The organism is Paenibacillus rhizovicinus (assembly GCF_010365285.1).
Taxonomy (GTDB): domain Bacteria; phylum Bacillota; class Bacilli; order Paenibacillales; family Paenibacillaceae; genus Paenibacillus_Z; species Paenibacillus_Z rhizovicinus.
In genome coordinates this window covers 960,687-1,017,257 of record NZ_CP048286.1, presented here as the reverse complement: position 1 = coordinate 1,017,257, position 56,571 = coordinate 960,687, and the positions used below count along the sequence as shown (strand labels likewise).

Genomic DNA, 56,571 nt, shown 5'->3' with positions numbered 1-56,571 from the left:
GGCATCGGCATCGGAGATTTGCTGGATGCAGCCGTCGAGAAGCTGCCCGAGATCGAAGACGAGCAATATGAGGATGACGTCATTCGAGTCGCGCTTATCGGCCGTCCGAACGTCGGGAAATCGTCGCTCGTCAATGCACTGCTGGGCGAAGAACGCGTAATCGTCAGCAACGTTGCCGGAACGACTCGTGATGCGATCGACACGCCGTTCGAGAAGGACGGACAGAAGTACGTGCTGATCGATACGGCTGGTATGCGCAAACGCGGCAAAGTGTATGAAACGACAGAGAAATACAGCGTGATGCGCGCGCTCAAAGCAATCGAACGCGCCGATGTCGTACTCGTGCTCATCAACGGCGAGGAAGGCATCATCGAGCAGGACAAGCATATTGCCGGTTATGCGCATGAAGCGGGCAAAGCGGCGATCTTCGTCGTCAACAAGTGGGACGCCGTCGAGAAGGACGACAAGACGATGCAGCAGTTCGAGAAGAATATCCGCGATCATTTCTTGTTCATGACGTACGCGCCGGTTATCTTCCTTTCGGCACTGACGAAATCGCGCCTTCACAAGCTTCTGCCGGTCGTCGTTCATGTATCGGAGCAGCACGCGATGCGCATTCCGACGCATCTGCTGAACGACGTCGTATCGGATGCGATTGCGATCAATCCGCCGCCGTCCGACAAAGGCAGACGCCTGCGCATCAACTATGCGACCCAGGTTGCGGTGAAGCCGCCGACGATCGTGTTGTTCGCGAACGATCCGGATATGATGCACTTCTCCTACGAACGTTACTTGGAGAACAAAATCCGGGCAGCGTTCCAGTTCGAAGGGACACCGGTTCGAATCTTTACCCGCAAAAAATCAGACGAAGATTAAGCCCGGGCGTAAACGCGCACGGAGCGGAGACTTCGAAAGCGAAGCTGGTGTCCTTAATAGAAGGGCACCAGTTTCCCTGTTCACGCAAGGAATGAGGTTGATGCTTATACGCAGCAATGCAGGAGCAGAAGCCCACTAGGACATTTTCGAAAGAGGCGAGCGAATCGTGGTCACTGTGCTTACAGTTCTCATCAGTTATTTATTAGGGTCGGTTTCATTCAGTATACTCATTGCAAAATGGGTTAAAGGCATCGATATTCGCAATTACGGCAGCGGCAACGCCGGTGCGACCAACACGCTTCGCGTTCTTGGCAAAGGCCCGGGGATCGCGGTGTTTCTGCTCGATATCGCGAAAGGCATCGTTGCTGTTATTCTAGGCATCTATGCAGCCGGAGGCGACTGGGGGCCGGCGTTGTGCGGCTTGGCCGCAATCGCAGGCCATAACTGGCCGGTTTGGTTCGGATTCAAGGGAGGCAAAGGCATCGCGACTACAGTTGGCGTAATGGCTTCGCTTGCGATCGTGCCTACGCTGGTTGCCGGCGTCGTTGCGATCGTTTCCATCGCGATTACGCGGTTTGTATCGCTCGGTTCTTTGATTTTTGCGCTGCTGGTGCCGATCTTCATTTGGAATTTCGGGGACAAACCGCAATCTTACGTTTGGGCGGCGCTCGTGATCTGCCTGCTCGCGTTCGTTCGTCACCGTACGAATATCGTTAAGCTGATGCAAGGCAAGGAAAACAAGCTTGGCGCCAGAAAAGGGTAAGGAGGCACGCATATGTCTAATCGTAAAGCAGCCGTTCTCGTCGCCGGAAGCTGGGGCACCGCTTTGGCCGCCGTGCTGGCGGATAACGGCTTCAATGTCGCCTTATGGTCGCGCAACGAGGCGCAGACGGATGAAATCAATACGCACCGGACGAACAGCAGATATTTGAAAGATGCCGTTCTTCCGAGCAGAATAACCGCTACGACGGATATGGGCCAGGCTGTCAGCGGAGCGGAGCTCGTGCTCTTCGTGGCGCCGTCCGCCGCGATGCGCGACGTCGCCAAACAAGCCGCTCCGTTCCTGGACGCCGATGCGATCGTCGTTCATGCGACGAAAGGCTTTGAATCCGGTACATATAAACGGATGACGACGGTATTGTCGGAAGAACTGTCTCTCGGAGATGACCGGCTCGTCGTATTATCGGGTCCGAGCCACGCGGAAGAAGTCGTCCGCAAGCTGCCGACGACCGTCGTCGTCGCTTCGACCAGCAAGGAAGCTGCCGAGCGGGCGCAGGACGCGTTCATTACGAATTATTTTCGCGTATACACGAATAAAGACGTCGTTGGCGTTGAAGTGGCCGGCGCGATCAAGAACATCATCGCGCTGGGCGCCGGATTAACGGACGGCCTCGGTTTCGGCGACAATGCGAAAGCCGCCCTCCTGACGCGCGGCCTCGCGGAGATTAGCCGCCTCGGCAATGCCATGGGCGCCAATCCGCTGACCTTCGCGGGTCTTGCAGGCGTCGGAGATCTTGTCGTGACTTGCACGAGCAAGCACAGCCGCAACTGGCGGGCGGGCTCCTTGCTTGCGGAAGGGCTGTCGCTGGATGATGTGCTCAGCCAGATGGGCATGGTCGTGGAAGGCGTGCGGACGACAAGCACCGCTCGCGAGTTGTCGCATCAGTTTGGCGTAGAGATGCCGATTACGGAGCAGCTGTATCAAGTGCTCTTCCAGCAGAAGACGCCGCGCAGCGCGGTCGAATCGCTGATGGGCAGAGGCCGTACGCACGAGACGGAAGATACCGCGGGTATATAGGGAGCTTGGCCGTGCCTGATGAGCGGTTATACATACGCGCATGAAGGGGACTGCTCGCCTATGCATCCTAGGCTGGTCGTACCTAATGCGAATTATCTTTCGCATTGAAAGTACTGCTCGACCATTCATCCTGGGCTGGTCGTACCGGATGGCGGTTATACATACGCGCATGAAGGGTACTGCTCGCCTATGCATCCTAGGCTGGTCGTACCTAATGCGAATTATCTTTCGCATTGAAAGTACTGCTCGCCCATGCATCCTGGCCCGCACCATCAAAGGCCCTCTTTCATAAACTGCTATAAGCACCCAAGTGGAGCTAAAGCTGATACGCAAGTATCGCCGTTATAGCGTGGAGGAGGGAAACGATGAGCGGTAAAAAGGATTTATCCAAGGACGTTCTGAGCGCCGTTAACAAGAAGACCGGCAAGCCGGTCTCCGAGAATGCGGTCAAGAAGCTTGCGAGCGGCGTGACTGAAAATACGATGCAGGACGAAGACGAACTTCGCAAGCTGATCCAATCCGTCTCTGCAATGGCAAAGGTGCCCGTGACGGAGAAAACGATCAACGATATAGTTGGCGCCGTTAAGAAAAGCGGCATGAATATGAACAACATGGAAATGCTGCTGAAAATGATGCTGCTCAAGAAGTAACGGAGAGACTTCCGCAAAGCGCAGTTCGGCATTGCAGCTGCAGTGCCGCTATCGCGCCGGGCGGGAGTCTTTCTCTTAATGACAGCATGCATACACGTAGCCTTGTTTCGCACATCCGGACAGTACGACGCAAAAGTAGCCCATTAATCGACACTAGTGTATAATGAAACGAATATCGGATGTACAAGGTGGTAGAAGTTGTCATGGATCCAATGATGAAAATGTGGGTTTCCTTCGTGGGCATCGGGCTGATGGCGCTGGCAGCCGTCATGATTTCGCTTGCCAGGTTCAAGACGAAAGGCATTTTGCGGATGGCGTTGTCGCTGACCGCGTTTCTGTTTCTAGTGATCGGCGGATTTCTCGGACTTATCTCCATCACGTAACGGGGTCATTGCGAACGAATCGTGAAGAAGAAAGGACGAATAAACCGATGCTAGAACTGAAAAGCCGAACGAAAACGATAACGGTCGAAGCGGAAGCGGGATTGTCTCTGCTGGATGCTGCGATGAAGCATAACTTGGACTGGGCGTTCTCCTGTACGCGCGGAACATGCGCCAGATGCCGCTGCCTGATCGAGGAAGGCGCTGAGTTTCTGGAAGAAGTAACGGATGAAGAGTGGGACCGATTGGAGCAAGAAGAATTGGAAGAGGGTTACCGTCTGGGATGCCAAGCTATCGTGAAATCCGGAGCAGGCTTCATTAAAGCGGCGAACCGGCCTTATTTCTGATGACGGGACCAGGGTCGGAACCGATCGCCGAATCGTTGGAGAACGCGCTAGCCGTCATTGCCGGCGCGGTTTCATCGACGAAAGCGAAATGGCTGGTAGGCGGCAGCACAGGACTGCTGCTGCGCGGACTGGAGCTGCCGTCGCCTCCCCGCGATCTGGATCTTTACGCAGACGACGAGGCGGCCAAGGCGATCCATAAGGCGCTTAAGCCCTATGCGGTCGACGAGCAGCAGCTGAACATTAGCCCGATTTATCGCTCGCTGCTGAGCCATTATGACGTTCAAGGTGTACAAGTCGAGCTTGTCGGCGGTTTTGTTGTCGCTTCGGACACGGACCGGTATACCGTCGAGGTCGAAGACATATTGGAGCCTTTGCGAACGACGGTTGCAGCAGGCCGGCATGACGTCGGGATTGTGCCGCTGGCTCATGAATTTTGTTTTAATTTGCTCCGGGGCAGGAGCGATCGGGTAGAGCTGATCGGCCAACGCATGCGGGAGGAGCTTGGGCTCCACGAGGCTGCCTTGCGGCTGATCGCCGCCAGGAATCGGTTCTCCGCTGCTCTGCAGCACGAATTAACGCAATTCTTGAACGACAAATAGATAGAAATAGATGGTGATAGCCGTTTTCGTTTTTGACGAAGAACGAGAAGACGATGGAAGCAGGGGTTCCCATGAATGTGGAAATAATGTTCCTCCCTTCCGGACGCAGCGTCGTGGTACGCGCTGGAACGACCGTGCTCGATGCCTCGCGTCGAGCCGGGGTTCCGATCCGTACGCGCTGCGACGGCAAAGCGGCATGTCTGATGTGCAAGGTGACGATGCCGCATAGTTCTTCGGGGCTCTCGCCTCTCAATGACAACGAACGCCGCAAGCTGGCGGGTCTTGACCGTTCGGGGACAAGGCTCGCTTGCCAGGCAAGAGTGTTCGGCCGCGCCGTCGTAGAGGTGCCGGAAGACCCGTTTCGCGCTGCTGTTCGAAAACAGATGATGCGCCAGGCGGAAGACGATGAATTATGGTAGGCTGGTCGTTCCGCTCAGTCGAAACTGCCCGCCTATGCAACTTAGGAGGATAATCGTATCATGAAAGGCTTAAGAAGCGCGGCGGCAGCCATCGTGCTCGCATGCATGACTGCCCTGTTGTCCGGTTGTTTATATCCGAAGGATCAGCTGGGACAATACCAGAAGCCGCCGAAAGACGCAATCTTAAACGTACAAACGGTCGTAGATCAATTTCAGAAGGACACGGGTCTTCTTCCCATTCAGAACAGCGAAGAGACGACGCCGGTTTACGAGAAGTTCAAGGTCGATTTCGACAAGCTGCAGCGGATGAATTATATGTCGTCGATTCCCGATTCGGCTTTCGAGAAGGGCGGAAGCTACTATTATCTCGTCATCAATGAAGAGAAGGATCCTACCATCAAGCTGATGAATCTCGTTCTCTATCAGAAGACGAACGATCTGGAAGCTGCCGTGAAGGCTTACTCCGATGCGCATGGCGGCAAGCTGCCGGCCGGCGAGGCGATGTATCCGTCGTTTACGGCCATCGATTACGATGCCTTGGACCTTAAAGAACCGGAGCTGCGGAGCGTGTTCAGCGGCAGTCTGTTGACGGCGATGCTGGGTTCGGACGGGAAGGTGTACCTCGATTACGGACCGGACATTATGCAGCAGCTCACGAAGCTCGATGAAGGCAAAAAGCCCGGAAAAGACGCGGATCTTCGCGCACTCCTGGTCGACAGCTCCGACTTCGTGCCGGTCAAATCGCCGATCTATAAACTCGTGGGCGATGACCCGCAAGCCGTACTGAAATTGCACTAGCAATCGCGCGCGAACCATTCGCTCCTGCCCAATCGGGCAGGAGTTTTTTTGCCGTTCAGGCATAGCTGAGGTTTTCCTCTCATATATCTCAATCTTGGAAGGCGTAACGGGAACGAAGCTCTTGGAAATCGAAAGATTTCATCCCTCTGGTCGTCATAAACATGAGACAGTCGCAATAAGCTATTACTAGTCCAAAATCATGTACGAGTTGCGTCGCTTGCAAGCTCTCGCGGCAGGCGGGTAGCGGCGAAACCTGACGACACGCAGCAGGAGGAAAGCAGCAGTTACGGTACGTCCATGTACAGGCGAAATACGATTGGGAGGGGATATTCAGTGGAGAAAGTGGACATTTTCAAGGACATTGCCGAACGAACCGGCGGGGATATTTACCTCGGCGTCGTTGGTGCAGTCCGCACAGGCAAATCAACCTTCATCAAGCGGTTCATGGAGACGGTTGTGCTGCCGAACATCACGAATGATGCCGATCGGGTAAGAGCTATCGATGAACTGCCTCAGAGCGCAGCGGGCAAAACCATCATGACGACAGAGCCGAAATTCGTGCCGAACCAAGCGGTACAGCTGCGTGTAGCCGAAGGGCTTGACGTAAACATCAGGCTGGTCGATTGCGTCGGCTATGCGGTCGTCGGGGCGAAAGGCTACGAAGACGAGAATGGCCCTCGGATGATAACGACGCCATGGTTCGAGGAACCGATTCCGTTCCAAGAGGCCGCCGAGATCGGCACGCGCAAAGTCATTCAAGAGCATTCCACGCTGGGCGTCGTCGTTACGACCGACGGCACGATTGCCGAAATACCGCGCAGTTCGTACGTGGAAGCCGAGGAACGCGTCGTAGGCGAGCTGAAAGAGGTCGGCAAGCCATTCGTGCTGATCGTCAACTCGACGCGTCCGAAGAGTGAAGAAGCGCTTCAACTGCGAAGCGAGCTGCAAGCGAAATACGATATACCGGTCATTACGCTCAGCGTGGCGTCCATGGGCGAGGAAGAGGTCATGTCCGTCCTGCGCGAGGTGCTCTACGAGTTCCCTGTTCACGAAGTGAATGTCAACCTCCCGAGCTGGGTCATGGTGCTCAACGACAATCACTGGCTGCGCAGCAACTACGAGAATTCCGTACGCGATACGGTCAAGGATATCCGCCGCTTGCGGGACGTAGACCGCGTCGTGTCGCAGTTCATGGAATACGAGTTTATCGCACGGGCAGGCTTGAGCGGCATGAACATGGGGCAGGGTGTCGCGGAGATTGATCTCTACGCACCTGATGAGCTGTATGACCAAATCCTGATGGAAGTGGTCGGCGTCGAAATTCGCGGCAAAGATCACCTGCTCCAGCTGATGCAGGACTTCTCTCATGCGAAGCGGGAGTACGACAGATTCGCGGAAGCGCTGGAGATGGTCAAGACGACGGGTTACGGGATCGCGGCTCCGACGCTTGCGGAGATGGCGCTCGACGAGCCGGAGCTCATTCGCCAAGGCTCCAGATTCGGCGTCAGACTGAAGGCGACCGCGCCGTCCATCCACATGATTCGCGTCGACGTCGAATCCGAATTCGCGCCGATCATCGGGACGGAGAAACAAAGCGAAGAGCTCGTCCGGTATCTGATGCAGGACTTCGAGAACGACCCGATCAAAATCTGGGAGTCCGATATCTTCGGCCGATCGCTGCACTCCATCGTAAGGGAAGGCATTCAAGGCAAAATCGCCATGATGCCGGACAATGCCCGCTACAAGCTGCAGGAAACGCTGGGCAGAATCATTAACGAGGGCTCCGGCGGCCTCATTGCGATTATCCTATAAGTACACGGGAGGCACGCGATTGCGTGTCTCTTTTTGTTGTCCGGAATTCGGAACCGCGTTGTCGATAGCGGCGGGGAAGAAGGGAAGAATCTTGCATTCCCTCCAATCGGCGACAGAATAATGGCGGATCATATGTCCAGAATTCAAAAAAACGTTGAAAAAACAGCGATTCTTAGGGGTAAACGCCTCCTGCCTCTTGAAATCGTATAGGCAACTGTATTACTATAAATCTGTTCTAGGTTCAGTATGCAGGAATTGCACATACCGGAATTTCTTCTCACCGGGGCCTTCAGGTATAAATTCCGGGGTTTCGGTAACACAGAATGATAATGATGTGCCTTTGAACTGCCGTCAGGGGAGGTGAAAGAAATGAACAAAACGGAACTGATTGCGAAAGTAGCCGAATTGACTGACCTTTCCAAGAAAGATGCTTCCAAAGCGGTTGATGCCGTTTTTGACGCCATCTCCGACTCGCTGCAAGGCGGCGATAAAGTACAATTGGTAGGCTTCGGAAACTTCGAGGTGAAAAGCCGCGAGGCGCGTAAAGGCCGCAACCCGCAAACGGGCGAGGAGATCGATATCCCGGCCAGCAAAATCCCGTCTTTCAAAGCCGGTAAATCTCTTAAAGATTTGGTTTCCAAATAAGAAATTCCGATTTGATAACGTCCGGTTGCTTCCTGCATCCGGACGTTTGTCGTACCCGGGAGCTAACGGACTCTATGCCTGAACTTCTATTGACAAGTGTAAGTAATTCCAGTAGACTGTTGTTTGCGGTTCCGGCTTAGGGGGCTGTACGACGCGCATCGGGTGTTAGCTCAGCTTGGTAGAGCGCTACCTTGGGGTGGTAGAGGTCGCCAGTTCAAATCCGGTACACCCGACCAGTTCTCGCAATATCGCAAGCAATGGCTGCTTTCTCGACGAAGATATTCGAGGGCAGTTTTTTAAAATAGAAGTATGTGTTCTGATCGTACCAATCCGAATACCGACCTTATTAGGGGGACAGTGTAGATGATGGATCAAAATGGCGAATATATCGTCGTTAAAGCAAAAGCGCAGGGCGTGCAGGTCATTGGCTTGACTCGCGGTCAGGATACGAAATTCCATCACACCGAGAAGCTCGATAAAGGCGAAGTGCTTATCTGTCAGTTCACGGATCATACGTCGGCCATCAAAATCCGCGGCAAAGCGACGGTTCTAACTAAATACGGGACCGTGGATACGGATGTTGATTGAAAAGCAGGCATAGCCTGCTTTTTTAGTTTGTACACTAAGAGAAGCAGGACATTCTATGCGCGAAGGACGGATGGTTCATGTCGCATTGGAAAGGGCTTCTCTATGCGTGTCTCACGACGCTTGTGATTACGCTGGTCATATCGGTGCTGCCGCAGGCCGACAGCCGAACGGCGAGGAACGCGGGCGACGTATCCGTATTTCGTCCCGTGCCCGTCAAACGGCTAAGCTCGAACACCGTGGTCGATTCCATGATCAGCTTGCATTTGGCATTGAAAGTGAAGAAAGTCGCATGGAACGGATCGGTGCTGACCGTAGATTTATCGAATGAGGAATATGGGAATGCTGTAGACAGATGGATGGACGATCTGCAGCGGCTGTTCGAGCTCGCATTCATTCGGACGGACAACGTAAGCCGGGTTCTTGTCCGGTTCGTTGCGCCTCTTCAGCCGGAGTCGGATGACGTGCGCGGCGATGCGCGGCTGCTTGCCGCGGTGGATGTCAGGCGCACCGATGCCTGGTTGTCCACAGAACTGTCAAACTTAAGCGCAGCAAAGCCGTTTCAAGACGAAATCTGGCGTCGGCGCTTGCGTTTGTCCGCTTCGCAGTTGTAGCGAAACGACAAACATAATGCTATAATTGTTTAGATTATTGAACCCGATTCGCCGCATGGATAACGGGCGGCAACCGTTTCTTCATACGCTGAATTGTCCGGAGGCTAGGCCAATGAAACCATACAAAATACCCGAGATCGCGAAGAAATACGTCGACTACGATATGATTCAAGCCCATACGGAGCTGCCGGAGTTTCCTGACACGCGAACGAGGCTGCTCTTTGCTTTTTTATCGAATCAACGTACGCCGCTTCTGCACAGCGAACTCTACGCGTTGGTCGTTTCGCTCGTTCAGCTGGGCATGGATACCCATGATATGATCGACGAATCGGGTCGGGTCGCCGAGAAGGAAATGCGATCGCGCCAATTGAAAATCCTCGCTGGCGATTATTACAGCAGTCGTTTCTATCAGCTGCTCGCCCAGGCAGGCCAGGTGGGCATGATCCGCCGGATCAGCAACGGCGTATGCGAAGTGAACAAGATCAAAGTTAATTTCTACATGAGAATGAAGCAGCTTAAGCTGACGGCAGAAGAATACTTGAATCAATGCGTTCAAGTGAAAACCGAACTTTTTACGGTTTTCACAGAAATATTGGATGAGAAGATGACTCGCGTATGGATGGAGCTGCTTCAAGGGCTCGGCCGCTGCGAAGTCGTCATGGAAGAATTGCAGCGCAGCGACAAACCGGAGCAGTTCAACAACAGCTGGGGCTACTGGCATGTGCTGAATGTCGGCACGGACGAGGAGAAGCGCAAGCTGAACGATAAGCACGAAGAATTGTCATTCGTTACCTCGCTGCTGTCTAACTACGATGTCCGCGGTCAGCTGACAGAGAAGCTCAGACAGTCCGTATCGCAAGTGCAAGCCATCGTCGCGCGGCTCGATTCCGATAAGCTCATGCGCGAACTGCAACAGATCGGCGAGACGTTCCTGCGTCCGCTTCTGCCGGCGGCTTCCGCCCTCAACGAGAGAAGGTAAGGTGACAGACGATGCAATCCAAATCGAAAGAAGAACACGTGCATGCCGTATTTGAAAGCATAGCACCGAAATACGACTTGATGAACGACTTGATCAGCTTCCGCAGGCATAAGGCATGGCGCGCATTCACGATGCGCAAGATGAATGTGCAGAAGGGTCAAACGGCGATCGATCTGTGCTGCGGCACTTGCGATTGGACCATCGCTCTGGCAAGAGCCAGCGAAACCGGCGGCATCGTCGGACTCGACTTTAGCCAGAACATGCTGGAGGTCGGCAAGGAAAAGGTGAATCGGGAGGGTCTCGATCAGCAGATTTCGCTGCATCAAGGTAATGCAATGGCGCTGCCTTTCGAGGACAACCGGTTTGATTTCGCGACGATCGGCTTCGGATTGCGGAACGTTCCGGACCTGGAACAGGTTCTTCGCGAGATGATGCGCGTCGTGAAGCCAGGCGGACAAGTGGTCTGCCTGGAAACGTCCAAGCCCTTGTGGCAGCCATTCAAGGCCATTTATTATTTATACTTCGAGCGAATCATGCCGACGTTAGGCAAGCTGTTCGGCAAATATGAGCAGTACAAGTGGCTTCCGGAGTCGCTTAAGGCATTCCCGGATTCCAATCAGCTGGCGGAAAAGTTCCGTGAAATCGGTCTTCGTAACGTGCACGCCTATCCGCTGTTCGGAGGCGTAGCGGCCTTACACACGGGGACGAAGGGAACGGACAAAGGATGATACGCAAAACTCGCATTATATTGGAAATGATTAAGGTTGAACATACGATTTTCGCACTGCCTTTCGCGTTTATGGGCGCAATGCTCGGAGCCGTCATGATGGAGGGGCGGATGCCAAGCTGGGCGGAAATCGGTTGGATTCTTCTAGCTATGGTCGGGGCGCGCAGCGCGGCAATGGGCCTGAACAGGGTCGTCGACCGCGTTATCGACGCTAAGAATCCGCGCACCGCGAAACGGGCGATACCGGCCGGGCTGCTTAAAGCCGGCGAAGTCGTCGTGTTCATCGCGGTGTCCTTTGTCGTGCTGTTTATCGCGGCTTCGCAGCTGGATCCCATCTGCATGAAGCTGATGCCCATCGCGGTCTTCTTCCTTGTTCTTTATTCGTATACGAAACGCTTTACATGGCTTTGTCATGTCGTGCTCGGCATAACGATTGGCTTGGCGCCGCTCGGCGGCTGGATAGCCATTACAGGAAGTCTGGAGCCTGGAGCTTGGGTACTGTATGGTTCGGTTGTCTGCTGGCTGGCCGGCTTCGATACCATTTACGCATGTCAAGATTTCGAATTCGACCGCCGCGAACGGGTGTTTTCCATTCCGGCTCGTTTCGGATTGAAGAACGCATTGCAAATTGCGCGCGGGTTTCATTTTCTGACCGCCGTCGGATTTATTTCTTTATACTGGTTAACCGATTTAAGTTGGATTTATTTGATCGGCGCCGTGGCCTCGGTAGGTTTTCTGTGGTACGAGCATTTGCTCGTGAAGCCGAACGACATCAGCCGGGTGCAAACCGCATTCTTCACGATGAACGGAGCGCTGAGCATTACGCTGTTCGCTTTTACGCTGCTTGATCTGGTGGTGCTTCACGAATGGTAGGAGAAGGCAACGGCGCAGCGCGCAAGCGCTGGGTGGTTGGCATCACGGGAGCTAGCGGCTCCGTGTACGGCATTCGTCTGATCCGCTGCCTGCTGGAAAGCGGCATCGACGTGCATCTGGTCGTCACCGAGGCAGGCTGGCGGGTGCTGAAGGAAGAGCTTGGCTGGGATACGACCAAGCGCCAAGCCGCGCTGTCAGCGCATTTCGAAGAAGCGATGGAACAACGTCGTCTGACGCTGCATCCCAATGCGGATATCGGAGCATCGATCGCAAGCGGTTCGTTTCGCGTGGAAGGCATGATCATTATTCCTTGCTCCATGGGTACGCTCGCGTCGGTCGCTCACGGTATTTCCGACGATTTGATGACGCGCGCCGCGGATGTTATGCTGAAGGAAGGCCGCAAGCTGCTCATCGTCCCGCGCGAGACGCCGCTGCACGCCGTTCATTTGGAAAATATGCTTACGCTCGCTAAGCTAGGTGTCAAAATCATCCCGGCAATGCCGGCTTTTTATTACGGGCCGCAAAGCATGGACGATATGATCGATTTTATGGTAGGGAAAGTGCTTGATCAGCTTCCGCTGGAGCATGATTTGTACAGAAGATGGGGAGATGAACAGCATGGGAACTAATCGTCCGATCACGGTCGGCCGCATTGACTATGCGAATGTATGGCCAATTTTTCATTACGCGGAGCAGCAGCTGCCGGAGGATCGCTTTCGGATCGAGAAGCGGGTACCGGCCGCGCTGAACCGTGCACTGAGACAAGGCGAGATCGACATCACGTCGATGTCCTCCTTCGCGTATGCGGAGAATGCCGACAACTATTTGCTGCTGCCGGATTTGTCCGTCAGCGCGAAAGGCCGCGTCAATTCCATCCTGCTGTTCATGAAGAAGCCGCTGGAACAAGTATTGAAAGGGCGGATCGCCATGACTGCGACGTCTGCCACTTCGGTAAACCTGCTTAAGATCCTGATGAAACTGTACTATCAAGCGGAGCCCTCCTACGTTACGATGGAGCCTTCGCTCGATGAAATGCTTGCACAAGCGGACGCCGCGCTTCTGATCGGCGATACGGCGATTCATGCTTCGTGGGCGAACAAAGAGAAAGATAAAGGATTAACCGTCATCGATCTGGGCGAGCTGTGGCGTAATTGGACCGGTTACGGGATGACGTTCGCGCTGGTTGCAGTTCGCAAGGAAATTGCCGAAGGCGACCCCGAAGCGGTGTCCGACGTGCTGCACGCTTTGACCGAGAGCAAAGAACGGAGTCTGCGCAATCTAACGCCTTTGATCGAAAAAGCCTGTGCGCAATTGGGCGGTGAACCTGCTTATTGGAATCGTTATTTTAATGAGTTACACTACAATTTCGGATCGGACGAGCAGGCGGGACTGACGCTGTACTTCGAATATGCGCATCAGCTGGGATTGCTGCCGCATGAGGTGCAAATGCGCTTCTTCCAGGACCAAGCCGCTCTAAAGGTGAAGAACGAATGAGACTACTTGATATTTACGCCAAAATGAAAAGCGACTTGGATGTCATCGAAGCTCAGCTCGCGCGGAGCGTCACGTCCGAACACGCGTTATTGAGCGATACGTCGACGCATCTGCTTAAAGCCGGCGGCAAGCGTATTCGTCCTGTTATTTTGCTGCTGTCCGGCAAATTCGGGAATTACGATTTGAACGTGCTCGAGAAGGTCGCAGTGCCGCTGGAGCTCATTCATATGGCTTCGCTGGTGCATGACGACGTTATCGATAACGCCGACACCCGGCGCGGCCAGTTGACCGTCAAATCCAAGTGGGACAATCGGATTGCGATGTACACCGGAGATTACATATACGGCAAGGCGCTTACCATCATAACAGAGCTTGAGAATCCTCAGATTCATCAAATATTGTCCAAAGCCATGGTGCAAATGTGCATCGGTGAAATGGAGCAAATCCGCGATTTCTTCAATACCAAGCAATCCGTCCGCAATTATTTACTTCGCATAAGGCGCAAGACGGCGCTGCTGATCGCGATCAGCTGCCAGCTTGGCGCCATCGCTTCAGGCGCAGATCGGAAAACGGCGAATCTGCTGTATCGTTTCGGCTACAATCTCGGCATGGCTTTCCAAATCAGCGACGATTTGCTCGACTTGCTGGGAACGGAGAAGCAAATCGGCAAACCTCCGGGTTCCGATATTCGGCAAGGGAACATTACGCTTCCCGTACTGCTTGCGCTGCGGGAGCCCGCGATCGCCGCGGAACTGCAGGAGGAAATAAATCGGATTCAATTGTCGAATGGTGCAGGTGAAACGAAACGTGCGTTGAACTTAATACGTAAGAGCGCCGGCATTCGCACCGCGGAAGGGATGGCCGCAAGGTACATCGCCAAGGCGATCGATGCGCTGAGCGGTCTGCCGAGCATTCCGGCGAAGAAGAATTTAACCGATATCGCGTATTTTGTAGCCAAACGAAACTACTAAAGTGCCTAGGAGGGATCTCGAATGGAAAGAACATTTCTTATGGTAAAGCCTGACGGCGTGCAGCGCGGTTTAATCGGCGAAATCGTGTCGCGCTTTGAACGCAAAGGATTGAAACTTGTTGCCGCCAAATTCATGCGCATTACGCCGGAAATCGCAGAGCGCCATTATGCGGAACATATCGGGCAGCCCTTTTATCCACCGCTTGTAGCGTTCGTGACGTCAAGTCCCGTGTTCGCCATGGTGTGGCAGGGGGATAACGTTATCGGACTTACGCGTGCCATGATCGGTAAAACGAACGCACTGGATGCGGCGCCCGGAACCATACGTTCCGACTATGCGATTCATACGAATTTCAATTTGATCCACGGTTCCGACTCGGTGGAGAGCGCGAAGAGGGAAATCGATATCTTCTTCAAGCCCGAAGAATTGCAGGACTATACGCAATCGATCGGACAGTGGATTTAATTATTTTGCGACGAAGCGTCTGCTGCGGGGGAAATCGACTTGGAGGATAAAGACTTTTCACTCTTTATTGAACGAATCAAGGAAAAGACGGCCATTGATCTATCGCAGTATAAAGAAGCGCAGATGAAGCGCCGATTGACGACGCTGCGGCAAAAATACGGTTTCGACACGTTCGCCGCTTATTTCACCGAGATGAACCGGGACAAGAAACTGATGAACGAGTTTCTGGATCGAATGACGATCAATGTTTCCGAGTTTTGGCGCAATCCAAACCGGTGGGAAGCGATGGAGAAGAAGTTTCTGCCGGAGACGTTGAAGAACGGCGGCCGGGTGAAAATTTGGAGCGCTGCTTGTTCGACCGGCGAGGAACCCTATACGCTGTCGATGATCGTGCACGCGCTTGGCGCGCAGGACCGAGTGTCGATTCTGGCAACGGATTTAGACGGGCTCGTGCTCCAGAAAGCGGCGCAAGGCATCTATCAGGATCGTTCCATCCGGGACGTTCCACGCAATTATATGACGAATTATTTCAATAAACATAATCAAGGCGAAGTCGTGGTAACGGACGCTTTGAAAAAAATCATTACGTTCAAGCAGCAAAATTTGCTTCATGATACGTTCGACAGCGGTTTCGATATTATCGTGTGCCGCAATGTGATGATTTACTTCACGGAAGAAGCGAAGCATGTGCTGTATCACAAGTTCTCCAAAGCGCTCAAACCCGGCGGATTGCTGTTCGTTGGCAGCACGGAGCAAATTTTCTCCCCGGGCCAATACGACTTCGAGCCGGCGGAAACCTTCTTCTACCGGCGCAAAGCGTAGCGAGGCCATGTATAGGAATTACCAGCATCTCCAATACTGAGCGTAGTAAGAAGAAACGGACGCCGGCATCTCGAGGCGGCGCGGCAAGTTTCTTCCCATTCTACCTTAGGGAGGTGCAGCATGGACAAACGCAAAGTCATTGCGGCGTATAAAAGGGGATTTATCAGCGTCCACGAATGCGCCCAAATTCTTGGCATTGATACAGGTCAAATGAAAGGGCTTATGAACGATCCCAACTTGACCTCCGATTCGCAGTTAACGCGCGGCAAACAATCCGTGAACGGATAGAGTGCCGAGCGCCGGCTGCCCTTATCGCCTTATTGAAGGCGGTAAGGGCAGTTTTTTATTTCGTCAGGAGGCTGCTGCTAGGCTTGCATTTTCTTGTCAAACGCCAGACGCTATACTATAATGAGCAAAGATATTTGAGACCTGACATACATACCGAAATCATTTTTTGACGAAACGTGCTCGGAATGAAGGAGGAGCTTTACTGTGAGTTTACGCTATTTGACAGCTGGAGAAACGCATGGTCCACAGTTGACGGCTATTATCGAAGGGCTGCCGAGCAACCTGCAGCTTGATTTCGAGGAATTGAATTTTCAATTGCACCGCAGGCAGAAGGGTCACGGCCGCGGCCGCCGGATGCAAATCGAGAAGGATACCGCGAATATTGTCGGCGGCGTGCGCCACGGCAAAACGACGGGAGCTCCAGTCGCGCTCGTCGTGGAAAATAACGATTGGAAGCACTGGACGTCTGTTATGAATATCGAACCGATCGAAGGCAGCGATGAAGAGAAGCGCCGCGTGCACCGTCCTCGTCCGGGCCATGCCGATTTGAACGGCGGCTTGAAATACAATTTGAAAGATCTGCGCAACGTGCTGGAACGCTCCAGCGCGCGGGAAACGGCAGCCCGCGTAGCCGTTGGCGCGGTTGCGCGCCAATTCCTGTCCGCGTTCGGCATTAAAGTAGGCGGACAAGTCATTCGTATCGGCGAGATCGAAGCGCCTGCGAACGATTTGCCGCTCGACGAACTGATCCGGTTGACGGAAGAATCGCCGGTTCGCGTCGTAGACAAGGATACCGAAGCGAAAATGACCGCGTATATCGATCAGATCAAAGCCGAAGGCGATTCCATCGGAGGCATCGTGGAATGCATCGTCGAAGGCGTGCCGATCGGTCTCGGCAGCCATGTGCAGTACGATCGCAAGCTGGACGGCCGCATTGCGCAAGCCGTCGTGTCGATCAACGCGTTCAAAGGCGTCGAAATCGGCATCGGCTTCGAAGCGGGCACGATTCGCGGTTCCCAAGTACATGATGAAATCATGTACGACGAGGAACGCGGCTACCACCGCAGGACGAATCGGCTTGGCGGCTTTGAAGGCGGCATGACGAACGGCGAGCAAATCGTCGTCCGAGGCGTGATGAAGCCGATTCCGACGCTGTACAAGCCGCTGCAAAGCGTAGACATCGATACGAAGGAGCCGTTCACGGCGCAAGTGGAACGTTCGGACAGCTGCGCGGTGCCTGCGGCCAGCGTCGTTGTGGAGCATGTCGTGGCTTGGGAAGTGGCGAAAGCGTTTCTTGAGAAATTCGGCGGCGATTCCATGGAAGAGATCCGGTCGAATTACAATAACTACCTCGCGCAATTGAGGAACTACTAATGGCCGGCGTTCGCGAGCTGACCGTGAACCTCGGGGAGCGTTCGTATCCGATCTATATCGGAGAGGGACTGCTGGACGAAGCGGGCAAGCTGCTTGCCGAGCACGGGATCAGCAAAAAATCGCCGCTCATGATCATTACGGACCAAAATATCGCGGAGCGGCATTTAACGCACTTGGAAACGGTTCTGCGCGATGGCGGTTTCACCGTTACCAGCGCGGTGATTCCGGCAGGCGAAGCGTCGAAGTCGCTCGGCCAGCTGGAGAAACTCGTCGGGCTAGCGCTTGAGAACGGGCTCGATCGCAAGTCCGCGATCGTTGCGCTCGGTGGAGGCGTTGTCGGCGATTTGGCCGGGTTCGTCGCTGCATCCTATATGCGCGGCATTAAATTCGTTCAAGTCCCGACGACCATTCTTGCTCATGACAGCAGTGTCGGCGGCAAAGTGGCGGTCAATCATCCGCTTGCCAAGAACATTATCGGCGCATTCCATCAGCCGGAACTCGTTCTCTATGATCTGCTGACGCTTCAGACGCTTCCTGAGCGCGAAGTGAAAGCAGGCTTGTCGGAAGTCGTAAAGCATGGCTTAATCTGGGATGCGGAATTCGTAACCTGGTGCGACGAGCATGCCGAGCAGCTGCTGGCGCTGGATGGCGAGACGCTTGGCTACGCGCTCTACAAGGGGTGCAGCGTTAAAGCGGCAGTCGTCTCGCAGGACGAGCGCGAGAACGACCTGCGCGCCATTCTCAATCTGGGCCACACGATCGGCCATGCGCTGGAAGCCGTCGCCGGTTATGGCGAGCTCCTTCACGGCGAAGCGATTTCGATCGGGATGATCGGCTCCGCGAGACTTGCGGTGCAGCTTGGCGCGCCGGAAGAGGTATATCGCGTGACGAAGCGCGTACTGTCGCGTATGGGCTTGCCGGTCCGGCTTCCGGAGCATCTGGATACGGACGAAATCATGCGTGCGCTCATGCACGACAAGAAGTTCCAAGAAGGCACGATTACGTTTATCGTGCCGGTAGCCATTGGTAAAGTGGAAATTAATAAATCGGTATCCACGGCCCTTATTCGGGAAATCGTGGAGCAGCTGAAACAGGAGGCCGTTTAGGATGAGTGTACGGGGAATACGCGGCGCCATTACGGTAGACGTCAATGAAGAACAACCGATCTTGCAAGCGACCGTTGAATTGCTGAACGGCATCGTGAACGGCAACGGAATCGTACCGGGCGATATCGCCAGCGTGTTCGTTACCGTTACGGGCGATTTGGATGCCACGTTTCCGGCAAGAGCGATCCGCGCCATGGCTGGCTGGGACTTGGTCCCGCTTATGTGCGCGCTTGAAGTGCCGGTCAAAGGCAGTCTGGCAAAATGCATCCGCTTGATGGTGCTCGTGAATACGGAGAAGACGCAGGAGCAGGTCGAGCATATTTATTTGGGCGGAGCGAAGGCGCTGCGTCCGGATTTGGCGAAAGCCTAACGGTCCGGCAAGCCGCGAACAATCCGGAGGGAATCGGGATTGACGGATGTAAATCCGCTATTGTATAGTTAATAGCATATTCATGGAGTAGCAGAGCAGAGACGAGCAGCAGTACCGTAGTTAGAAGAGATGAGCAGAGCCGAGATGAGTACAGGTAATACGTGTAACGAGCAGAGATCCTAACAGTATGCAGCGGAATTTTCCGTGCGCACTGCTATTTTCCCTATCGTTCATACTCATTTTTCATCTTCTAACACTTAATGCTCCTGCTGCGGCAGGAGCTTTTATTTTATCCACGGAGAGGGAGAGATGAAGTATGAACCAAGAACTGCAAAACATTATCCGGCAAGCCGGCACGTATAACCTGATTCCGATCGTCCGACATGTGATGGCGGATACCGAAACGCCAATCCGGATCTTTCAGCATTTCTACAGCGAACGCCGCGCGTTCTTGCTGGAGAGCGTTGAGGGCGGGGTCAAATGGGCGAGATATTCATTCATCGGCACCGATCCGTTCATGCTCATCCACGGCAAGAACGGCGAAATGGTCATCGAACAGAACGGACAATCGACGGTGCTGCGCGAGAAGCCGCTGGAACTGTTGAAGGCGCATTTGCGTTCCTTCCGCAGTCCGGATCTGAAAGACCTTCCGCCGTTCACCGGCGGCGCAATCGGATTCTTCGGTTACGATCTGCTTCAATATTACGAGAAACTCCCGGCCCACCGCGTCGACGACTTGGAGATGAACGACCTGCAGTTTATGTTCTGCGATCAGGTCATCGCGTTCGATCATTTCAAACAACAGGTGCAAGTGATCGGCAACGTGCATATTCCCGAAGGCGCTACGGATGCGGACATTCAGGCGGCGTACGAGCGGACGCTCTCCAAAATCAATGCGACGATCGAGCGCCTGCAGCAGCCGATGCCGACATCGCTCATGACGGGCGGCAGCATTCCTGCCGATCCGGATCTTGGCGAGATTTCCTCCAATTTGACGAAAGAACAATTTCTCGCGAACGTCGAGAAATCGAAAGAATATATTCGCGCGGGCGATATTTTCCAAGTGGTGCTGTCGCAGCGCTTCAGCATCGATACGGACGTCGATCCGCTTCACGTGTACCGCGTTCTGCGGACGATGAATCCGTCTCCTTATATGTATTGCTTGAAAATGGACGACGAAGTCATCGTCGGCACGTCGCCGGAGGCGCTCGTGAAAGTCGATGGCGAACGCGTCGAGACGCGTCCGATCGCCGGCACGCGTCCGCGGGGCAAGACGCCGGAGCAGGACCTGGCCTTGGAGAAAGAGCTGCTGGCCGACGAGAAAGAACGCGCCGAGCATCTGATGCTGGTCGACCTTGGACGCAACGATATCGGCCGCGTATCGGAATTCGGCTCCGTCCGCTGCGATGCGTACATGGAAATCGAGCGCTATTCCCATGTCATGCATATCGTTTCCAACGTTTCTGGCAAGCTAAGGGAAGACAAGGATTTCTTCGATGCTTTCGTATCCTGCATGCCGGCGGGAACGGTATCTGGCGCGCCTAAGCTGCGGGCGATGGAAATCATCGCCGAGCTGGAGAACGAAGCGCGCGGGGCCTATGGCGGCGCCATCGGTTATCTCGGATTCGGCGGCAGCCTGAATACGTGCATTACGATTCGGACGATGATCTTCAAGAACGGCAAAGCGTACGTCCAGTCGGGTGCGGGCATCGTATGGGATTCCGTTCCGGAGAATGAATACATGGAGACGGTGAACAAGGCGATGGCGCTGCTCAAAGCCGTGCGCGTGGCGGAAGTCGCATTCGCGCCGCCTGAACGGGGAAGCAGCATGATTAACATGGACTACTATGCGGAAGTAAAGGGGTAAGCGGCGATGACGGTGACAAACGAAATCATGACGATGCAGCGGGCGTTGAACTTGCTGGTTGGCGGCACGAGCCTATCCCGCGAAGAAGCGCGCGGCATCATGGATATCATTATGAACGGAGAAGCGACGGCCGCCCAAATCGGCGGCGTTGCGACCGCGCTTCGCATGAAGGGCGAAACGCGGGATGAAATCACCGGATTTGCCGAAGCGATGCGCGCGCACTCCAATCATGTCGTTACCGAGCGCACCGGCTTGCTGGATACTTGCGGAACGGGCGGCTCGGGCATTCATAAATTCAATATTTCTACCGCTTCGGCGATCATCGCTTCCGCGGCCGGCGTCAGAGTAGCCAAGCACGGCAACCGCGCGATGTCCGGCAAGTCCGGCAGCGCCGATACGCTTGAGGCGCTCGGCGTTAATATTTCGCTGTCCGGAGAGCAGGCTTCGCGCTGCTTGGAGGCCATCGGCATCTGCTTTATGTTTGCCCAGTTGTATCATCCATCGCTTAAACATGCCGCCGGCCCGCGCCGCGAGCTTGGCGTGCGCACGATTTTCAATATGCTTGGACCGCTTACGAATCCGGCAGGCGCGGACCGGCAGCTGCTTGGCATTTATGACCGTTCCAAGACGGAGACGATCGCCTCCGTGCTGGGCGACCTCGGATTGAAGCGCGCAATGGTCGTCAGCAGCTTCGACGGATTGGACGAAATCAGCATTTCGTCGCCGACGCAAATTTCCGAGCTTCAGGACGGCATCGTCCGAACGTACACGTTGACTCCGGAAGATTTGGGTCTTCGCACGCATGCATTGTCCGAAATCATCGGCGGAGATTCCGCCGAGAATGCGCGGATTATCCGTTCCATCTTCGACGGGAACGAATTCGGCGCTTATCGGGATATCGTGCTCGCGAATGCGGGCGCGTGCATTTTCGTCGGAGGGTCGGCCGCATCGCTTCGCGAAGGCGTTGAAACAGCCGGTACGATTATCGATTCGGGTCTTGCAGCAGCGAAGCTGCGTCAGTTGATTGAAACGACAGGAGAGTTGAGCCATGTTTCTTGATAAAATCGTAGCTACGAAGAACCGGGAAGTCGACCAGCTAGCGGAGCATTTCTCGTTGCCTGAGGCAGAGCGCCGGATTGCGGAGCTTGCGCCTTGCCGCGGCTTCGAGCGCGCGCTGGCCGGACAGACGAACCGTCCGGTCGGCCTGATCGCAGAGGTTAAGAAGGCATCGCCTTCCAAAGGGCTGATTCGCGCGGATTTCGACCCGGCCCAATTGGCGCTGACGTATGAACAAGCCGGAGCGGACTGCATTTCCGTATTGACAGACGAAGATTATTTCCAAGGAAAGAACGAATATCTGACTGCAGTTTCCGAAGCGGTGAAATTGCCGCTGCTGCGGAAAGACTTTATTGTCGATTATCGTCAAATTTACGAGGCGCGCTTGATAGGCGCAGATGCTGTGTTGCTGATCGCTTCTATTTTGCGCCCATCCAAGCTTTCTGAATTCTATACGATCGCCCAATCGATCGGGCTGGATGTTCTGGTCGAGGTGCATGACGAAGAAGAAATGCAGGATGTGCTGGGTCTCGGCAAAGCGACGCTTGTCGGCATCAACAACCGCAATCTGCATACGTTCGTAACCGATTTGAAGACGACGGAGCGCTTAATCGGCGTCGTTCCTCCAGGGGTAACGGTAATTAGCGAAAGTTCGATTGCCACGCCGGAAGACGTCGCTTTCGTTCAAGCATGCGGAGCCAAAGGCATCCTCGTCGGCGAGTCGTTAATGCGTCAAGCGGATGTAGGCGCGGCGGTCGAACAGCTGATGGGTACGGTGAAGAAGTAATGCATCCTCTCGATCAAAGCAGCACCGCTTCCCGCACGACGCGCGTAAAGATCTGCGGGCTGCGCGATGCTAGCACCGTTCAGTCCATGGACGGCCTGCCGATTCACGAGGTCGGATTCATATTCGCGAAGAGCCGCCGTCAAGTCGCTCCCGAGCTCGCGGCCGAGCTTATTGCGGAGGTCCGCAAGCTGCGGAGTCTGGACGGCAGTACCCCGCGCACGGTCGGCGTATTCGTGAATCCGACGATAGACGAGCTTCGCGAGACGCTCCGTACGGCTCCGCTCGACGTCGTGCAGCTGCATGGCGAGGAATCGCCGGCGTTTTGCGAGGAGGTCCGCAGCACGTTTGGCACGGCGGTGTGGAAAGTCTTCTCCGTAACGGAGAACGATGCCTCTGAGCAAGGCTCGGACGGGCCCGAGAGACTGGCGCCGTATCTTGGCTGCGTGGATGCGTTCCTTATCGATACGGCGGGCGGCGGAACCGGCAAGACGTTCGCTTGGCATGTCATCGACCGATATAAGTCGGCTGCGGCCGGTTTACCCTTGTATGTAGCGGGCGGTTTGGATCCCGATAATGTGGGAGAATTGCTGGCCCTGTATTCGCCGGACGGCGTCGATATATCGAGCGGCGTGGAGACGGAAGGCGTGAAGGATCGTACGAAAATTAGAGTTTTTGCGGAAAGGGTGCAAGGTTTATGACTCAAGTCCCGGATGAGAACGGGCGCTTTGGAAAATTCGGCGGACGTTACGTGCCCGAGACGCTGATGAACGCGCTGATCGAACTGGAAGAAGCCTACAAGCATTATTCGAAAGACCCTGAATTTATCGCGGAAATACATTCGTTATTGACGAAATATTCAGGCCGTCCGACGTCGTTGTACTATGCAAAGCGGTTGACTGAGCATCTCGGCGGCGCGCAGATTTACTTGAAGCGGGAAGATTTGAACCATACCGGCGCTCATAAAATCAACAATGCGATCGGCCAAGGCGTGCTTGCCAAACGAATGGGCAAAACGAAGATCATCGCCGAGACCGGCGCAGGCCAGCATGGCGTAGCTTCCGCGACAGTAGCCGCATTGCTGGGGCTGGAATGCAAAGTGTTCATGGGGGAAGAAGATACGAAGCGGCAGGAGCTGAACGTATTCCGCATGAACCTGCTCGGCGCCGAAGTCGTTCCGGTCACGTCCGGCACGCGTACGCTGAAGGACGCTTGCAACGAAACGCTACGTTACTGGGTCAGCAACGTAGACGATACGTATTACATTCTCGGTTCCGCTACGGGACCGCATCCATATCCGATGATGGTTCGTGATTTCCAGCGTATTATCGGCGACGAGACAAGACAGCAAATCGTCAAAGAAGCCGGCCGTCTGCCCGATTACATTATCGCTGCGGTAGGCGGAGGCAGCAATGCGATCGGCATGTTCTATCCGTTCATCGAAGATGAATCCGTGAAGCTGATCGGTGTCGAGGCGGCGGGACGCGGCGTTGAGACCGAGGAGCATGCAGCTACGATGACCAAGGGCCGTCACGGCGTATTCCAAGGCTCGCTCAGCTATGTCCTTCAAGACGAACACGGCCAAGTGCTGCCGGCGCATTCGATTTCCGCAGGTCTTGATTATCCGGGCATCGGACCGGAGCATTCCTATTTGAAAGATACGGAACGCGCTGCCTACGTGCCGATCACGGATGCGGAAGCGCTCGAGGCGCTTCAGCTGCTGTCGCGCACGGAGGGCATCATTCCGGCATTGGAATCCGCGCATGCCATCGCGCAAGTGATGAAGCTGGCGCCGACGCTCGGCAGCGACCAAATCGTCGTCGTCAACTTGTCCGGCCGCGGAGACAAAGACGTACAAGCCATCATGGGTTATCTCGAAGGAGGCTTATAATCGCATGGGCATCCAAATCAACGAAATCGATGCAGCGTTTCAACGGCTTCGCGAAGAAGGCCGCACGGCGCTGATCCCGTTCATAACGATCGGGGATCCCGATCTGGCGACTTCCGTTGAAATCATCCAGGCGATGGAACAAGCCGGCGCCGATATGATCGAACTGGGCGTGCCGTACTCGGACCCGCTCGCGGACGGTCCGGTCATTCAACGCGCGTCGGAACGGGCACTGGCCAATGCGCGCGTTACGCTGGCCGACGTCATCGAAGTCGCGGCGCAATCGCGCCAGGCAGGCGTGAAGCTGCCGTTTATCTTGTTCTCGTACTACAATCCGATTTTTCAATACGGACTGGAACCCTTCTTCGAGCTGATTGCGGCCAAAGGCATCAGCGGCATGATCATTCCGGATCTGCCGATCGAAGAGGATGCCGAACTTCGTGCCATGGCCGAAGATACGGGCATTCATCTGATTCCGCTCGTGGCGCCGACTTCGAACGACCGGGTGAAACGCATTGCCGCGAAGGCGCGCGGGTTCGTCTACTGCGTGTCCTCGCTTGGCGTAACCGGCGTTCGCGCCGATTTCCACCAAGGGATCGACGAGTTTCTGTCGACGGTTCGCAGCGCGACCGATACGCCGATCGCGGTTGGCTTCGGTATTTCCAGCCGCGAGCAAGTGGAACGTTTCAGCAAGCAAGCGGACGGCGTAATCGTCGGCAGCGCCATCGTGCGCAAGATCGAAGAGGTCGTGCCGCTGCTGCAAGCGTCCGAAACGAAGCAGGAAGGACTTGCGCAGATCCGCGCGTTCGTCAGCGGGCTGAAGGGCTGAGCTTGACGGGAACGGATTTGACGGGAGAGCTTTCGGTGGCCGAGGCCGCCGGAGGCTCTTTTTGCGTTAGCGGCGCGTAAACCTTCGCTTCTGTGCGTAGAAGCGTAGAAGCGCGAAAGAAATATCGGTTTTACTCTTTTAAATACGATCGACATATGAGACAATGTTGGAATAACAATCGAGCAATGAACCATTTTACGAGGTGATTACTATGCAACCTAAACAAAGTATCGTCAGCTTGCCCGTCTATCAGCCCGGCAAACCGATCGAAGAGGTCAAACGCGAATTAGGCTTGAACGATGTCATCAAGCTGGCGTCGAACGAGAATCCATTCGGATGCTCGGAACAAGCGAAAGCTGCGATTCTCAAGGAATTTGAAAACATTAGCATATATCCCGACAGCTTCAGCACGGAGCTTGCGGCAGCGGTCGCCGAACATTTGGGCATCGAACGGAACCAGTTGATATTCGGCGCCGGATCCGACGAAGTCATTCTGATGCTGGTGCGCGCGTTCTTGACGCCGGGCGACGAAACGATCATGGCGAACGAAACGTTCCCGCAATATCGCCATAACGCGGTCATCGAAGGGGCAACGTGCATTGAGGTTCCGCTGAAGGACGGCACGCATGATTTGCCCGCGATGCTGGCCCGAATCACCGACCGCACGAAGATCGTTTGGGTGTGCAACCCGAATAACCCGACCGGTACGATCATCCGTCACGAGGAGCTGGACGCGTTTATCCGCCAAGTGCCATCGAATGTGATCGTGGCGCTGGACGAAGCTTATATCGAATATGTAACGGACGGTGCTTTCCCGGACAGCCTGGCATTCATGCGCGAGTTCAAGAACGTCATCTTGCTGCGAACGTTCTCCAAAGCCTACGGACTGGCTTCGCTCCGCATCGGCTACGGCGCAGGACATGCTGATTTGATCCGCATGGTCAATCAAGTGCGCGAGCCGTTCAATACGACGCGGATGGCGCAAGCAGCGGCAGTGGCATCGCTGGCAGACGTCGAGTTCCTGAATTCGTGCGTAACGCGCAATGCCGAAGGCAAAGCCTATATGTGCAAGGAATTTGATCGCATGGGTCTCCAATATTACGAAGCGCACGGCAATTTCATCATGGTTGACGTGAAGCTGCCATCCGGTCAAGCTTTCGACGGACTGCTTCGCAGAGGCGTCATTGCGCGCGCGAACTGGAAGCATTACCCGACATATATCCGAATTACGATCGGCAGCCAAGAGCAGAACGAAGCATTCATTGCGGCTCTGGAATCCGTACTTACAGAAGCGGCGGTGCTAGGTTAACATCATGACAAAAATAGCGATATTCGGCGTCGGCTTGATCGGCGGCTCGCTCGGGCTTTGCTTCAAAGGCAAGCCGGGCATTACCGTAGTCGGTCATGCCATACGCGAATCTTCCGCTGCCAAATACCTCGAGCGGGGCGTCGTCGATCATGTGACGATGTCTCTTCGCGAGGCTGCAGAAGGCGCGGATTTTATATTTCTGTGCGTGCCCGTCGGTTCGCTCGAATCGTACGTGCACGAACTCAGCCAGCTTGATCTGAAGCCAGGCTGCATCATTACCGATGTAGGCAGTACCAAAGCCTCCGTCGCGGCTTGCGCGAGACAAGCCCGTCTGGGCGACGCCGTATTTATCGGCGGACACCCGATGGCGGGTTCCGAACGTTCCGGCGTGGAAGCGGCATCCTTATATCTGTTCGAAAATGCTTTCTACGTACTGACCCCTGAGGCGGAGACACCGCAGCCGTACATTGATAAATTGACGGATCTGCTGGCTTACACCAAAGCGCATATCGTTCATGTCCATCCTGAAGAGCATGATGAAATCGTTGGCGCGATCAGCCATTTGCCGCATATTATCGCAGTTGCGCTCGTCAACCTTGTCCGCGGCTACAGTCAAAGCAATTCGCTCTACAGCCTGCTTGCCGCAGGCGGATTCCGGGACATCACCCGCATCGCGGCCAGCGACCCTGTCGTATGGCGAGACATTCTCGTCAACAACCGGGACGTGCTGCTGAAGCTGCTGAAAGAATGGCAGTCAGGCATGGAAACATTTATCGACATGCTGGAGAACGAGAACGGCGAAGCCGTAGAGACCGCATTCAAGGAAGCAGGCGAATTCCGCAGCAAGCTGCCTGAACGCCGCAAAGGCATGATCCATTCGATTTACGAATGTTATATCGACGTGCCCGATCATCCCGGCATTATCGGGAAAGTGGCAACGGAGCTTGGAAACAGCGCCATTAACTTGAGCAACGTGCAAATCATCGAGAGCAGGGAAGACGTACCCGGCGTGCTCCGGCTCAGCTTCAGAAAGCAGGACGATTTGGACCGTGCGGTCGAGCGTCTGGGAGAAATCGGATACGCGGTCCATTTTTAAAAGCGATTGGGTCTATTTTGAAAACGCTTATTGACAAAATGAAAACGTATACATATAATAAAAGTACAGTATGGTTTCTCTCCACTCCTATCCAAATCCATCGCAGAATTTGCGGGGCCGCCTTTATAGGCGGTCTTTTTTTTTTGTCTGCGTGGAACTTTTCGGGCCTGCAGTACGTCGATAACTTGGGAGATCTCACTCATCCATTCAATTATTTGTGAATAATTTACCCTAGCGAAGCATCGGCCATGTTACAATCGGTGTAGGTTATGTAAAAAAGTGGGGATTGCCATTGTGTCGAAAGAAGCAGGAATTTGGATTTATATCTCGAAATCAAATAAGTGATAAAGCGAGGAAACATTTTTTTAATGATCGCGCAACTTTTTACTCACGTGTCGGTACAATGTATAAACCGATGCGGGAGCACTCCTAAGGCCAAGGAGGGTCGCCCGCGATGACGGATTCCCAGCTTATACGCGAAATCAAAGATGGAAACATACAGCTGTATTCGGAGTTGATGGGGCGTTACCAACGTAAAATCCTTGCCTTTATCTTCCACATGTTGAAGAGCGCTAAGCTCGAACTGCTGGCAGAGGATCTATGCTCGGAAACCTTTTACAAAGCGTATCGCAGTCTTCACTCCTTCAGGGAAGTCGATGCTTCCTTTTCAACTTGGCTGTACACGATCGCAAGAAATACGGTGCTCAGCGAACTTCGCAAACAAAAAGCGGGCAATGTTTCGTTCGACGAAGTCGGTTTTGTGCCGATTGCGCCGCCGGAAGCCGTTCCCGAACAGCGTCTGCTTCAGAACGAGCGGATGTCGATGGTTCGCGAAGCGATTAACAGCTTGCCTGAGAAGCAGCGTTCCGCGCTTATTTTACGTGAGTACGACCAATTGGATTATCAAGAAATCGCCAATATTCTCGGTCAAACCGTAAGCTCCGTGAAATCGCTCTTGTTCCGTGCGCGCAGCAGCGTTAAGGTTCAGCTGGAACCATATTTTGGCGAATCGCCTATGCTGGAAGAGTACGAGGGGATGAAAATGCGATGAACTGCCAGGACGCGCAGCAATCGTTCGGTGTTTATTGGGACTTAACCGAAGATGACAGCGAACGCAAACAAGTAGATGATCATCTCCGAACCTGCGAAGCATGCAGGGAGGAGTTTCGAATTTGGGAAGAAAGCGAGCAGCTCATTCGTTTCTTCTCCGAGGATACCGAAGCCATCGGACCGATGGATCACGTGAATCATGGTGTCATGGACCGAATTTATGCGGAACAGTCCTGGTTCATGCCGGTTCCGAGCAGAAGCTATCAATTCTCCAAGGCGTTCCGGCGGAACGTGACGGCGATCATTGCCTGCTGTTTGGCGATGTTCGTGGTAGGCTTGTTCTATGTGGTGACCGGCAATCACGGTTCTTCTACGGCGGAAGTCGCTAAATTGACCGGTTTGATCGAAACGGCAAACGCGGCCAGCGACGATTCCGTAATCAGCGCTTCCTTCTACGCCGACGTACCAGTTGCCAGCATAAGCGATCCAATCGTCTTGAATATGGTGCCGACCATTCCGCAATACTACGTTGCGTTGTCGCTGCTCGGTATTATTATGACGCTGCTTATACTGAATTGGTTTTCACGAACGCGACATTGACGCATACATAAATACACAGGCATACGGCAAGACTCCAGCCTCTTCGCTGGAGATTTTTAATTTGAAAGAAGGTCGCTCAATTGCGGATCGGACTCATTCGGCATGGACAAACGGAATGGAATGAACTTGGTAAAATTCAAGGTCAGACGGACATCCCGCTTAATTCGGAGGGATTCCGCCAGGCACAGGCGCTTGCGCACCGTCTCGTCCATGAACCGATGAAATGGGACGCGGTCATCTCGAGCGACTTGCAGCGCGCGAAGCAAACCGCCGAAATGATTGCCGGGGCGCTCGGTATTCCGTTGCTGGATCCGGATAAGCGGTTGCGCGAACGGTTCTACGGCGAAGTCGAAGGAACGACGGCGGAAGAGCGGCTCGCTCTCTGGGGTCCGGATTGGAAGAAACGCGACAGCGGGCAGGAGACGGATGAACAGCTCCTTTCGCGGGCGCTGTCATTCGTCGAAGAAGCCGCCGCCTCGTATCCGGATCGCAATCTTCTCGTCGTAACGCACGGCAGCCTTCTTGCGCAGCTGCTGCAGGCGATGTGCAGGGAATGGAGCGATAAGCCGATCCACAATCTTTCCTTCTCCGTCTTGGAGCGGGAAGGCAGCGGATGGAGCCCGATCCTGCACAATTGCACCCTTCATCTAGAGCAGCTTCAACAATAAAATCTTACGTCCACGATCAGTCGTTATTCTTGCATTTATGCAAGGCTAACGGCTTTTTTTCATAGGTGATGTTATAAAAATCGCCAATGTTCCCATAATGATAGTAATCCTTCAATAGGGACCGGGAACGGAGGGCGGCGTATGAAACTAGCGGATATGCTCAGCTATGCGGATATCGGTCAGCTGAGCCGAATTGCGACAACCTATCAATGCGAGTGCAACGGGAATTCGAAGAACGAGCTCATTCAGTCGATTTTATCGACGGTGAATCGCAGGGAAGTGTTCGAAGCGCAGATCGGCGCTTTGAAACTCGAGGATCTGAGGTTTATGAATTCGCTGCTATTCGATGCAAGAGATGCGTTCAGCCTGGAGGAGTTAATCGCCAGAGTGCAGCAGAGCAAGTTCGCCAGTCCCGGAAGTCAGAATGAGGCGCCGGCAGATACGCGGACGGATGAAGCTGCAAGCGCGGCATCGCCAGTCAAGAAAACCGCGGCTAAATCGTCGGCTGCCAAGCGAACGGGCAAAAGCAAGCCGGCCAAAGAACGGCCTGAACCCGAGAGCGGCCCGCGTGAAACGATTTCGCGCTTTAAGCAATACGGCTGGTTGTTCAACGGTTATGCGGGACCTGAACGTTATCTGTTTCAAGTGCCGAGCGATTTGAAAGAACGGTTCAAGCAGTCGATGGAGCGCAGATTGGCTTCCGAGGTCGAGTATACCGATGACGAGCCTCATGCTTACCGGGACGAGCAAATGCTGATGGGCGAAGATATTGTTCATCTGCTGACGTTCATCCATCTCAATGAAGTGCCGTTAACTTCGGAAGGCATGATGTACAAACGCACCATTCTGCAGCTGCTCGAGCTGTTCGGCGTGAAGGAGCCGCTGCCCGGCAAGGGCGAATGGAGATTTGGCTATGGCCGCAAGATCAAAGAATACCCGAACCGTTTCTCGCTCCTGTACGACTACTGTTTCTATCAAGGATGGATTGCCGAGCATAACGAGCTGCTTGAGCTGACGCCTGCGGGCAAGGAACGTCAAGCGCTGCGAACGGCGGAAGGAACGGACAAGCTGTATCAATTCTGGCTTCGGCTCTATAAAGGACCGATTCCGAATATCAGGTCGCTGGCCCATTGGATCGATAAGCTCGGAAGCCGCTGGGTGAGAGCCGAAACGATCATGCGTACGCTAACCCCTTACGTTAAACCGTTCTTCTACGACCAATCTGAAACCATTCTTGAGCAGCGCCTGATCGGGATGATGATGCATCTGGGCTTGCTTCGCATCGGCGAGCATGCCGAGCATGGTCAAGTCATCCGAATGACGCCGCTCGGAAGGACGGTCGTTGCCGGGCTTAGTCTCGATGACGAAGCGATCGTATTGAACAGCTGACATTGCCGGCTTGCTCTGCACGGCAGCTAGGCCAAAGCACATTAAGTGCAGGAAGCGGGCCAACGCACTGCGCTTCTTGTAAACGGTTGAATATAATCTAGTAGAGACGTTTCACCCTTCAGGTGAACACAACTTGGACCCACCTATATGCTTTCACTTATTCGCCAGCGGGAGTCGTCGGCATGGACAGAAGACGATTGGCATGGAGAAACGAGACGATTAGGAAGCAAGTGGCGTAAGGAAAGGAATATAGGATCTCTTAAACGCAAAGTTGGAGGTGTATCCTATGGACAAAATGAAAGTATCTTATGAAGTGATGCTCGGACTTGCCGCGGAAATGCTCCTGGATGAAGCCGTACTCAAGTATCGGATGGATAAGCTTTATGCTGCCATCGATACGGCGCTTGCCTCAGGCGACAAGGATACCTTTCAGCGCTTAACCGACGAACTGAAGTCGCTGCACGTTTAGCGTCATGCGGCTCGCGCCAACCGAAAGGTTCATAACTTACCGGACGGTTCATACTGCCAAGACGAAGGGGAAGCCCCTTGCCGTCTTGGCATTTTTGCTGCCGGCGATTTTTTTCTTTCAATAAAGAAGCAATTCGTGTGGTATATTAATAGAATGGATTTTGGTACATATACACATGCTAATGACTGGAGGAGAGAAGACAGCTATGAAGTTCAGTGAATTAAGCGCGGAGCAGTGGGCCGAGCTTCAACCTTACCTGGATACGGCCGTGCTTCCGGTAACGGGATTGACTGGAGCGGAAATGCCGTACGAAGCGACGAAAAGGCTTGAAAGGCTGCGCGATGTGCTGGACACGATCGAGCTTCCCTTCAAAGGAAGAATCGTGACTTATCCGGCTGTGCAATATGGCGATGAAACGCCTGCAACGTTGCAGCAGTTGAATGAGGTTTGCCGCAACCTGCGATCGGTCGGTTTCAAGTATGTCCTGCTGGCATCGGCGATTCCGCTGCATGGTTCCGAAGCGACAGGCGCCGATCTTGTCGTTTGTCCGGAAGCGGATAACGAAGTGCCTGACGCGGGCACGGTGAATGAAGCCGTTCGCAAGCTTTGGCTGGGCCGTGCGTGATCAATATGCGGACGAGCTTGCAGGGATTTGCATAAGGTGACAGTGGATGGGGAAAAACAAATCCCAGACAAGGTCAATTGTGACAAAATGATAACAAATGTCAGATCCCATTTTGAACGTCCAGCAAATTGTTTGCCATATTCTTGACGCTCCAAATCACCTAGGCTATTATAAGTAATGTCCTAGTTCATCGTATGTTTTGCCTTCTCCGGCAGAACACAAGATATGGCTCAGCAAAGGGGGTAGAACAGAAGATGAGTAACCATGAACACGAAAACTCGCACGGTCCTGTGAAACGCAGCGGCATGTCCCGGCGTCAATTTTTGTCGTATACGCTCGGCGGCGCAGGCGCATTCATGGCAGCGGGCATGTCCCTTCCGATGATCCGGTTTGCGGTTGATCCGATTTTGACGAAAAAAGCAGCAGGAACATGGATTAAAGTCGTCGAGGAAACGAAACTTACCAATGAACCACAAGAATTTAAATTCAAAATCCACCAGGTGGATGGCTGGTATGTAAGCGACCCTGAATTGACGGCTTGGATTTCCAAAGATGCTAAGGGAAAAGCGTTCGCGCTCTCGCCGGTATGTAAGCATCTTGGATGTACAATCGGTTGGAACACAGAGAAAAACGAAGAATATGTATGTCCTTGCCACGGTGCACATTACACGAAGGACGGCAAGAACTTGGTCGTAGCGCCAAAACCTTTGGATGAATACGATCTGAAGATTGAAAAAGGTTGGGTCTATCTCGGACCAATCAAAGCAAATACACGGGTATAAGGAGGCGTAATAATCAGATGATGAAAGGTATTTACAACTGGATCGATGAACGTCTTGATATTACGCCGATGTGGAGGGACGTTGCGGACCACGAGGTACCGGAACACGTTAACCCCGCGCATCACTTTTCCGCATTCGTGTACTGCTTTGGCGGATTGACGTTTTTCATTACGGTCATTCAAATTTTGTCGGGGATGTTCCTGACGATGTACTTCGTGCCGGATATCATCAATGCTTATAAGAGCGTTGACTTCCTGCAGCACAAAGTCGCATTCGGCGGTATCGTTCGCGGCATGCATCACTGGGGCGCGAGTCTCGTAATCGTTATGATGTTCCTTCACACCCTTCGCGTTTTCTTCACGGGTTCCTACAAGGCGCCTCGCGAAATGAACTGGGTTGTCGGTATGCTGATCTTCTTCATCATGCTGGGTCTTGGTTTCACGGGCTACCTGCTTCCATGGGATAACAAAGCCTACTTCGCGACGAAGGTCGGTATTCAAATCGCTGAATCCGTGCCGTGGATCGGTACATACATCAAAGAACTGATGCAAGGCGGAGAGATCGTAGGCGCCGAGACGTTGACTCGTTTCTTCGCAATTCACGTCTTCTTCCTGCCAGGCGCACTGCTTGCGCTTCTGGCGGCTCACTTCTTCATGATCCGGAAACAAGGTATTTCGGGCCCACTATAAGACGAAAGGAGGCATTTTGCGAATGGCACACGGCCACAAGTCGAACGAGAAAGTTGTATTCGTTGGTGACTCCCGGGTTCGTAAAAAAGCGGCTCCTGGTCCGGTTACACCGCCAGATTATTCTGCTTATCCAGGTAAATCGGAAGCATTCATTCCGAACTTCCTGCTTAAAGAATGGATGGTTGGTGTCGTCGTTCTCGTCGGGTTCCTCGTACTGACGATTTCCGAAGCGGCTCCGCTCGGATACCCGGCTGACCCTACGAATGCTTCATTTATTCCGATGCCGGACTGGTACTTCCTGTTCCTGTATCAATTCCTTAAATTGCAATACGTATCCAAGGACTATGTCGTTCTCGGTACGGTAGGCATTCCGGGCGTCGCGTTTGGCGCGCTCCTGCTTGCTCCGTTCCTGGATACGGGCAAAGAGCGCCGCTTCTACAGACGCCCGATCACTTCGATTCTCATGTTCATGTCGCTCATTTCCGTGTTCTATCTGACGAAGCAGTCCTGGGATCACTACCAGCACGAGCTGAAGATCACGAACACGGTACCAGAGAATATTACGCGGGAAGAGAAAGCGCGTGAAGCTGCCGAGAAAGCTGCAGCCTCCGGTCAACCGGCTGGACAACCGGCAGCGGAAATTCCGCTCGTTGATCCGAAAGACCCTGCAGTAGCCATTACTCAGAAAGCGCAGTGTATCGCATGTCACGGCGCCGATCTGAAAGGTAACGAAAGCTCGGGTATTCCATCGTTCCACGGAATCGGGGATACATTCACCAAAGACGAGCTGGTCGATATCGTAACCAACGGTAAGAACGGCAAAATGCCGCCATTCAAAGACACGCTGTCTGCCGAGGAAATCGATCAATTGACAACATGGCTTGCTAAACAAAAAGCACCTGCAAAATAAGCATGAAACGAAAACCTGATCGTAATCGCGATCAGGTTTTTTGCTAAATATGAGCAGGTTTAAGTGTGCGTTCTACATGGAAATTCCTTTTACATAATCGGCATCCGTTGTCTGTTCACATTTCAATACCGGAATCAGGAGGTTCAAAATGAAAGCAGCTGTTCTTCCGTGGACACGCGATCTTCTACTGAATCGCACGATCTTGTGGTTGTTATTCATCGTAAATGCGCTGGGTACCGTATACGGTTACATTTGGTACGGTTCGCAGATGGAATATACCGTCGAAACGCAGTCGGCGTGGCAAGTGATCTTCGTGCCCGATAGTCCGACGGCAAGCCTCTTCTTCACGTTATCGCTTCTATTCCTGCTGTTTCCCCGACTCGTCAAACCGAGCCTCGCGGGTATCGTTTTCCGTTCTTTGATCGAGGCGCTTGGCGTAGTCACGTCGATCAAGTACGGGATTTGGGCGGTAACGATGATCATGGCAGGCGGAGCGCAGGGCGATCACCTGCAATGGGAGCATTACATGCTCATGGTTTCTCATCTGGGGATGGCGATCGAGGCGATGCTGTTCGTCAGATATATGGTGTTCGGACGGTTTATGGCGTTCATTGCGCTTGTATGGCTACTGGTGAACGACACGGTCGATTATACGTTCTTCGTGTTTCCATGGCTTCCGGACGTGCTCGAGAACGACTTGAATGCGATTCAGTCCTTTACGATGGGCCTGTCGGTATTCAGCCTGCTCGTGACGTGGCTTTTAATCGCTTTCCGCAAGGTGAAGGTCTAAGATCGGACATCCCTCCATACGATGATAGGGGGAGGGATGTCCATGAAGGCATCATCGATATTCGCGCTGGTTTGCGCCGGCGTGATCCTTGTACTATCTACCGGCTGTAACTTGGACGATAAGCCGGGGTTGGCTGCAGCGCGGTCGTCTGCGACGATAGCATCAGAGGTCTCGGAAACCGGTGCATTGGAGCAATTAAGCAGCTGGTCGGATGCATTATATGCGGCAGCGAATAACTCCAACCGGCAGGAAGCTTATCTCTTATTGCAGCGGATCGAAGGGCTGGCTGCGAAGAAAGACGTTCGCAGTTCAGGGACGCCGGCCGGATGGCATGCATTCGATCTGAGCCTGCAGGCAGCCAAGAAGGCGATGCCCGTGCAAGGGACAGCTTCGCTTTGGTATACCGAAGCCGCCAAACTAAAGCTGGCGAGCGATGCCGTATTTCGGCCGGAATCGCCGTTATGGCTGCAATATGAAGGGGTGCTTCGAGACGACGTGCAGCGAATACGCGTCTCTTGGCAGTCGCAAATCGAGGATCGGGCAATGGCTGCGGAAGCGGCAATCGGCATCTACGGAGCGCATATCGACCGATTGGAAGTCGCGGCCCTCATGCAGCGGGATGCCGGTTCGATCGAGGCGCTTCGGGATCGGCTTGCATACATAAAGGAAATCGTGAACGCCGCAGACTCCGGTCAAGTACGTCCTGAAGCGGTCATTATCGCCCTGGATAGCCTGAATGACTCGGCAAGCGCCTTGTTCAGGAAACCGGGCTATGAAGGCGGCGAAGCGGCAATGTCGGAAGCGCTGCCGCCGGGCATGACGGTCGGGCAGCAGCGGGAAACTTCGATGCAGGTCGCCGAGCTCTTTATCTCGGCCTTCGTCATGGGCGTGCTCGGCTATGCCGGCTGGCGCAAGTACCGCGGCGTTCAGGATAAAGGCCTGCCTTTCTCCGGCAATAAAAACAAGCGCTAGAGCAGTTCGTTGGTTTGCTTGAAACCTCGCAAACAGAATAATCGTTAAAGAAAAATAACCGGCCCAGGGGCCGGTTATTCTTCTTTAAAGCCTTCTCCGAGCACGTCATGAACGTCATTGATGACGATGAACGCGCGCGGATCGATGCCGCGCACGATCGATTTCAGCATGCGGATTTCGTGGCGGGCAACGACGCAGTACACGACTTGCTTTTCTTTGCCGGAGTAGACGCCTTTCGCCGGGAATAGGGTGACGCCGCGGTCCATGTCCGTCGTGATTTTCAAACCGATTTCATCGCCCAATTCCGTAATGATCGAAAACTCTTTGGCGGCATAAGCACCTTCTTGAATGAAGTCGATCAGTTTCGAGGCAATGAAGACGGCGACAAGCGTATACAGCACTTTCTCTTTCGGAATGTAGAGCAGCGATAAGCCGATAATAACGATATCGAGCGTCAGAATGACTTGTCCCATGCTCCATCCCTTCAGCTTGGAAGCGATGCGCGCGACGATATCCACCCCTCCGGTCGTGCCGCCGAAGCGGAAGACGATACCGAGGCCGGTTCCCAGCGTGACGCCGGCATAGAGTACGGCCAGTATGTAATCGTTGGATGTACGGAACGGCACGACCCAGCCGATCGCAATCAATTTCTCCATTAGCGCGAGGAAGACCGATAACGATACAGCTCCGAAGACCGTATACCCCGTATGGGACTTACCGAGGATGCGATAACCGATAACGAACAGCGGAATGTTCAAGACGAGCGTCGATATCGACAGCGGCCAGCCCATCGCGTAATTGAGCAGAATCGCGATCCCCGTAACGCCGCCTTCCATCAGTTGGTTGGGGAGCAGGAAATAGTGGAGGCCAAATGCATAAATCGCGGTCCCGATCATGACGGGAATCAGATTGCGAAGCATTTGCAAACTTGTGGTTTTCAAAGCAGAACGGGCTCCTTTCGAGTCTTCCTGTAATGATGATAGCTATGACATAGTATGTCTATTCTAAGGGAAAGTCAAAAGCATTGTTTTCAGAAACGGTTTGATATAACATATGTAGGGAAACCTCAATGCAAAAGGGAGGAGCTGGCACGTTGTCGCAAAAGTCGCTCGCAGACATACAAAAAGAGGTAGACGCATACATAGGTCAGTTTAAAGAAGGCTACTTCAGCCCGCTGTCGATGCTTGCCCGGATGAGCGAGGAAGTCGGGGAACTGGCCCGCGAAGTCAATCATCACTACGGCGAGAAACCGAAAAAATCGGACGAGGCGGAAAACTCCATCGAAATGGAGCTCGGCGACATCCTGTTTATCGTCGTTTGCTTCGCCAATTCGCTTGGTATCGACCTGGCCGATGCGCATGATCGGGTCATGAATAAGTTCAATACCCGGGACGCAAACCGGTGGACGAGAAAAAACGTCGAACCGTAAGCCGAACCGTAATACGTGTTCCTACATATGCTGTACCATCAACCTGTGTACAAGGAGGATGGGCGGATGGACGTAGAGAGCAGCATCAAAAAAGCTTACGAAGCCATCCTTGGCGGCGATTACGAACAGGCGATCGGGCGGTTCGAAGAAGCGATTGCGCTGGAACCGGACAACGGAGCGGTCTATTATAAATGCTCGATTACCTGTGCGCGCAGCGGCAAATGGCAGAAGGCGCTTCATTACGCCGAACAGGCCGTGCTGCTGGATTCGGAGCATGAGGAGTACGTGTATCATCTGCAAACGGTCAAAGCGAAAGCGATGGTCAGCGAAGCGGAACAGCTGTTATCGCAATCGCCTGCGAACACGGAACATGCCTTGTCGATGCTGATTGAGGCATCGCGCATGGATCCGCTGAACATGGAGGCGCTGCTGCTGCTTGGCTCGGTGTATGCATCGCTGCGAAGATACGACGAAGGCGCTGCTTATGCGCGGGAAGCCGTTCGGCTGGACCCCGAGCATGCTGCCGCGAGCCGGTTGTATACGGAGCTGAAGCGGAAAAGCAGAGCGCTGCGCGCATACGGTCATCGAAGCAAACGGAAAAGGAACAGGTGATTGGAATGGCTGCAGAACAAATTCGAGTAGCAGTAATGGGTGCTAATGGCCGCATGGGGCGCGAAGTCGTTAAAATGGTGCTCCAAGACGAAGGTATGACGCTGGCGGCGGCCATTAGCCGATCAACGGGTCCGGTCGACGCGGGAACGCTCGTCGGCCTTGCTCCTTGCGGCGTAGCCGTACAAGCCGATCTGGAAACCGCGCTTAGCGATGCGAACGCGGACGTTATGGTCGACTTTACGGTTCCGCATGCGGCCTATGGGAACGCCATCATCTCGATCGCCCACGGCGTGCGTCCGATCATGGGCGTGACGGGCCTGACGCAAGAGCAAATGAAAGAATTGGACGAGCTGTGCAAGGAGAAAGGCATCGGTGCATTGGTAGCGCCGAACTTCTCGATCGGCGCGATTCTGATGATGAAGTTCGCTGCGGAAGCGGCCAAGTACATGCCTCATGTGGAAATCATCGAATATCACGGCGATCAGAAACTGGATGCGCCGTCGGGGACGTCCATTAAGACCGCTGAATTGATTTCGGAAGCGCGTCAAGAGCTGCGTCAGGGCAATCCGGACGAGAAAGAAGTCATCGAAGGCGCACGCGGCGGTTATTATAACGGGTTTCGCATACATAGCGTGAGGCTGCCGGGCGTGTTCGCTCAGCAGGAAGTCGTATTCGGCGGCTACGGCCAAACCTTGAAGATCCGTCACGATTCGTATGAACGCGCCGGTTATATGCCAGGGGTCGCCGTGGCATGCAAGAATGTTATGACGTATTCCGGACTTATATATGGTTTCGAACATGTAATGGACATGTAGTCTGTCAGCTATCGGATAATCAAGAGAGGAGTGCGGCGGGGTTGAACATCGCGTTTATTGCACACGATCGAAAAAAAGATGAAATGGTGAACTTTGTTACCGCATACGAACATGTTTTCGAAGGACATAACCTATATTCCACGGGCACGACCGGGCTGCGGATTATGGAACAGACGAACTTGAACATTCACCGCTTTATGTCCGGCCCGCTCGGCGGCGACCAGCAAATCGGCGCGCTCGTAGCGCAAAACGAAATGGATCTGATTATCTTCCTGCGGGATCCGCTAATGGCACAGCCGCATGAGCCGGATATTATTGCCCTGCTTCGCTTATGCGACGTGCAAGGCATTCCGGTTGCAACGAACGTCGCGACGGGCGAATTGCTCGTGAGAGCGCTGCAACGCGGCGATTTCGCATGGCGGGAGCTCGTACATAAATATAAGCCAGGTGAAGCGTAATGCTGCAATCCGTCGATTTTCTGGCATTCGGCGCCCATCCCGACGATGTCGAGATCGGCATGGGCGGAACGATCGCCAAGCATACGGCTAAGGGCTATAAAGTCGCGATATGCGATTTGACCGAAGCCGAAATGTCTTCGAACGGCACCGTGGAAACGAGGCGGCAGGAAGCCGCCGAAGCTTCCGCGGTGCTTGGTCTATCGCACCGTTCCGTATTAGGCTTGCCAGACCGGGGATTGACCGGTTCCGCCGATCAGCTGAAAGCGGTAGTCGGCGAAATCCGCCGGCTGCGTCCCCGGGTCGTATTCGCGCCTTACTGGAGCGATCGGCATCCGGACCATGTCGCCTGCAGCAAGCTGATCGAGGAAGCGGTCTTCAACGCGAAGCTGCGCAATTATTTGCCCGAATTGCCGCCCGTTCAAGTAGATCAGTTGTACTATTATTATATTAACGATAGCGGCGACGTGAGTCTTATTACCGATATTAGCGAACAGATCGGAACGAAGCTTGCCGCGCTGCAAGCTTATCGTTCGCAATTCGCTCCGCCTGCGCCGGGCGAAGACCGCGTGCGGACGCCGCTGACGGATCGCTATGTCCAGCGCGTCGAAGCACGGGACATGCTGCTTGGCCAGACGCGCGGCTGGGCGTATGCGGAAGGATTTGCAATTCGCCGCCCTCATGAAGTAACTTTATTTTAAAGGCATAATCGTACGTGCAGAACCGGGATGGCGCTGCATAGGCATAGGTAGTGAATGAACTGGAGGTGCAACGCATGGCAAGAAGACTGAAAATCGGAATTACATGCTATCCAACGCTGGGCGGCTCCGGAGTTGTAGCAACGGAACTCGGGAAACTGCTCGCGGAGAAAGGGCATGAGATTCATTTTATTACGCACAGCGTTCCTTTCAGGCTGGGGCAATTTCAGAAAAATATTTTTTATCATGAAGTGGAAGTAAACGATTATTACGTGTTCCGTTATCCGCCTTACGATTTATCGCTTGCCAGCAAGATGGCGCAGGTCATCAAAATGCAAAAGCTAGACCTTCTTCATGTGCATTATGCCGTGCCCCATGCGGTATGCGCGTACTTGGCCAAAGAGATGGTCGGCGGCGATCTCCGCACGGTGACGACGCTGCACGGAACCGATATCACGGTGCTGGCACAGGACGAATCGCTGAAAGACCTGATTCGGATGGGGATTAACAAGAGCGACGCCGTTACGGCGGTATCCAAAGACCTCATTCGGGAAACGAGAGAACTGCTCGATATCGAGAAGGATATTGAGCTTACGTATAATTTCGTCGATAAACGCGTTTATTTCCCGCGCGAATGCAGCTCGCTGCGCAGCGATTTTGCAACGAGCGACGAGAAGATCCTGATGCATATTTCAAACTTCAGACCGGTCAAGCGGCTTCAGGACGTTGTCGATATTTTCGCCAAAGTCGCGAAAGAAGTGCCAAGCCGGCTGCTGCTCGTAGGCGAAGGACCGGATCTGCCGAAAGTGCAGGCATGGATTGCCCAGCGGGGACTGCAAGACCGGGTTCATTTCCTTGGCAAGCAGGACGACGTCGCGCAGGTCATATCCATTGCGGACGTCATGCTGCTGCCTTCGGAGAAGGAAAGCTTCGGTCTGGTCGCGCTGGAGGCGATGGCTTGCGGCGTACCGACAATCGGTTCTGTCGCCGGGGGCATTCCGGAATTGGTAACCCACGGAGAGACGGGATTCCTCTCGCCGATCGGCGATACGGAGGACATGGCGTACAATGCCATCAAGCTGCTGCGCAACGAGTCCTTGTATCGCCAAGTGCGCGAAGCGTGCTTGAACCGTGCGCGCCGGCAGTTCTGCAACGATCTCATCACGGCGGAATACGAGCGCATTTACTATAAAACGCTCGGAATCGAAGCCGATATCCCGGAACCGGTTTGTGAATAAACGATAAGCGATAGATAGGAGGGAGGGCCATGTCGATGAGCGAAGCGCTGACGAAGGCGCTCCCTTTGCTTTATGCCCTGGAGCAACGAGGCTATGAAACGGTATTCGTCGGAGGCTGCGTTCGCGATACGCTGCTTGGGAAGCCGCTGAAAGACGTGGACATCGCAACGGCGGCGTCGCCGGAGCAGGTGATTGCGACGTTCCCGCATACCGTGCCGACCGGGCTGCAGCATGGGACCGTTACGGTGGTGCATGAGAAGGAAACGTACGAAATCACCACGTTCCGCACGGAATCGGCCTACGAACAATACCGCCGGCCGACGCAGGTGCAGTTCGTCACGAGCTTGAACGAAGATTTGCTGCGAAGAGATTTCACGATTAACAGCATGGCTATGCGATATGACGAAACGATTATCGATCCGTTCCATGGTCAGGATGATCTTCGCAGCGGGCTGCTGCGGTGCGTGGGCGATGCCGATGCCAGACTGCAGGAGGATGCGCTCCGGATTGTACGGGCGGTACGTTTCGCTGCAGCCTACGAGCTGCGGATCGCGCACATGACGTGGCGAGCGATAATTCGCCATCGCGGTTTGCTGGCTCATATTGCGATGGAGCGGGTAGGCCTGGAGCTGGATAAAATGATTGCCGGCAGCCGGCCTTATCGGGCGGCTTCGCTGCTTGCCTCGAGCGGCATGCTGGCATATACGAAAGACCGTCTTCCGGCAGCCATCCTTGAAGCTGCAGCAGGATATAAGAAGTCGTCGAAACGGGATACAAGTTCGGGTGCAACGGTAAGCCCTGAAGCTCAAAGCGAACGAATGACGCTTGTCGCGCAGTCCATGCGCCGGCTGCACCGGTTAGAGGATAACGAGGATCGATGGGCAGCCGTATGCGCGGCTTTGTCCATGCAAATCGTACAAGCTTCCGAGCTGTTCGCTCTGCTAAGGTATTCGTCTTCGCGCACTGCTCGCCTCGCTGCGATTCTTGGCGTGCATGGTGCAATGGCGCCGCGTCTTCACCAGAACATGAACATTGCCCCCGGCCATCCTGACGGCGAAGGCGAAATTGTTCAGGCGGAGTCGGAGCTGCAGGACCATTGGAGATTGACCGTGCTCAAATACGGCATGTCCGCCGCCGAGAGCTGGCTTGGCATCGTCGTCGCGATTCCCGAATTGGTTTATGGCGCGGCTGCTGCCAATCAACGGCTTGCTTCAATAGAAGACGAATGGAATCGCCTCCGTCAAACCTTGCATTCGATGGCTGTCCGTTCGATTCGGGAGCTTGCTGTCAAAGGCAAAGACCTGCTCAGCTTGACCGGCAAGCCTTCGGGGCCTTGGCTCGGACAACTGCTGCAAAGCTTGGTCGAGGCGGCGGCGCTTGGCAGAGTGCCGAACGAGAAAGGACCGCTTCTGGACGAGGCAGCGGCCGTATTGAATAAGGACGAAAATTAAAGCGATTGGCATTGAGGTGACTAATTATGAATCATCGAATTCTCGAATTGTTGGAACAGCAGGGCAACGATGCTTATTTATCCGGCGAAGTTCTCAGTCAAGAGCTTCAAATTAGCCGGACGGCGATCTGGAAGCAGATCAAGAAGCTTGAATCCGCCGGATATAAGATCGAAGCGTCGCGGAGACTCGGCTACCGTCTGGTCGGACGTCCATCCAGACTAACCGCTCAGAGCCTTGCAGTGAAGCTGCAGGAAAAGCAAGTATCGATGATCAGCGGCATCCGGCTGTTCGACGAGGTCGATTCGACGCAAAATATCGCGCAGCGCCTCGCTGAAGACGGCGCTCCCGAAGGCACGCTCGTTATCGCGGAACAGCAGACGAACGGCCGCGGCCGAATGGGACGCAAATGGGTGTCGCCGTCCGGCAAAGGGATTTGGATGAGCTTCATCCTGCGTCCGGGCATGCCGATTCATTTTGCCCCGCAATTAACGCTGTTGACAGCCGTCGCCCTGTGCCGAGCGCTGCGGGCAGCTGCATCGCCGCTCGATATCGGAATTAAATGGCCGAATGACCTATTGATCGAAGGCAAAAAAATCAGCGGCATTCTATTGGAATCGACGGCAGAGGAAGAACGGCTGCGTTACGTGATCGCGGGAGTGGGCATCAGCGTCAACTTGACGACGGAGGATTATCCGCCGGAATTGCTTGATATCGCGACCTCTCTTCAGATCCAGCTCGGCAAGCCGCTTGACCGAGACGAAATCATCGCCGGTTTCTTCTCGCAGTTCCAGCAGCTTTACGCGATCTATCAGCGGGAAGGGTTCTCGCCCATTCAGACTCTATGGGAGGCGTTGTCCGTCACGCTTCATAAGCCGACGCGGCTGTTCATCGGGGGAGCGGAAACGATCGCGACTCCGATCGGACTGAACGAGCAGGGCGCCCTCCTTGCCAGGAAGGATGACGGAACAATCGTACCGTTATTCTCGGCTGAACAGATATCTCCCGCGGGATAACCGTTCATAGACGGGGAACCGTTTTTTTGATATACTCGCCTTACCAGTCATGCTTTGAGACGGGGTGGTATCGCATTCGCGAACCACACCTTTGTTCAAGGGGCATGCAGAATGCCGCATGACGATCATACGCTTCAATTGCAAGGCAGTGCGATTCTGCTCTGAGCCGTCAGGGACCGAGACAGAAGGAGCCCGCTTTCTGGGAAAGAAACTGCGCTGCGCCGCCAATGGACGGCAGCAGGTCGTTTCACCTTGATCGGAACCTTTTTAGCGGCGGCTAGAAGGTTTTTTTGTGTTGATCACATAGGACGAACGCCGATCGTGAAAGCTTAAACTAGGCATGACGAACTTCGCGGACGCCCATCCAATCGAAGGAGGACGAAACCCATGAAACAACCGCTGACGATTACGAAGCTGAAAAAAATGAAACAAAACGGCGAGCCGATCTCCATGCTCACCGCTTACGATTATCCGGCCGCCAAGCTGGCGGAGGAAGCAGAAATCGACATCATTCTCGTCGGGGATTCGCTAGGTAATGTCGTGCTTGGGTACGATACGACAATTCCCGTTACGTTAGACGATATGGTTTATCATTCCCGAATGGTCGCCCGGGGGGCAACAAACACGTTCATTGTTACGGATATGCCATTCATGACGTATCATTTGGGCAAGGAAACGACGCTTCGGAACGCGGCCAGAATCATGCAGGAAGGTCATGCGCATGCCGTCAAGCTGGAAGGCGGCGCAGAGATAGCAGAGGAAGTAGCGGCGCTTGTGCGGGCCGGTATCCCCGTCATGGGCCATATCGGCTTGACGCCGCAATCGGTGCATCAGCTGGGCGGCTATAGAGTGCAAGGCAAGCTGGAGAAGGAAGCGCAGCGGTTAATCGACGACGCCAAGGCGCTTGAAGCCGCAGGCGCGTTCAGCATCGTGCTGGAGCTCGTAACGGAGCCGCTCGCGGAAGCAATCACCTCGGCGTTGTCGATTCCGACGATCGGAATCGGAGCCGGCCGCGGATGCGACGGTCAAGTGCTCGTGTATCATGATATTTTGCAATACGCTTCCCCTTATCACGAGAAGCGCATGGTCAAAACCTATGCGGATATCGGCACGACGATCCGCAATGCGATCAGCGCTTATGTAAGCGACGTTAAGACGCGCGAGTTTCCGCAACAGGAGCATGCTTTTCCGATGGAACCGGAGCTGCTGCAGCGGCTTTACGGAAGCGGCGGCGAATCGCAGGCTTCCGTTGATAGTACGGTCAAACAGCCCTTGAAGCAGCAACTAAACGCTCCTTCGGCGGATGCCGTGAAAGGAGGCGGCCAATCGTGATTATATGCACGACGATCGTTGAACTGAAAGCCGCCTTGGCGCGGCAGCGAAGTAAATCGCCAAATGGATTCGTCGGTTTGGTGCCGACGATGGGATATTTGCACGAGGGCCATGCCAGCTTAATGCAGCGTGCCGGAAGCGAATGCGAGTTCACAGTCGTGTCCGTCTTCGTCAACCCGCTGCAATTCGGCCCGAACGAGGATTTCGACAAGTATCCGCGCGATCTGGAGCGGGATGCTGCACTGGCCGAGAAGAACGGAGTGGCATTGCTGTTCGTTCCCTCTGTCAAGGAGATGTACCCGACGAAGCCGCTGACGAGAGTATTGATCAGCGAAGTGACTGATTCGCTCTGCGGCGCTTCCAGACCCGGCCATTTCGACGGCGTCGGTACCGTCGTCAGCAAGCTGTTTAACCTCGTACAGCCCGACCGCGCCTATTTCGGCATGAAAGACGCGCAGCAGGTGGCGGTCGTTCAACAAATGGTACACGACCTTAACATGCCGGTCGACATCATTCCTTGTGAAACCGTACGCGAGCCGGACGGATTGGCGATGAGCTCCCGGAACGTATACTTGGAGCCCGGGCAGCGCAAACAAGCACTCATATTATCCCGAACGTTAAATCAAGCCGGAGAGCTGCTGCACAAGCCGGATATGACGGCAGGCAAGCTGCTGGATGCGGCTAAAGCAACGATTCAGTCGGCACCGCTCGCCATCATTGATTATGTGGAATTGCTGCATTACCCTTCCTTGCAGCCGATTGAACCTGATCGTCGGCTTGCGGAATTGAACGACAAGCTTATTCTCGCGCTGGCCGTCAAATTCGGCGGCACGCGTTTGATCGATAACCGATTATTTCAAACGGCCGGAGGTGAACCTCATGTTCAGAACAATGATGAAATCCAAGCTGCACCGAGCTACAGTAACTGAGGCGAATCTGAATTACGTCGGCAGCATTACCATCGACGAAGATCTGATGGAAATGGCGGATATTTGGCCGAACGAGAAAGTCCAGATCGTCAATAACAACAACGGGGCCCGTCTGGAAACCTACGTCATTACAGGCCCGCGCGGCTCCGGCGTTATCTGCTTGAACGGCGCTGCGGCAAGACTCGTGCAGCCCGGCGACAATGTCATCATTATCGCATACGGCATGATGACGGAAGAAGAAGCACGCAGCTACAAGCCGAAAGTCGTCATTTTGGATGCGGCTAACAAGCCCGTCCAATTGATGAACGAAGAACTGCACGCTACGATTTTGTAAACATACGACTTGTTGCAGCATGAAGACATGAAGCGCACTGCCAGCGTTGTGAAACGTATGGGATGGAGTATGAAAAGCGGTGCCCGGGCAAAGAATGAGCACATGGTGAATCGGTTGTCGCCGTTCCGATGGCGGCGTGGCGCGATTCGCAACAATCGCTTCATTCATTACGACTACGGCGTGAAGGTGGGTGCGTACCATGTTCAAGCATGTATTTGCAACGATGCAGGACATTCTCCAGGACATTATTATCCATTATCCGCATGCGAACGACACAGAACGCAAACGTCTGGATGAACAATTAGCCAAGCTGAAGCATTTCAGCGATCAGTTTATCGAGGAATGGCTGCAGTTCGAGGAGAAAATGGCTGATTTCCGTGACCTGCAGCAGCAGCATGGCGGCAAGCCCATGAGTGCAATTCCCGACATGCAGCAACAACAGGCGATGGCAAAGGCAGCAAATTATCCGAAAATCATTTCCGCGGTTCCTAAAGCACCGCCTACGCCTTCGCCTTCAGGTTTACCCATGCAGGAGACGGCAAGCGAACAGAGCAAGGATTGGGAAGCGGCCGAAGATCTGCACCAATTCATGTCGAAGGGCCAAGGTTACTTCAAACTGCTCATGTTCCGCGACGCGGCCAAGCACTTCCAGGACGCCGTTACGTTGTTTCCGGACGATAACCGGGCGCGATTGTTTCTCGGCATGACGTTCATGCATCTGCAGGAATGGCATGAGGCGCAGCGGCATTTTCAGCTCTTGGTGGAAGTGACGGAGCATCCGAAGTGGAGGGCGCTCGGCTTGAACGCGCTGGGCTGCATACAAGCCGTTCGCATGAACCTTGTGCAGGCGGCGCAATATTTCGAGCAAGCGCATGAGGCCGATCCGAATTTTACCGATCCGCTGGCGAACATGAAGTCATGCGAGCAGCATGCGGGTCAATTATCGCTTTATTTCGGAAGCGGCCAACTGTAATCCGGAACGAAAGATTCGATCCAGCAGCCGTTCCGGCTGCGATAAGCTAAAGCTTGCATCGCAGGCAAAGACGGCGCTGCCGTTTCTTTAAGGAAGAACCGCTCTCGCCCGTTAAGGCGCGGCGGTTTCTTCTGAACTTGGGGAGGATAAGTACCGGATGAATTACGCCGTACTGGATTTGGAAACGACCGGCCACAGTGCCGGCGATGATATTATACAGGTTGGTCTCGTGTTGCTGGATGAGGAATTGAAGGTCGTGCGGACGTACAGTTCGTTCGTGAAACCTTCCATCCCGATTCCCGCATTCATAACGGGACTGACCGGCATCGACGAGTCGATGACGGCGGATGCGCCAGAGCTGGAGGAAGTGCTGCTCGAGGTCGTTCCGCTGCTCAGCGATTCCGTGCTCGTCGCCCATAACGTCGGATTCGACGCAGGCTTCCTGAACGCGGCGCTTGATCGCTGCGGCTATGTGCCATTCGACGGACGGCGGCTGGACACGGTCGAATTGCTTCGCATCTTATATCCGACGCTGACGACCTATCAGCTCGGCGCGGTAACGGAGCTGTTCGGAATCGCGCATGATCAGCATCACCGCGCAGACAGCGACGCCATGGCAACGGCCGAGCTGTTCGCGGCATGCTGCAGGAAGCTGGACGGCATGCCGCTTCTTACGCTTCAACGGCTTGCGCAATTGCTTGGTGACGATCTGGATGATCTAGGATGGCTGATGTCGCAATTCGCGATGAAGAAAGAAATGCAGACGTCCATCGATTTGGACGCTTACACGTATTTCCGGCAATTCGCCATGAAAGCCGGCGATTGGACGGAGGAGCAGCATCCGCGTAACGAGGAAGAGCAGGCCGCATCGGTTGCGGACTGGACGTTTCCGTCGTTCCTTGCCCATATTAAAGCGGGCATTGCCGCCATCGTACCGGGGTATGAGGAACGCGATCCGCAAAACATGATGTTCCAGGAAGTCATCGACGCCTTCGACGAAGAGCGTCATCTGCTTATCGAAGCCGGCACGGGCACGGGAAAATCGCTCGGCTATCTCATTCCGGCTCTCTTCTATGGTGTCCAGCATAACAAGAAGATAGTCGTCAGCACGCATACCATCAATCTTCAGGAGCAGCTGCGTTCGCGAGATTTGCCCCTGCTGCTTGCCGTGATGCCATATCCGTTCAAAGCCGCCGTCTTCAAGGGACGCGGCAATTATTTGTGCCTGCGCAAATTCGAAGGCAAAGTGAATATGCGCGATTTCAGCGCGCCGGCCGAAGACCGAATTACGGCGGCGCAAATGGTCGTATGGCTCAGCGAAACGGAGCATGGCGATCAAGAAGAATTGAACTTCGGCAATCGCGGATCGGATTTCTGGAACGTCGTTTCAAGCGATGCCGATTCTTGCCTGAATCGGAGTTGTCCATGGTTTAAGCGATGCTACTACCATCGCGCGAAGCAAGAAGCGAACATTGCAGACGTGGTCATCACGAACCATTCCATGCTGTTTACAGATATTCGGGCGGATCATCGCCTGCTTCCGGGCTACGAGCATCTCGTCTTGGACGAGGCGCATCACCTCGAAGACGTCGCGGGCAAGCATCTCGGCACGCAGTTGTCTTATTATTCCATCCAGCAGCCCGTATTCCGATTGTGCAAGGATGCCAGGAACGGGCAGCTGATCGCGCTGAACAGCCGACTGGCCAACGAAGGCGTGGAGCAGACTCAGAAATGGCGGGAAGAAATCGATGAAGTCGTACCGGTATTCGGCGAGCTGAGGGACGAATGGGACCGGCTGTTCGAGCTCTTGTACGGCTTGATGAACAACGGCAATGCGGGTGCGAGAAATGCGGCTCAGGACGGGACGGGTGGCAGCGAAGCGGGGCAGTTCGTTTTGCGGCTGCGCGGCGGCAAACTGCCGGAGCTGTGGAAGGAAGCGCAATTGATCGAAGAAGCGGTTCACGGCTATCTGAGTCAGATCATCCGTCCGCTGGACAAAGTGTTCGCCGCGATCAAAGAAGAGCTGGACGATCCCGGCATCGCGGCGCTCGTCACGGATTTGAGCGGAACAGTCAAAGATTTAGCCAGGGCTCGCGAAGACTTGCGCCAGTTTATTAAAGCGGATAAGTCGGATACCGTCTATTGGCTTGAAGCGAACAGCAACTCGCGGGCTAAATCCGTGCAGCTGTATGCGGTGCCGGCGGATGTGAGCAGCCAGCTGCGAACGTATTTCTTCGACACGAAACGAAGCGTCATCATGACTTCGGCGACATTATCGGTACAGAAGTCGTTCCAGTACGCCTGCGAACAGCTTGGCTTGACGGGCGAGGAAGAAGCGGGCCGTCTGAAGACCGTGCAGCTCCCTTCGCCATTCAACTATCGGGAACAGGCGCTCGTCATCATCCCTCGTAACTTCCCGGTGCTTAAAGGCGCTGCCGGCGATCCAATGTTCAATGAAATGCTTGTCAACTCGCTTACAGAAGCTGCGATCGAGACGAAAGGCCGCATGCTGGTCCTGTTCACGTCGTACAAAATGTTAAAGCAGGTATACGAGCCGTTGAAGGAAGCATTGGCCCAGCACGACATTCAAGTGCTCGGACAAGGCATCGACAGCAGCAACCGGAGCAAGCTGACAAGACGGTTCCAGCAGCAAGCGGCTTCCGTACTTCTCGGCACGAGCAGCTTCTGGGAAGGCGTCGATATTCCCGGAGATGCGCTGACTTGCCTGGCCATCGTCAGGCTGCCGTTCCAGCCGCCGAATCATCCGCTTGTCGAGGCGAAGTCGGAGCTGCTGCAGGAGCAGAATCAGAATCCGTTCATGAAACTATCCATTCCGCAGGCCGTTATCCGGTTCAAACAAGGCTTCGGCCGTCTGGTTCGGTCGGGGAAAGACCGCGGAATCGTTCTTATCTATGATACTCGCGTAATCGATACCTACTATGGCAAATATTTTCTCTATTCGCTACCGGGACCCAAGATTGAAACGATGCACTTGGATCAGATCGTTCCGCGCATGCGCGAATGGCTGTCTCTGCGCGAAGAAGGAGTGGAATCACCATGAAACCGATGAAAATTTCCGAAGCGGTCGTTCGCAGGCTTCCCGTTTACTTGCAAGTGCTGAACGACTTGCATATGCGGGATGTGCAGACGGTTTCATCGCAAGAACTCGGCAACAGGTTAGACTTGAATCCAGCCCAAATCCGGAAGGATCTCGCTTATTTCGGCGACTTCGGCCGGAAAGGGATCGGCTACGACGTCACGTATCTGATCGAGAAAATCAAGCAGATCTTGAAGCTGGATCAACCGCTTAACGTCGCGCTCGTCGGAGCGGGAAATCTGGGCCGGGCGCTATGCAATTACAATATGTATTTGAAGGACAATATGAAAATAACGGCCGTATTCGACGTTCATCCGTCGATGATCGGCACCTCCATCAACGGCTTGACGGTTCTGCCGATGGAAAAGCTGGCGGAGACGATCCGCGAACTGCGCATTCGGATCGGCATTATTACCGTTCCGGCCGTCGAAGCGCAGAACGTCGCGGACCAGTTCGTGGAAGCAGGCGTGGACGGCATTCTTAATTTCGCGCCGACGATTCTCCGCCTGCAGGATCAAGTGCGCATTCATTATGCGAATTTCACGACCGAGCTGATGAGCTTGGCTTATTACTTGAACGAAGAAGAGGAGAACGACGATGAATCGGATTTGGATTAAAGAGGGGACCTTCGTCACGATGGACGACGCCCGTCCCGTGCTCAAAGGACATATGGTTATCGAGGGAGATACCATTCTCTACTTGGACGAAGCACTGCCGGACCCGGCTCCGGAAGGCGCCGAAATCATTGACGGCCATGGGCTCGTATTCATGCCTGGACTGATCAATACGCACGGTCACGCTGCGATGTCGCTGCTGCGCGGCTATTCCGACGACGAAGCGCTGCAGGTATGGCTCGAGCAGAAAATGTGGCCGATGGAAGGGAAATATACCGACGAAGACGCGCGCTGGGGAACGGCGCTCGCGGTCAGCGAAATGCTTCGATCAGGCACGACGACGTTCGTCGACATGTATGATCGCATGCATATCGTAGCCGAAGTCGTGGAGCAGTCCGGCATTCGCGGCTTATTGACGCGCGGCGTAATCGGCCTGTGTCCGCCTGATGTGCAAACGGCCAAGCTGAACGAAGCAAAGCAATTCGTACAGGATTGGAACGGCCGCGCGAACGGTCGCATCCGGACCATGCTGTCCCCGCATGCCCCTTATACATGTCCGCCCGATTATATCCAGCGAATCGTCGAAGCGGCGCATGAACTGAACGTGCCGCTGCATACGCATATGTCGGAATCGGCGGCGGAAGTGCAGCAGAACGTCAACGATTACGGCTGCCGTCCCGTCGAGCATCTGGACAAGCTTGGCTTCTTCTCCCGTCCGGCGCTGGTCGCGCATGCCGTTCATCTGACGGATGACGAAATCGCGCTGCTTGCCGGGCGCGGCGTCAGCGTATCCCATAACCCGGCCAGCAACTTGAAACTGGCAAGCGGCATTGCGCGCGTGCCGGCGATGCTCGAAGCGGGCGTTACGGTCTCGCTCGGAACGGACAGCGCGGCGAGCAATAATAATTTGGACCTGTTCGATGAAATCCGCTTGGCGGCGCTTATCCATAAGGGCGTCTCCGGAGATCCGACGGCAATTCCGGCTTGGGAAGCGCTCAAGCTCGGTACGGTATACGGGGCTCGCGCGATCTGGCAGGAAGAGCGAATCGGCATGCTGAAGGAAGGCATGAAAGCCGACTTTATCGCCATTGACGCGGAACAGCCGCATTTCTATCCGCGAACGGAAATCGTGTCCCATCTCGTCTATTCCGGTTCCGGACGGGACGTGAAGCATGTGTGGGTCGATGGCGTTCAAGTCGTCAAAGAGGGCGAATGCGTATTCCTGGACGATGCATTGATTCGTGCGGAGGCGCAGCGCTGCTTTGAAAGGCTGCTGTCGAGCTAATGCGCGCCAAACAATTTAAACGGTCTCCGTTCATGACGGTTGGACGATCGATATTTCTTGGCGTAATCGTAATCATCGTGCTGCTGGTTTCGGTGAATGTCTACTACCGTTACGTGCAATCGCCTGTGTGGACGGAGCAGAAAACCGTCGAAGCGGATGCCAAACAGCGGAGCGGCCTGAAGAAAGTGACGGATTCCTATGCCTATACATGGGACGAGCCGGTTTGGGTCGTGGAAGGGAAAGACGAGAGCGACGCCGACACCTACGTTTGGCTGAAGAAGGATTCCTCCATTACGCTGCATGCAAGCGACGGCTTGACGAAGAAAGCGATTGAAGCACAGTTTCTGCAAGAGAAGCCGGATGCGGATATCGCTCATACCCGAATCGGCATTTTCGGCGGCGAGCCGGTATGGGAAATCTTCTATTCGCGCAATCAAGCGGGGAAAGTGTATCACTTCTACGATTTCTATCGTTTCCGCGACGGTTCGCTGATCGTGATGTATAAGCTGCCGTCCCAATGATGAAGGCGAACTGACAGGCAAAGCAAGATCAGCCAGTCTTCCCTGTTATTACAGGCTCCTGGAAGCAACAGTCTATGATATACTTTCGTATAGCGTGATTGATAGACGAAAGTGTACAACCTATTCTGTTGGATGAAGGGAGCTTTTTGCTATGAAAATACGTCCTTTACCGGTCGTGCTGACCGCTGTTATAACGGCCGGACTATTGATCGGCGGATGGTTCACGTACCGCAACGAAGCCGACCTGAAGCCGCTCGACCGCATTGCGACAAGCGCGCCCGGCGTTACGAACGCCAAGCCTGTCATCGGCCGCAGCTCCATTACGCTTAACTTGACCCTTGACCGGGATGCGAATCTCCGGAACATATACGATACGATTGCTACCGAAGGCGACGACATTATCGGTTCGAAAGATTTGAAGCTGAACATCGAGAAATCCGGCTCGTCCGAGAAGCTGGAAGACGCGTGGGCATCGATGCTGTTCGAAGTCGCCCAAGCGATGGATCACCGCAGCTATTCCGATATTCCTTCGGCGATGAAGCAGGCAGAGAGCAAGAATCCCGGCATTCAAGCCGTATCGGAGATGGACGATACGAACGTCTATATTACGTTGAAAGACGACAAGGCGGTTAAATATATCGTGCTTCCGCGCGTATCCAATACGATCGGGGTGTGGCCAAATGCGTAAATACGGGAAAGAGATTCTGATCGGCTTCGTGCCGGTCTTGATTTTATTTCTGCAGTTTGCCGTGAGCGTTAACGTGATTCCGTTCGTGCTGCTGGCTGTTATCGTCGGCGGGCTGATCTATATGGCAAGATCCCGCGGTCACTTGGCGACGGTAGGCGGCGAGCGCAAAGGCAAGCCGCGTCCGCTGCAGCCACTGTCTTTCGAGGAAATCGGCGGTCAGGACAGAGCGAAGCAGGAGCTGATCGAGGCGTTGGACTTTCTCGTCCATGTCGATCAAATCTCGAAATTCGGCATTCGGCCGTTGAAAGGGATTCTGCTTACCGGACCTCCGGGAACGGGGAAAACGCTGCTGGCGAAAGCCGCAGCCAACTATACGGATTCGATTTATCTCGGCGCGTCCGGTTCGGAGTTCGTTGAAATGTACGTCGGCGTCGGCGCAAGCCGGATCCGCGATCTGTTCAAAGAAGGTCGTCAAAAGGCCGCTAAGCAAGGCAAGAGCAGCGTTGTCATCTTCATTGATGAGATTGACGTCATCGGCGGTAAACGCGACGGCGGCCAGCAGCGCGAATACGATCAAACCCTTAACCAGCTGCTGACGGAGCTGGACGGCATTCATACGACGGATTCCCCGCGCATTCTGCTAATCGGCGCGACCAATCGCAAAGAGATGCTCGACGGCGCGCTGCTTCGTCCCGGCCGGTTCGACCGTCACATTGCCGTCGATTTGCCGGATAAGAAAGGCCGCGAGCACATCTTGAATTTGCATGCGCGCAACAAGCCGATTGCCGCAGGGGAAGTCAGCCTGGAGAAAATCGCGGAAGAATCGTTCGGTTTCTCCGGCGCGCAGCTGGAGAGCGTGATGAACGAAGCGGCCATCTACGCGATGCGCGAAGACGGCGACACGATCAGCCAGCGTCACTTATCGATGGCGATCGATAAAGTCATGATGGGCGAGCGGACCGACCGCGAAGCGACGAACGAGGAACGCGAGCGCGTAGCGCTGCATGAACTGGGCCATGCGATCGCCGCGGAGCTCGTTCGTCCAGGCAGCGTATCCCAAGTTGCCTTGCTGCCGCGCGGCGGGGCACTCGGTTACGTCCGGCATAATCCGCAGCAGGATAAATATCTGTATACGAAACAGTTTCTGGACAGCCAGATCATGATCGCGCTGGGCGGCGCCGCAGCGGAAGAAATGTTCTACGGCGAGCGCAGCACGGGCTCGCGAGGCGATTTCGAGCAGGCGATGAACATCGTCCGTTCCATGGTGGAAGCCGGTCTGACGGAGCTCGGCATCATCGATGGTTCCATGATGACGCCGGACAAGTGGGCGGCCGTGAACGCCGACATCCTTAACGGGCTGATGAATCGCACCAAGCTGATGCTCGAAGAGAACCGCAGCGTATTCTTGTCGGCGCTCGACGCGTTGATCCGCGAAGAAACATTGAGCGGAGACCGGTTCCGTACGCTGCTGCATGAACTGACGGCTAGCCAGAGCGAAGCGGTCGCGCAATAGGCGGTTCCAAAGTAGAGGGATAAGAAGGCGGACCGTGTCCGCCTTCTTATTTTTGCGGAAAAACGGTATAATAAAAGATGAAATTTGGAGGTGTGCAAGTTGACGGGAGTACGAAAAGTAGGCGTCGTCGGCGCCGGAACGATGGGACAGAGCATTTGCGAAATGCTTGCTTCCAACGGACTTGATGTCTATCTGGCAGAGCAGAACAATGAACGGCTTGCTCATGCCATTAGCATGATCGAACAAAGTTTAGACAAGCAAATGGAACGGTGGGCGGTGACGGCGGCGGAGAAGAAGCTCGTCTTGAACCGCATCCATCCCAAATCATCCATGAACGAGCTGCAATCCTGCGAGCTTGTCATTGAAACGATAACAGAGGACTTGGACAGCAAGCTGGCGGTTTTCAAGGAACTGGACAACGTCTGCCTGCCTGATGTCATCCTCGCGAGCAATACGTCTACGCTCAGTTTGACGGAACTGGCAAGCGTAACGTCCAATCCGGGCCGGGTGATCGGCATGCATTTCGTCTATCCGGTGAATAAGACGGATTTGGTCGAAATCGTGCGCGGGTTGAAAACAAGCGATGCCGTGTTCGAACGGACGAAGCAATTCGTGGAGTCGACCATACATAAGAAAGGCGTCATGGTGTTCGAATCGCCCGGATTCGTAACGACGCGTCTCATCTGCCTGTTCATCAACGAGGCGCTTCACGTCTTGGAAGAGGGCGTTGCTTCGGCGGACGATATCGACAGCGCGATGCGGACCGGATACGCCTTCCAGCATGGGCCGTTCGAAATGGCGGACCGGTT

General features: G+C 54.4%; 64 protein-coding genes and 1 tRNA gene (2 of these 65 running past the window's edge). 64 read left to right on the top strand and 1 reads right to left on the bottom strand.

Annotated features, from left to right (window positions below):
- The 45 genes from der to GZH47_RS04440 all read left to right on the top strand — a co-directional run.
- Window positions 1–876 carry the 3' portion of a ribosome biogenesis GTPase Der gene (gene der / locus GZH47_RS04655; RefSeq protein WP_162638931.1) on the top strand. Its footprint begins 447 nt before the window's first position, so only the last 876 of its 1,323 coding nucleotides appear in the window; the start codon falls outside the window, past its left edge; the stop codon is at window positions 874–876.
- Window positions 877–1,039: 163 nt separating this feature from the next.
- Window positions 1,040–1,639: a glycerol-3-phosphate 1-O-acyltransferase PlsY gene (gene plsY, locus GZH47_RS04650; RefSeq protein ID WP_162645073.1), complete on the top strand. Its 600-nt coding sequence runs from the start codon at window positions 1,040–1,042 to the stop codon at window positions 1,637–1,639.
- Window positions 1,640–1,651: 12 nt separating this feature from the next.
- Window positions 1,652–2,674 carry an NAD(P)H-dependent glycerol-3-phosphate dehydrogenase gene (locus GZH47_RS04645; protein ID WP_162638930.1) on the top strand — a complete coding sequence of 341 codons (1,023 nt, stop codon included), beginning with the start codon at window positions 1,652–1,654 and terminating at the stop codon, window positions 2,672–2,674.
- A gap of 365 nt (window positions 2,675–3,039) precedes the next feature.
- Window positions 3,040–3,324 (top strand): stage VI sporulation protein F, encoded by a 285-nt coding sequence (locus tag GZH47_RS04640; protein ID WP_162638929.1) that lies wholly within the window; start codon window positions 3,040–3,042, stop codon window positions 3,322–3,324.
- Between the two features lie 203 nt (window positions 3,325–3,527).
- Window positions 3,528–3,707, top strand: a complete 180-nt coding sequence (locus GZH47_RS04635) for a DUF2768 family protein (RefSeq protein WP_162638928.1) — start codon at window positions 3,528–3,530, stop codon at window positions 3,705–3,707.
- Between the two features lie 47 nt (window positions 3,708–3,754).
- The gene (locus GZH47_RS04630) at window positions 3,755–4,051 is read left to right on the top strand and encodes a 2Fe-2S iron-sulfur cluster-binding protein (RefSeq protein ID WP_162638927.1); all 297 of its coding nucleotides are present in this window, start codon (window positions 3,755–3,757) and stop codon (window positions 4,049–4,051) included.
- Window positions 4,051–4,650: a nucleotidyltransferase family protein gene (locus tag GZH47_RS04625; protein WP_162638926.1), complete on the top strand. Its 600-nt coding sequence runs from the start codon at window positions 4,051–4,053 to the stop codon at window positions 4,648–4,650. Before GZH47_RS04630 ends, GZH47_RS04625 begins: the two co-directional genes overlap by 1 nt.
- 71 nt (window positions 4,651–4,721) lie before the next feature.
- On the top strand, window positions 4,722–5,069 hold the full coding sequence (locus tag GZH47_RS04620; protein WP_162638925.1) for a 2Fe-2S iron-sulfur cluster-binding protein: 348 nt from the start codon (window positions 4,722–4,724) through the stop codon (window positions 5,067–5,069).
- Between the two features lie 60 nt (window positions 5,070–5,129).
- Window positions 5,130–5,867 carry a hypothetical protein gene (locus tag GZH47_RS04615; protein WP_162638924.1) on the top strand — a complete coding sequence of 246 codons (738 nt, stop codon included), beginning with the start codon at window positions 5,130–5,132 and terminating at the stop codon, window positions 5,865–5,867.
- A 333-nt stretch (window positions 5,868–6,200) separates the two neighbouring features.
- Window positions 6,201–7,679, top strand: a complete 1,479-nt coding sequence (spoIVA, locus tag GZH47_RS04610) for a stage IV sporulation protein A (protein WP_162638923.1) — start codon at window positions 6,201–6,203, stop codon at window positions 7,677–7,679.
- A gap of 369 nt (window positions 7,680–8,048) precedes the next feature.
- Window positions 8,049–8,324: an HU family DNA-binding protein gene (locus GZH47_RS04605; RefSeq protein WP_090976740.1), complete on the top strand. Its 276-nt coding sequence runs from the start codon at window positions 8,049–8,051 to the stop codon at window positions 8,322–8,324.
- 159 nt (window positions 8,325–8,483) lie between these two features.
- Window positions 8,484–8,560 (top strand) — tRNA-Pro (locus tag GZH47_RS04600).
- A 130-nt stretch (window positions 8,561–8,690) separates the two neighbouring features.
- On the top strand, window positions 8,691–8,912 hold the full coding sequence (mtrB, locus tag GZH47_RS04595; RefSeq protein ID WP_162645072.1) for a trp RNA-binding attenuation protein MtrB: 222 nt from the start codon (window positions 8,691–8,693) through the stop codon (window positions 8,910–8,912).
- A gap of 77 nt (window positions 8,913–8,989) precedes the next feature.
- Window positions 8,990–9,523 (top strand): hypothetical protein, encoded by a 534-nt coding sequence (locus GZH47_RS04590; RefSeq protein WP_162638922.1) that lies wholly within the window; start codon window positions 8,990–8,992, stop codon window positions 9,521–9,523.
- 112 nt (window positions 9,524–9,635) lie between these two features.
- Complete coding sequence (locus GZH47_RS04585) at window positions 9,636–10,502, top strand: heptaprenyl diphosphate synthase component 1 (RefSeq protein ID WP_162638921.1); 867 nt, start codon at window positions 9,636–9,638, stop codon at window positions 10,500–10,502.
- An 11-nt stretch (window positions 10,503–10,513) separates the two neighbouring features.
- Window positions 10,514–11,230 (top strand): demethylmenaquinone methyltransferase, encoded by a 717-nt coding sequence (locus GZH47_RS04580; RefSeq protein WP_162638920.1) that lies wholly within the window; start codon window positions 10,514–10,516, stop codon window positions 11,228–11,230.
- Complete coding sequence (locus tag GZH47_RS04575; protein WP_162638919.1) at window positions 11,227–12,102, top strand: UbiA-like polyprenyltransferase; 876 nt, start codon at window positions 11,227–11,229, stop codon at window positions 12,100–12,102. Before GZH47_RS04580 ends, GZH47_RS04575 begins: the two co-directional genes overlap by 4 nt.
- Complete coding sequence (locus GZH47_RS04570; protein ID WP_162638918.1) at window positions 12,096–12,731, top strand: UbiX family flavin prenyltransferase; 636 nt, start codon at window positions 12,096–12,098, stop codon at window positions 12,729–12,731. Before GZH47_RS04575 ends, GZH47_RS04570 begins: the two co-directional genes overlap by 7 nt.
- Window positions 12,721–13,596 carry a menaquinone biosynthetic enzyme MqnA/MqnD family protein gene (locus GZH47_RS04565; protein ID WP_162638917.1) on the top strand — a complete coding sequence of 292 codons (876 nt, stop codon included), beginning with the start codon at window positions 12,721–12,723 and terminating at the stop codon, window positions 13,594–13,596. The genes GZH47_RS04570 and GZH47_RS04565 overlap by 11 nt, the downstream gene beginning before the upstream one ends.
- Entirely contained in the window at window positions 13,593–14,567 is a 975-nt protein-coding gene (locus GZH47_RS04560; RefSeq protein ID WP_162638916.1) for a polyprenyl synthetase family protein, read from the top strand. Before GZH47_RS04565 ends, GZH47_RS04560 begins: the two co-directional genes overlap by 4 nt.
- A gap of 21 nt (window positions 14,568–14,588) precedes the next feature.
- Window positions 14,589–15,032, top strand: coding sequence for a nucleoside-diphosphate kinase (ndk, locus tag GZH47_RS04555; protein WP_162638915.1), 444 nt, complete (start codon window positions 14,589–14,591; stop codon window positions 15,030–15,032).
- 39 nt (window positions 15,033–15,071) lie between these two features.
- Window positions 15,072–15,854: a CheR family methyltransferase gene (locus tag GZH47_RS04550; RefSeq protein WP_162638914.1), complete on the top strand. Its 783-nt coding sequence runs from the start codon at window positions 15,072–15,074 to the stop codon at window positions 15,852–15,854.
- Window positions 15,855–15,974: 120 nt separating this feature from the next.
- Window positions 15,975–16,142: a hypothetical protein gene (locus GZH47_RS33830; RefSeq protein ID WP_192043582.1), complete on the top strand. Its 168-nt coding sequence runs from the start codon at window positions 15,975–15,977 to the stop codon at window positions 16,140–16,142.
- A gap of 204 nt (window positions 16,143–16,346) precedes the next feature.
- Window positions 16,347–17,516 (top strand): chorismate synthase, encoded by a 1,170-nt coding sequence (gene aroC / locus GZH47_RS04545; RefSeq protein WP_162638913.1) that lies wholly within the window; start codon window positions 16,347–16,349, stop codon window positions 17,514–17,516.
- Window positions 17,516–18,622, top strand: a complete 1,107-nt coding sequence (gene aroB, locus GZH47_RS04540) for a 3-dehydroquinate synthase (RefSeq protein WP_162638912.1) — start codon at window positions 17,516–17,518, stop codon at window positions 18,620–18,622. Before aroC ends, aroB begins: the two co-directional genes overlap by 1 nt.
- Before the next feature lies 1 nt (window position 18,623).
- Window positions 18,624–18,992: a chorismate mutase gene (gene aroH / locus GZH47_RS04535; protein WP_162638911.1), complete on the top strand. Its 369-nt coding sequence runs from the start codon at window positions 18,624–18,626 to the stop codon at window positions 18,990–18,992.
- A gap of 316 nt (window positions 18,993–19,308) precedes the next feature.
- Window positions 19,309–20,859, top strand: a complete 1,551-nt coding sequence (trpE, locus tag GZH47_RS04530; protein WP_162638910.1) for an anthranilate synthase component I — start codon at window positions 19,309–19,311, stop codon at window positions 20,857–20,859.
- Window positions 20,860–20,865: 6 nt separating this feature from the next.
- A complete protein-coding gene (gene trpD / locus GZH47_RS04525; protein ID WP_162638909.1) occupies window positions 20,866–21,918 on the top strand; it encodes an anthranilate phosphoribosyltransferase in 1,053 nt (350 codons plus the stop codon).
- Window positions 21,908–22,702 (top strand): indole-3-glycerol phosphate synthase TrpC, encoded by a 795-nt coding sequence (gene trpC, locus GZH47_RS04520; protein WP_162638908.1) that lies wholly within the window; start codon window positions 21,908–21,910, stop codon window positions 22,700–22,702. Before trpD ends, trpC begins: the two co-directional genes overlap by 11 nt.
- Window positions 22,702–23,400, top strand: a complete 699-nt coding sequence (locus GZH47_RS04515; protein WP_162638907.1) for a phosphoribosylanthranilate isomerase — start codon at window positions 22,702–22,704, stop codon at window positions 23,398–23,400. The genes trpC and GZH47_RS04515 overlap by 1 nt, the downstream gene beginning before the upstream one ends.
- Window positions 23,397–24,590, top strand: a complete 1,194-nt coding sequence (gene trpB / locus GZH47_RS04510; RefSeq protein ID WP_162638906.1) for a tryptophan synthase subunit beta — start codon at window positions 23,397–23,399, stop codon at window positions 24,588–24,590. The genes GZH47_RS04515 and trpB overlap by 4 nt, the downstream gene beginning before the upstream one ends.
- A 16-nt stretch (window positions 24,591–24,606) precedes the next feature.
- Complete coding sequence (trpA, locus tag GZH47_RS04505) at window positions 24,607–25,416, top strand: tryptophan synthase subunit alpha (RefSeq protein ID WP_162645071.1); 810 nt, start codon at window positions 24,607–24,609, stop codon at window positions 25,414–25,416.
- 211 nt (window positions 25,417–25,627) lie between these two features.
- On the top strand, window positions 25,628–26,725 hold the full coding sequence (gene hisC / locus GZH47_RS04500) for a histidinol-phosphate transaminase (RefSeq protein ID WP_162638905.1): 1,098 nt from the start codon (window positions 25,628–25,630) through the stop codon (window positions 26,723–26,725).
- A gap of 4 nt (window positions 26,726–26,729) precedes the next feature.
- Window positions 26,730–27,821, top strand: a complete 1,092-nt coding sequence (locus GZH47_RS04495; protein ID WP_162638904.1) for a prephenate dehydrogenase — start codon at window positions 26,730–26,732, stop codon at window positions 27,819–27,821.
- Between the two features lie 454 nt (window positions 27,822–28,275).
- Window positions 28,276–28,872 (top strand): RNA polymerase sigma factor, encoded by a 597-nt coding sequence (locus tag GZH47_RS04490; RefSeq protein ID WP_162638903.1) that lies wholly within the window; start codon window positions 28,276–28,278, stop codon window positions 28,870–28,872.
- Window positions 28,869–29,471 carry an anti-sigma factor gene (locus GZH47_RS04485; protein ID WP_162638902.1) on the top strand — a complete coding sequence of 201 codons (603 nt, stop codon included), beginning with the start codon at window positions 28,869–28,871 and terminating at the stop codon, window positions 29,469–29,471. Before GZH47_RS04490 ends, GZH47_RS04485 begins: the two co-directional genes overlap by 4 nt.
- Window positions 29,472–29,551: 80 nt before the next feature.
- Window positions 29,552–30,139: a histidine phosphatase family protein gene (locus GZH47_RS04480; RefSeq protein ID WP_162638901.1), complete on the top strand. Its 588-nt coding sequence runs from the start codon at window positions 29,552–29,554 to the stop codon at window positions 30,137–30,139.
- Between the two features lie 141 nt (window positions 30,140–30,280).
- The gene (locus GZH47_RS04475; protein ID WP_162638900.1) at window positions 30,281–31,528 is read left to right on the top strand and encodes a hypothetical protein; all 1,248 of its coding nucleotides are present in this window, start codon (window positions 30,281–30,283) and stop codon (window positions 31,526–31,528) included.
- Window positions 31,529–31,814: 286 nt separating this feature from the next.
- Window positions 31,815–31,997 (top strand): IDEAL domain-containing protein, encoded by a 183-nt coding sequence (locus GZH47_RS04470; RefSeq protein ID WP_162638899.1) that lies wholly within the window; start codon window positions 31,815–31,817, stop codon window positions 31,995–31,997.
- A 205-nt stretch (window positions 31,998–32,202) separates the two neighbouring features.
- On the top strand, window positions 32,203–32,622 hold the full coding sequence (locus GZH47_RS04465) for a DUF2487 family protein (protein WP_162638898.1): 420 nt from the start codon (window positions 32,203–32,205) through the stop codon (window positions 32,620–32,622).
- Between the two features lie 254 nt (window positions 32,623–32,876).
- Window positions 32,877–33,404, top strand: coding sequence for a Rieske (2Fe-2S) protein (locus GZH47_RS04460; RefSeq protein ID WP_162638897.1), 528 nt, complete (start codon window positions 32,877–32,879; stop codon window positions 33,402–33,404).
- A 17-nt stretch (window positions 33,405–33,421) separates the two neighbouring features.
- A complete protein-coding gene (qcrB, locus tag GZH47_RS04455; RefSeq protein WP_090637800.1) occupies window positions 33,422–34,093 on the top strand; it encodes a menaquinol-cytochrome c reductase cytochrome b subunit in 672 nt (223 codons plus the stop codon).
- A 22-nt stretch (window positions 34,094–34,115) separates the two neighbouring features.
- Window positions 34,116–35,003 carry a menaquinol-cytochrome c reductase cytochrome b/c subunit gene (locus GZH47_RS04450; RefSeq protein WP_162638896.1) on the top strand — a complete coding sequence of 296 codons (888 nt, stop codon included), beginning with the start codon at window positions 34,116–34,118 and terminating at the stop codon, window positions 35,001–35,003.
- Window positions 35,004–35,151: 148 nt separating this feature from the next.
- Window positions 35,152–35,793 carry a DUF1405 domain-containing protein gene (locus GZH47_RS04445; RefSeq protein ID WP_162638895.1) on the top strand — a complete coding sequence of 214 codons (642 nt, stop codon included), beginning with the start codon at window positions 35,152–35,154 and terminating at the stop codon, window positions 35,791–35,793.
- A gap of 42 nt (window positions 35,794–35,835) precedes the next feature.
- Complete coding sequence (locus GZH47_RS04440; RefSeq protein WP_162638894.1) at window positions 35,836–36,765, top strand: sporulation protein YpjB; 930 nt, start codon at window positions 35,836–35,838, stop codon at window positions 36,763–36,765.
- Window positions 36,766–36,839: 74 nt separating this feature from the next.
- Here the strand turns inward: GZH47_RS04440 and GZH47_RS04435 are convergent, their stop codons facing one another.
- A complete protein-coding gene (locus GZH47_RS04435; protein ID WP_162638893.1) occupies window positions 36,840–37,706 on the bottom strand; it encodes a YitT family protein in 867 nt (288 codons plus the stop codon).
- 128 nt (window positions 37,707–37,834) lie between these two features.
- Here GZH47_RS04435 and GZH47_RS04430 point away from each other — a divergent pair, with 128 nt between their 5' ends.
- The 19 genes from GZH47_RS04430 to GZH47_RS04340 form a co-directional block, all read left to right on the top strand.
- A complete protein-coding gene (locus GZH47_RS04430; protein WP_162638892.1) occupies window positions 37,835–38,194 on the top strand; it encodes a nucleotide pyrophosphohydrolase in 360 nt (119 codons plus the stop codon).
- A 66-nt stretch (window positions 38,195–38,260) separates the two neighbouring features.
- Complete coding sequence (locus GZH47_RS04425) at window positions 38,261–38,806, top strand: tetratricopeptide repeat protein (RefSeq protein WP_162638891.1); 546 nt, start codon at window positions 38,261–38,263, stop codon at window positions 38,804–38,806.
- A 5-nt stretch (window positions 38,807–38,811) separates the two neighbouring features.
- On the top strand, window positions 38,812–39,621 hold the full coding sequence (gene dapB, locus GZH47_RS04420; RefSeq protein WP_162638890.1) for a 4-hydroxy-tetrahydrodipicolinate reductase: 810 nt from the start codon (window positions 38,812–38,814) through the stop codon (window positions 39,619–39,621).
- A 41-nt stretch (window positions 39,622–39,662) separates the two neighbouring features.
- A complete protein-coding gene (gene mgsA / locus GZH47_RS04415) occupies window positions 39,663–40,079 on the top strand; it encodes a methylglyoxal synthase (RefSeq protein ID WP_162638889.1) in 417 nt (138 codons plus the stop codon).
- Window positions 40,079–40,777 (top strand): bacillithiol biosynthesis deacetylase BshB1, encoded by a 699-nt coding sequence (gene bshB1, locus GZH47_RS04410; RefSeq protein ID WP_162638888.1) that lies wholly within the window; start codon window positions 40,079–40,081, stop codon window positions 40,775–40,777. The genes mgsA and bshB1 overlap by 1 nt, the downstream gene beginning before the upstream one ends.
- Window positions 40,778–40,851: 74 nt before the next feature.
- Window positions 40,852–42,012 carry an N-acetyl-alpha-D-glucosaminyl L-malate synthase BshA gene (bshA, locus tag GZH47_RS04405; RefSeq protein ID WP_162638887.1) on the top strand — a complete coding sequence of 387 codons (1,161 nt, stop codon included), beginning with the start codon at window positions 40,852–40,854 and terminating at the stop codon, window positions 42,010–42,012.
- Between the two features lie 29 nt (window positions 42,013–42,041).
- Entirely contained in the window at window positions 42,042–43,463 is a 1,422-nt protein-coding gene (locus tag GZH47_RS04400; protein WP_162638886.1) for a CCA tRNA nucleotidyltransferase, read from the top strand.
- A 26-nt stretch (window positions 43,464–43,489) separates the two neighbouring features.
- Window positions 43,490–44,476 carry a biotin--[acetyl-CoA-carboxylase] ligase gene (locus GZH47_RS04395; RefSeq protein ID WP_192043581.1) on the top strand — a complete coding sequence of 329 codons (987 nt, stop codon included), beginning with the start codon at window positions 43,490–43,492 and terminating at the stop codon, window positions 44,474–44,476.
- Window positions 44,477–44,863: 387 nt separating this feature from the next.
- A complete protein-coding gene (panB, locus tag GZH47_RS04390; protein WP_162638885.1) occupies window positions 44,864–45,808 on the top strand; it encodes a 3-methyl-2-oxobutanoate hydroxymethyltransferase in 945 nt (314 codons plus the stop codon).
- Entirely contained in the window at window positions 45,805–46,737 is a 933-nt protein-coding gene (gene panC, locus GZH47_RS04385) for a pantoate--beta-alanine ligase (protein WP_162638883.1), read from the top strand. The genes panB and panC overlap by 4 nt, the downstream gene beginning before the upstream one ends.
- Window positions 46,688–47,071, top strand: coding sequence for an aspartate 1-decarboxylase (gene panD / locus GZH47_RS04380; RefSeq protein WP_162638881.1), 384 nt, complete (start codon window positions 46,688–46,690; stop codon window positions 47,069–47,071). Before panC ends, panD begins: the two co-directional genes overlap by 50 nt.
- 199 nt (window positions 47,072–47,270) lie before the next feature.
- Complete coding sequence (locus tag GZH47_RS04375; RefSeq protein ID WP_162638879.1) at window positions 47,271–48,044, top strand: tetratricopeptide repeat protein; 774 nt, start codon at window positions 47,271–47,273, stop codon at window positions 48,042–48,044.
- A 157-nt stretch (window positions 48,045–48,201) separates the two neighbouring features.
- Window positions 48,202–51,105, top strand: a complete 2,904-nt coding sequence (gene dinG / locus GZH47_RS04370) for an ATP-dependent DNA helicase DinG (protein ID WP_162638878.1) — start codon at window positions 48,202–48,204, stop codon at window positions 51,103–51,105.
- Entirely contained in the window at window positions 51,102–51,758 is a 657-nt protein-coding gene (locus GZH47_RS04365) for a redox-sensing transcriptional repressor Rex (RefSeq protein WP_162638876.1), read from the top strand. The genes dinG and GZH47_RS04365 overlap by 4 nt, the downstream gene beginning before the upstream one ends.
- Window positions 51,739–53,040, top strand: coding sequence for an amidohydrolase (locus GZH47_RS04360; protein ID WP_162638874.1), 1,302 nt, complete (start codon window positions 51,739–51,741; stop codon window positions 53,038–53,040). The genes GZH47_RS04365 and GZH47_RS04360 overlap by 20 nt, the downstream gene beginning before the upstream one ends.
- Window positions 53,040–53,561 carry a cell wall elongation regulator TseB-like domain-containing protein gene (locus tag GZH47_RS04355; RefSeq protein WP_162638872.1) on the top strand — a complete coding sequence of 174 codons (522 nt, stop codon included), beginning with the start codon at window positions 53,040–53,042 and terminating at the stop codon, window positions 53,559–53,561. Before GZH47_RS04360 ends, GZH47_RS04355 begins: the two co-directional genes overlap by 1 nt.
- A 151-nt stretch (window positions 53,562–53,712) precedes the next feature.
- Window positions 53,713–54,249 (top strand): hypothetical protein, encoded by a 537-nt coding sequence (locus tag GZH47_RS04350; RefSeq protein WP_162638870.1) that lies wholly within the window; start codon window positions 53,713–53,715, stop codon window positions 54,247–54,249.
- Entirely contained in the window at window positions 54,242–55,762 is a 1,521-nt protein-coding gene (locus GZH47_RS04345; protein WP_162638868.1) for an AAA family ATPase, read from the top strand. Before GZH47_RS04350 ends, GZH47_RS04345 begins: the two co-directional genes overlap by 8 nt.
- Before the next feature lie 99 nt (window positions 55,763–55,861).
- On the top strand, window positions 55,862–56,571 hold the 5' portion of the coding sequence (locus tag GZH47_RS04340; RefSeq protein ID WP_225446360.1) for a 3-hydroxyacyl-CoA dehydrogenase family protein. 166 nt of this gene lie beyond the right edge of the window; the window shows 710 of its 876 coding nt (coding positions 1–710); its start codon is at window positions 55,862–55,864; its stop codon lies off the right edge, out of view.

Bases quoted from the DNA above. Each gene is read 5' to 3' on its own strand.
- GZH47_RS04645 (WP_162638930.1), top strand. From the start codon at position 1,652: ATGTCTAATCGTAAAGCAGCCGTTCTCGTCGCCGGAAGCTGGGGCACC.
- GZH47_RS04640 (WP_162638929.1), top strand. From the start codon at position 3,040: ATGAGCGGTAAAAAGGATTTATCCAAGGACGTTCTGAGCGCCGTTAAC.
- GZH47_RS04635 (WP_162638928.1), top strand. From the start codon at position 3,528: ATGGATCCAATGATGAAAATGTGGGTTTCCTTCGTGGGCATCGGGCTG.
- GZH47_RS04630 (WP_162638927.1), top strand. From the start codon at position 3,755: ATGCTAGAACTGAAAAGCCGAACGAAAACGATAACGGTCGAAGCGGAA.
- GZH47_RS04625 (WP_162638926.1), top strand. From the start codon at position 4,051: ATGACGGGACCAGGGTCGGAACCGATCGCCGAATCGTTGGAGAACGCG.
- GZH47_RS04620 (WP_162638925.1), top strand. From the start codon at position 4,722: ATGAATGTGGAAATAATGTTCCTCCCTTCCGGACGCAGCGTCGTGGTA.
- GZH47_RS04615 (WP_162638924.1), top strand. From the start codon at position 5,130: ATGAAAGGCTTAAGAAGCGCGGCGGCAGCCATCGTGCTCGCATGCATG.
- GZH47_RS04605 (WP_090976740.1), top strand. From the start codon at position 8,049: ATGAACAAAACGGAACTGATTGCGAAAGTAGCCGAATTGACTGACCTT.
- mtrB (WP_162645072.1), top strand. From the start codon at position 8,691: ATGGATCAAAATGGCGAATATATCGTCGTTAAAGCAAAAGCGCAGGGC.
- GZH47_RS04590 (WP_162638922.1), top strand. From the start codon at position 8,990: ATGTCGCATTGGAAAGGGCTTCTCTATGCGTGTCTCACGACGCTTGTG.
- GZH47_RS04585 (WP_162638921.1), top strand. From the start codon at position 9,636: ATGAAACCATACAAAATACCCGAGATCGCGAAGAAATACGTCGACTAC.
- GZH47_RS04580 (WP_162638920.1), top strand. From the start codon at position 10,514: ATGCAATCCAAATCGAAAGAAGAACACGTGCATGCCGTATTTGAAAGC.
- GZH47_RS04575 (WP_162638919.1), top strand. From the start codon at position 11,227: ATGATACGCAAAACTCGCATTATATTGGAAATGATTAAGGTTGAACAT.
- GZH47_RS04570 (WP_162638918.1), top strand. From the start codon at position 12,096: ATGGTAGGAGAAGGCAACGGCGCAGCGCGCAAGCGCTGGGTGGTTGGC.
- GZH47_RS04565 (WP_162638917.1), top strand. From the start codon at position 12,721: ATGGGAACTAATCGTCCGATCACGGTCGGCCGCATTGACTATGCGAAT.
- GZH47_RS04560 (WP_162638916.1), top strand. From the start codon at position 13,593: ATGAGACTACTTGATATTTACGCCAAAATGAAAAGCGACTTGGATGTC.
- ndk (WP_162638915.1), top strand. From the start codon at position 14,589: ATGGAAAGAACATTTCTTATGGTAAAGCCTGACGGCGTGCAGCGCGGT.
- GZH47_RS33830 (WP_192043582.1), top strand. From the start codon at position 15,975: ATGGACAAACGCAAAGTCATTGCGGCGTATAAAAGGGGATTTATCAGC.
- aroB (WP_162638912.1), top strand. From the start codon at position 17,516: ATGGCCGGCGTTCGCGAGCTGACCGTGAACCTCGGGGAGCGTTCGTAT.
- aroH (WP_162638911.1), top strand. From the start codon at position 18,624: ATGAGTGTACGGGGAATACGCGGCGCCATTACGGTAGACGTCAATGAA.
- trpE (WP_162638910.1), top strand. From the start codon at position 19,309: ATGAACCAAGAACTGCAAAACATTATCCGGCAAGCCGGCACGTATAAC.
- trpD (WP_162638909.1), top strand. From the start codon at position 20,866: ATGACGGTGACAAACGAAATCATGACGATGCAGCGGGCGTTGAACTTG.
- trpC (WP_162638908.1), top strand. From the start codon at position 21,908: ATGTTTCTTGATAAAATCGTAGCTACGAAGAACCGGGAAGTCGACCAG.
- GZH47_RS04515 (WP_162638907.1), top strand. From the start codon at position 22,702: ATGCATCCTCTCGATCAAAGCAGCACCGCTTCCCGCACGACGCGCGTA.
- trpB (WP_162638906.1), top strand. From the start codon at position 23,397: ATGACTCAAGTCCCGGATGAGAACGGGCGCTTTGGAAAATTCGGCGGA.
- hisC (WP_162638905.1), top strand. From the start codon at position 25,628: ATGCAACCTAAACAAAGTATCGTCAGCTTGCCCGTCTATCAGCCCGGC.
- GZH47_RS04495 (WP_162638904.1), top strand. From the start codon at position 26,730: ATGACAAAAATAGCGATATTCGGCGTCGGCTTGATCGGCGGCTCGCTC.
- GZH47_RS04490 (WP_162638903.1), top strand. From the start codon at position 28,276: ATGACGGATTCCCAGCTTATACGCGAAATCAAAGATGGAAACATACAG.
- GZH47_RS04485 (WP_162638902.1), top strand. From the start codon at position 28,869: ATGAACTGCCAGGACGCGCAGCAATCGTTCGGTGTTTATTGGGACTTA.
- GZH47_RS04475 (WP_162638900.1), top strand. From the start codon at position 30,281: ATGAAACTAGCGGATATGCTCAGCTATGCGGATATCGGTCAGCTGAGC.
- GZH47_RS04470 (WP_162638899.1), top strand. From the start codon at position 31,815: ATGGACAAAATGAAAGTATCTTATGAAGTGATGCTCGGACTTGCCGCG.
- GZH47_RS04465 (WP_162638898.1), top strand. From the start codon at position 32,203: ATGAAGTTCAGTGAATTAAGCGCGGAGCAGTGGGCCGAGCTTCAACCT.
- GZH47_RS04460 (WP_162638897.1), top strand. From the start codon at position 32,877: ATGAGTAACCATGAACACGAAAACTCGCACGGTCCTGTGAAACGCAGC.
- qcrB (WP_090637800.1), top strand. From the start codon at position 33,422: ATGATGAAAGGTATTTACAACTGGATCGATGAACGTCTTGATATTACG.
- GZH47_RS04450 (WP_162638896.1), top strand. From the start codon at position 34,116: ATGGCACACGGCCACAAGTCGAACGAGAAAGTTGTATTCGTTGGTGAC.
- GZH47_RS04445 (WP_162638895.1), top strand. From the start codon at position 35,152: ATGAAAGCAGCTGTTCTTCCGTGGACACGCGATCTTCTACTGAATCGC.
- GZH47_RS04440 (WP_162638894.1), top strand. From the start codon at position 35,836: ATGAAGGCATCATCGATATTCGCGCTGGTTTGCGCCGGCGTGATCCTT.
- GZH47_RS04430 (WP_162638892.1), top strand. From the start codon at position 37,835: ATGCAAAAGGGAGGAGCTGGCACGTTGTCGCAAAAGTCGCTCGCAGAC.
- GZH47_RS04425 (WP_162638891.1), top strand. From the start codon at position 38,261: ATGGACGTAGAGAGCAGCATCAAAAAAGCTTACGAAGCCATCCTTGGC.
- dapB (WP_162638890.1), top strand. From the start codon at position 38,812: ATGGCTGCAGAACAAATTCGAGTAGCAGTAATGGGTGCTAATGGCCGC.
- bshB1 (WP_162638888.1), top strand. From the start codon at position 40,079: ATGCTGCAATCCGTCGATTTTCTGGCATTCGGCGCCCATCCCGACGAT.
- bshA (WP_162638887.1), top strand. From the start codon at position 40,852: ATGGCAAGAAGACTGAAAATCGGAATTACATGCTATCCAACGCTGGGC.
- GZH47_RS04400 (WP_162638886.1), top strand. From the start codon at position 42,042: ATGTCGATGAGCGAAGCGCTGACGAAGGCGCTCCCTTTGCTTTATGCC.
- GZH47_RS04395 (WP_192043581.1), top strand. From the start codon at position 43,490: ATGAATCATCGAATTCTCGAATTGTTGGAACAGCAGGGCAACGATGCT.
- panB (WP_162638885.1), top strand. From the start codon at position 44,864: ATGAAACAACCGCTGACGATTACGAAGCTGAAAAAAATGAAACAAAAC.
- panD (WP_162638881.1), top strand. From the start codon at position 46,688: ATGTTCAGAACAATGATGAAATCCAAGCTGCACCGAGCTACAGTAACT.
- GZH47_RS04375 (WP_162638879.1), top strand. From the start codon at position 47,271: ATGTTCAAGCATGTATTTGCAACGATGCAGGACATTCTCCAGGACATT.
- dinG (WP_162638878.1), top strand. From the start codon at position 48,202: ATGAATTACGCCGTACTGGATTTGGAAACGACCGGCCACAGTGCCGGC.
- GZH47_RS04365 (WP_162638876.1), top strand. From the start codon at position 51,102: ATGAAACCGATGAAAATTTCCGAAGCGGTCGTTCGCAGGCTTCCCGTT.
- GZH47_RS04360 (WP_162638874.1), top strand. From the start codon at position 51,739: ATGAATCGGATTTGGATTAAAGAGGGGACCTTCGTCACGATGGACGAC.
- GZH47_RS04355 (WP_162638872.1), top strand. From the start codon at position 53,040: ATGCGCGCCAAACAATTTAAACGGTCTCCGTTCATGACGGTTGGACGA.
- GZH47_RS04350 (WP_162638870.1), top strand. From the start codon at position 53,713: ATGAAAATACGTCCTTTACCGGTCGTGCTGACCGCTGTTATAACGGCC.
- GZH47_RS04345 (WP_162638868.1), top strand. From the start codon at position 54,242: ATGCGTAAATACGGGAAAGAGATTCTGATCGGCTTCGTGCCGGTCTTG.